Source organism: Aquibium pacificum (assembly GCF_040839445.1).
Classification (GTDB): domain Bacteria; phylum Pseudomonadota; class Alphaproteobacteria; order Rhizobiales; family Rhizobiaceae; genus Aquibium; species Aquibium pacificus.
This window is the reverse complement of sequence record NZ_JBDPGJ010000006.1, coordinates 165,858-221,042: the sequence shown is the minus strand read 5'-3', so window position 1 is coordinate 221,042 and position 55,185 is coordinate 165,858. Positions and strand designations below refer to the sequence as shown.

Below are 55,185 nucleotides of genomic sequence, written 5' to 3'. Positions count from 1 at the left end.
CCTGCGCGACACGCTCCCGGAAATGATCGAGGCCCTGAAAGCCGATCCGGTCGGCTGGTACAAAGCCAACAAGCTGAATTCCGCCCGGGTTGCGGCGGTCGCAGCCGAAGGAAAACCGGAGAAGAAGGGGGAACGCTCGGAGAAACATCACGCCATAATGCGCGAGCACATGGAAAGCATGCGGCAGATGCATTTCGACATGCAGTGGGTGCATTTTCTGAACATCCTGCTCGGGTTTTGGCTGGCGACCAGCCCCTTCGTGTTCGGCACGTTCGGCGAGGACACCTTCAGCGCCGCTGTCATGCGGGTGACGGAGGACAGGGGCCTTTGGGCGCCTTCGCTGCGCAACAACATTACTTCCTGGAGCGACGTGATCAGCGGCCTTCTGATCATCGGCTTCGGAGCACTCTCCCTGTCGCCCCGCTTCAGCTGGGCGCAATGGGCCAATACGGCTGTCGGGGTGTGGCTGCTCTTTGCGCCGCTGATCTTCTGGACTCCGAGCGCGGCCGTCTATGCCAACGACACCTTCGTCGGCGCTCTGGTCATAGCTTTCGCCATACTGGTGCCGATGATGCCGGGCATGAGTATGGAAGGCATGATGGATTCCTCCGACATGCCGCCCGGTTGGACCTATTCGCCGTCGACCTATCTGCAGCGTCTTCCGATCATCGCGCTCGGCGCGATCGGATTCGTCATTTCGCGCGTGCTTGCGGCATACCAACTCGGACATATCGACGGCGTGTGGGAACCGTTTTTCGCTGGCGATGCCATCCGGAACGGCACCGAATTCATCATCACCTCGGATGTCTCGAAAGCCTGGCCGGTCGCCGACGGCGGCTTGGGCGCCACAACTTATATGTTCGAGGTGCTGATGGGGCTAATGGGGGGACGCGCGCGTTGGCGGACCATGCCTTGGATGGTGCTGCTGTTCGGCTTCGTTGTCGTGCCGTTGGGCGTCGTGTCGATCTATTTCATCATCATCCAGCCGATTGTGATCGGCACCTATTGCACGCTTTGCCTGCTGGCGGCGCTTGCCATGCTCATCATGATCCCGTACTCGCTCGACGAGTTGGTCGCCATGGGCCAGTTCCTGGTCCAGAACATACGCCGAGGCCGGCCATTCTGGCGGTCCTTCTTCATGGGCGACGCGTTGCCGGGAAGCGGCAAGGACGAGAAGCGGCCCGGTTTCGACGTGCCGTCGCGCCAGTTGGCGTGTGACGCGGCCCGCGGCGTCACCATTCCCTGGACCCTCGTCGTCAGCGCGGTTCTCGGCGTCTGGCTTATGTTCAGCCGCCTCGTCTTTGGCACGGAACCGCCGATGGCCGACAGCGACCACCTGGTCGGAGCCTTGATCCTGACGGTGGCCGTGATCGCGATGGCGGAAGTCGCGCGGCCGCTACGCTTCATCAACATCGCCTTCGGCTTCTGGCTGATCGGTGCGCCATGGTTCCTGTTGGGCATTAGCGGGATCGCGACAGCCAACAGCGTGGTCGTCGGCCTGTTCGTGATCGGCCTCAGCCTGCCGCGCGGCGCCCGTAGCGCCGAGCATTACGGCGGCTGGGATCGCTATATATTCTGACAGGAAGCGGGTCCGAACGTCGCACAGCCTGGAACCTGCTTGCGCAAAAGGCGCTCGGGCCCCATTATAGCGCTGTCATGACTCGATCGTACAAACATCTTCTCGCCATGCTGCTCGCGATCGTCGCGATGTCGGCCTTGAGCTTGTCGGCCGTCCAGGCCGGCACGATGGCCGTTGAGATGTCCGGCATGGCCGATGGAATGAGCGCGTCCGGTGATTGCGTGACGCCGTGTCCAGGCGAGCAAGACGAAGCGGACCCGATGGCATGTCCCCCCGTGTGCGTAGCCCCTGTCGTTGCCGTGCTTCCTTCGATCATGACGTTGGACGTCGCATCGACATCTCTCCATTACGTTTTCCCCTACTCTCCCCATCTCGGGCGGGAGTCCTTGCCAGACCCATATCCTCCCAGGACCCGCGGCAGCGCCTGATGCTATCGGCCGCTTTCGCGGCCGATCCGAGCATCTGCGTCCGTTTGTGTGCCGTAACGCGCGCAGAGGCTAATCCCTGATGGCAGTCGAGACCTTCCTCGGCTTGCTGTCAGCGGTGATCGTGGAAGGTTTCTAAAGTGAATTCTGATTTTTCGATTCTCCGCCGGAGGTTTCTCCAGGCAGGCGCTGCGTTTGCCGCGGCGAGCTTTCTGCCGACTGGAATTTCACGCGCGGCCGGCGTCGACGAACGGAGGCTAACAATCGCTCCGGGCCGCGCGTCATTGCTTGGCAAAGACAAGCCAGAGTCGGACGTCTGGACCTACGATGGCGTCGTCCCCGGGCCGCTGCTGCGCGTCCGCCAGGGACAGCCTGTCCGCATCCTCGTCGAGAACAGGCTCGACGAGGACACCACTGTTCATTGGCATGGCATCCGCCTTCCAAATGACATGGACGGCGTGCCAGGGCTGACGCAGCCACCGATCCGGCCTGGCGAGACATTCACCTACGAGTTCACCCCGCCGGACGCCGGAACCTTCTGGTACCATCCCCATGCCAACAGCCTCGAGCAGCTGGGGCGTGGGCTGGCGGGAGTACTAATCGTTGACGAGATCGACCCTGTCGCGGTCGACCGTGATCTCCTGTGGGTCTTGAGGGACTGGCGGGTCACTCTTGAGGGACAAATTGCGTCTGGCTTCGGCAACATGATGGAAGCCGGCATGTCCGGCCGCGTCGGCAACATTGTCACGCTAAACGGCGCCGTTCCCGGCGACCAACCTGTTCGGGCCGGTGAGCGCGTCCGCCTCCGGCTCGTCAACGTTTCGCTCGCGCGCATCATGGGTCTTCGTTTCGAAGGACATGATCCGCTCGTCGTCGCGATCGACGGACAGCCATGCGAGCCGCACAGGCCGGAAGACGGCCGTCTCTTGCTCGGTCCGGCGATGCGCATAGACCTCATGATCGACATGACGGGCGTACCGGGCGGACGGTACCGGGTCACGGACGATTTCTACAAGGGACTGGAATACGAGCTGTTAGTGTTGGCCTATTCGGACGAAGCTCCTCTGCGGACGACGTTTCCGGAGCCGATTGCCCTGCCGCTGAATCCCCTTCCCGAGCCCGACCTTTCCGCGCCTGACCGTCATGACCTGACCCTTGAGGGCGGCATGATGAGCCGCATGAAGGAAGCCGGAGGGATGGGTCGCGGAATGATGCAAGGCATGGGCGGCATGATGGGCATGGGGCAGGCGCTCTGGTCCATCAATGGGACGTCGATGACCGGCGACGGGCACGCCGACATGCCCCCTCTGATGTCGCTGGCGCGCGGAAAAACGCACCTGATCACCATGCGCAACCTTACTGCCTGGTGGCATCCGATGCACCTTCACGGTTTCAGCTTCCGGGTACTTACGCGCAACGGGGCGGAAGCGCCTTACAGCCAATGGGCGGACACTGTGCTCATGGCTCCCGAAGATACCGTCGAGGTGGCCTTCGTCGCGGACAATCCCGGCGACTGGATGCTGCATTGCCATGTCACCGATCACCAGATGGCTGGCCTCATGACCGTGCTTCGCGTCGCCAACGCGGGACAAGAAAAATAGAACCTCAACGATAACCGCGAAAGGAATACCAATGCTACGCGCTCTCACCCTGATCACGCTCCTCCTGGCCGGAGGCGTCACCGTCCAAGCGGAAGAGGCCCTCAAGGCCACCCTCTACAAGAATCCTCAGTGCGGCTGCTGCGAAGGTTACGCCGATTACCTGCGTCAGAACGGGTTCGAGGTCGAGGTCAAGCCGACCAACGACCTGACTCAGATCAGCCGCAAGGCCGGGGTGCCCGAAAACTTCCAGGGCTGCCACACGATGTTCATCGACGGCTACGTGGTCGACGGGCACGTCCCGGTCGACACCGTCCGTAAGCTGCTGTCGGAGCGTCCCGACATCGCGGGCGTCACCTTGCCCGGCATGCCGCTCGGCTCGCCCGGAATGGGCGGTGAGAAGACCGCACCGTTCGAGATTTTCGCCGTGACGAAGGACGGAAAGACGCCCGCGCTTTACGCGACGGAGTAGGAGGAAAGCAATGCTGAGCGGCATGTTTCGATTGCGGCCTCAACAACTGGCTGAGCATAGCCCTCATGTCTGGGGCGGGCCTGCTCCTCGTGGTCGCACCGCTTGTGAAACACTCTTTTGGGGAGGCTGCGGAAATTGGCCAGAGACTCCATGACGGCGGGCGCGGCCAACTCGTTTGAAGGTGGACCGTCGCCCACCCTGGACAGGCGACGCGGACTTATGGTCGCGCTGCCTTTGACGGTCTTCGTCGCGCTGGCCACCATGCTTGGATGGGGATTGACGCGGAGCGCCGATGACATCCCTTCCGCCCTGATCGGCAAACCAATCCCGGAGTTCAGCCTGCCTCCGGTCCGGGGCCGGATGCTTGGTGTGTCCAGCGCCGACCTTCGTGGCGAGGTCTCGCTGGTGAACGTCTTTGCTTCCTGGTGCGTGGCCTGCCGCGAGGAGCATCCGCTGTTCATACGGCTGGCAGCCGATGGCGTGGTCCCGCTCCACGGCCTGAACTACAAGGACCAGCCCGACGACGCGGCCGGATGGCTGGATTCGCTGGGTGACCCGTATACGAGAACTGGCGCGGATCTGAACGGCCGCGTCGGAATCGACTGGGGGGTCTACGGCGTTCCGGAAACCTTCATCGTCGGCGCCGATGGCCGTATCGCCTACAAACACATCGGGGCAGTGACCCAGAAAGCGCTGGACGAAAAGATACTACCGATTGTCGAGCGCCTGCGCGCCGAGGCCGGGGAGCAACAGCCATGAAAGCACTCGTTGCAGCCTTTCTCGCGGTCGCCTGGCTCAACTTGCCGCTTTCGGCCGCAGAGGCTCCGCCGAACTTCGCCATCCACGATGCACCGAAGCCCGTGCCGGAGGTTCGTTTCGAGAACGGCGACGGGGAGGCGAGGACGCTGGCCGATTTCCGCGGAAGGGTGGTGCTGCTCAATGTCTGGGCGACGTGGTGCGTGCCCTGCCGCGAGGAGATGCCGACGTTGGACCGGCTTCAGGCCAAGCTGGGCGGCCCTAATTTCGAAGTCGTGGCCCTGTCGATCGACCGCGCCGGACCGAACGTGGTGAGAGAATTCTTCGCCGAGATCGGAATCGAAAACATTGCCCTCCATATCGATGCCTCCGGGAAGGCGCTGTTCGGGCTTGGCATCGTGGGTCTCCCCGCTACGCTCCTGATCAACCGCGAGGGCGAGGAAATCGGCAGGCTCATCGGCCCCGCGGAATGGGATTCGCCGGAGATGATCGAATTCATCCGCAGCACAATTACAGACGACTGAGAAAGGTAAAAAAATGACAACCACACCACCTCAGGCCGCCGCCGAAAGGTCGCTTAGCTCCGACGTGCTTCACGCGGCGAGATACTATCTGGGTGGCAGGCGCACCCTGATGCTTGCGGGTGTCGCAATCGCCACGGCCGGTCTCGCCTTCAACTGGAGCTGGCTGGTGGCAGCAGGGCTCGCACCTCTGCTTCTGTCAGTGCTGCCTTGCGTGGCAATGTGCGCGCTGGGCCTCTGCATGAGCCGGATGACCGGAGCTTCGTGCTCCAAACAAGCAGCGCCGCAGGAAGGGGTCGAGACCATGCCCGCGCCCGCGGCAATTCAAGCTCAACCCGAGGAAGGAAGGAACACAACCGATGCGTAGATCGACGAAGGCTTTCGCAGCCGCCGCGGCTTTCGCGGCGGGTCTGGCGACAATGCCGCTTCACGCCCAGGATCCAATGGAGTCCAGCTCCGGTGCTACAATGGAAGGCGGCATGATGGGCCAGGATGGAATGGCCGGCATGATGAACATGATGACCCAGATGAACGAGATGATGACGACCTGCAACCAGATGATGCAGGCGAAGATGGATGACGCCGGCCAGGACGTGCCCGGAACCTCACGGGACACAACTCCGGAAGATGACGGCTGAGGCGGCAGCGGGTCGTCGTAATGTGCGGCCCCATTCGCTCTGCAGCAGGAGGCGACATTGCTGACATCTAGAATCTTTATAGCCGCCGCGGCGCTTCTCATGCTTGTCCCGGCTGCTGCGAGTGCGCATTCGCTGGACGAGGTCGAGAAGATGCTCGGCGACGGGGAGAAGTACTTTCAGCAGATCGACAAGCCAGCCCCGGACTTCACGCTCCAGATGGCTGATGGTCGGACGGTGAAGCAGGCCGAACTCCGCGGACAGGTCGTCGTACTCAACTTTATCTACACAAGTTGCCCGGACGTGTGCCCCCTACACTCGGAGAAAATCGCGGAAGTGCAGGGCATGATCAACGAGACGCCCATGAAGGACCTCGTGACCTTCGTGACGGTGACGACCGATCCGGTCAACGACACGGCCGACGTGATGCGCGGCTACGGTCCCGCGCACGGACTCGATCCGGTAAACTGGCTATTCCTGACGAAGCTGCAGGAGCAGCCGGAAAGTTCCACCCGCGAGCTCGCGGAGGCTTTCGGGCATGGATTCGACAAGACCGAAGATGGACTTCAGATGCACGGAATCGTCACCCATGTGATCGATGGCGAAGGCCGCTGGAGGGCGAATTTCCACGGCCTGAAGTTCCAGTCGATCAATCTCATCACCTTCGTGAACGCCCTGACCAACGGGTCTGTCCCGAAGCACGGACACGGAAGGAGGAGCTGGTGGGAAAGGGTAACAGATTACTTTTGATCGCCGCCAAGGTTAAGATAAATCGCAAAAGCACTGGAGCGGCGAATGCCTGAGGCAACATGCACATCGCGGAAACTGATCGGGTGGTCGGTCGCAGCTCTGCTCTTGGTCGGGGCAGGAGGAGCCTGGTATATGCTCGATCCCGGCTTCCAGCGTGCTCGCGCGCAATCGGATGTTGTAACGGAAGCGCCCGACGACGAGTTCGGCCAGCGGGTCCGCGACTATCTGCTCGCCAATCCGGAGGTCATCGTAGAGGCGATGCAAACGCTGGAGGCGCGCCGCCAGCAGGCGGAGGAGAGCGAGGCGCAGTCCGTCCTCGAAGCGCGGGTAGATGACGTTTTCAATGATCCGGAGAGTCCCGTCGGCGGGAATCCGGACGGGGACGTCACCATGGTCGAGTTCTTCGACTATAATTGCCCCTATTGCCGTCAGGTCGCGCCGGTCATGATCGACGCCGAGGCAGACGATCCCGAACTCAGGATCGTCTACAAGGAGTTCCCAATCCTTGGACCGGGATCGATCTTCGCGGCGAAGGCCGCGCTCGCGGCCGACCGTCAGGGACGCTATGTCGAGTTCCACAAAGCGATGATGAATGCGAGCGGTCGTGTCGACGAGGCGCTCACGCTGTCGATCGCGGAGGAGGCCGGCCTCGACATCGAGCGGCTCAAGCAGGACATGAAGGATCCCGCCGTTCAGGCGGAAATCGACGGCAACGTCGAATTGGCCCAGGCAATGCGGATCAACGGAACGCCCGCTTTCGTAATCGGTGACGAAATCCTCCGCGGCGCCACGGATCTGGGGACGATGACCAGGCTGATTGACAAAGCGAGGAGCGACGGCAAGGCCACCATGCCTACAGCGAAGGGCGACGCTGACTGATGCCGGAACTGTCCAATATCGGTATGCTGACCGTCTTTGCGGCCGGGATCATTTCGTTCCTATCTCCTTGCGTGTTGCCGCTCGTTCCGGGCTATGTCTCCTATGTCGCGGGGCGGTCCGCCGCCGGCATCGGGCCCTCAGGCGCCGTCGCGGTGCGCATGCCCGCGGTCATTCTGGGCCTGTGTTTTGTGCTCGGCTTCTCGACTGTTTTCATTGTGCTCGGAGCAAGCGCGACGGCACTCGGGCAGATGCTGATCAGCTACCGTTATGAGCTGAACTTCGTCGGCGGAGCGATCGTCATCCTGTTTGGGCTGTTCGTCACGGGTCTCATTCGTTTCCCCTGGATGATGCGTGAAGCTCGCTTCCATTCCGATCTGCCCGGCGGAGGAGCGACGTCGGCCTATGTTCTCGGCCTGGCGTTTGCCTTCGGCTGGACCCCTTGCATTGGCCCGATCCTCGGAGCGATCCTCACGGTCGGCGCGGCGTCGGCCACAGTCGCGGAAGGAGTGCTTCTTCTCGCGATCTACTCACTGGGTCTTGGCGTACCGTTTCTACTTGCGGCTTTATTCACGGACGCGCTGGCGTGTCGGCTACGTGGTTTCGGCAGGGTGGGTAGGATTCTGAGAATCTTCGCCGGGGCGATCATGATCTTGATGGGCGTCGCCATGATCACCGGGCAGTTATCGGCGTTCTCGTTCTGGCTACTCGAGAATTTCCCTTTGCTGGCCAGGATTGGGTGACGGACTGCCCTGCCGTTCTCCTTATGACTGGCCCGAGAGGTTCAAACCTTGAATAGTATCGATCGAGCTCGAAACTCGCCGCCCTACTGAGAGCCCTCTTGAACCTCTAGTTGCTGTAGCTCCTATCTTCATATCAAACTGCTGGTTCAGAGCAAAAAATTAGCGGACCACGATCCCTAGCACGCGCATCACTCATGCTACGGATCGACAGCAATAGGCTCTGCGGTAGCAGTGAGCAGTTTGGGAACGGGATGCTGCGAAGCGAAGTTCTCTTATTGGCGGGCTCGGCGGAGCCGATGAGTGACGACACTGTACACAGCTATCGGCTTTGAGGTCGGAGGCGAGGAGCATTTGGAATTCGATTTTATCGGCGATATCGGCCATTCGTGGCGCACAATGTGAATTATCCGCGAAAACATCAGCCGGCGCTGATCGTGTTCGCCGACGTGACGCGCCAGTATTAGGTCCAAGGACAGGGGCTTGGGGGCATGCAGACCGAAACGTACAGAGCTAGGGCGGAATGACGGCGGCCTGGGTTTACACACTCGTACCTGCAGTTCTTGCGGTGCTAGCAGCTTCGATGGCTGTCTGGGTACGTCCTGGTCCGCAGGCGATCAGCGCGATCCAGCACTTTGCCGCCGGTGTAATCTTTGCTGCCGCGGCAGGAGAGATATTGCCCGACATCAAGCATCAAGGGTCAGTCGTTGCGACCTTCGTAGGAGGGGTCGCCGGGGTTGCAACGATGTTGCTCATCAAAGAACTTGAGCGATTCATAAAGGGCCGGGCAGGCCTTCTTGCGACGATTGGGATCGACATCCTGATCGACGGTTTGGTGCTAGGAATCGGCTTTGCAGCAGGCGCTAAAGCGGGGCTGTTGCTGACCATCGCGCTGTCGCTTGAGGTTGTGTTCCTGGGGCTAGCGTTGACAACGGGACTGACCGCCGCGGGCTGGACCCGCCGGCGAATCATCGCCGTTACGGCCGGTTTAATGGCGCTGATGCCGATCGGCGCGGTGCTTTCCGCACCTGTCACCGCACTCTCTGCACCGGTGGTCACCGGCTTTCTTGCGTTCGGCCTTGTCGCGCTGCTCTACCTAGTGACCGAGGAACTGCTGGTCGAGGCGCATGAAACGCCGGATAGGCCTTGGGTGGCGGCGCTGTTTTTCGCAGGCTTCTTGCTGCTCCTGTTGCTCGAAGAGACGATCGGATGACCCACCATGCCGCATAACCACGACCACGCGCATCTGGACCCTGATTCAGGCGACAAACGTGTCGCCATCGCGATCTGGGCGAACGGCGTCCTGACTGTCGCGCAAGTCGCAGGTGGGATTTTTGCGGGCAGCCTGGCGCTGATTGCTGATGCACTGCACAATTTCTCAGACATGGCGTCGTTGGTGATCGCTTTCGGAGCGCGAAAGATCGCCCGCCGCCCGGCGGATGCCCGGATGACCTTCGGCTACGCGCGGGTCGAGATCGTGGCGGCGTTGATAAATTACACCACGCTGATCCTGATCGGTTTCTATTTGATCTACGAAGGTGGGATGCGGACGATCGATCCACCCGAGGTGAAGGGCTGGTACGTGGTCATCCTCGGCGGCGTGGCGCTCGTGATCGACACACTGACGGCCCTGCTCACCTACTCGATGCAAAAGGGCAGCGTTAACATCCGGGCGCTCTTCCTTCACAACCTCAGCGATGCGCTCGCCTCGGTCGCGGTGATTGTGGGAGGCACGCTCATCATCTTATACGACATTCGTTGGGTTGACCCAGCGATCACGATCCTGATCGCGCTCTACATCCTCTATCTCGCCTTCACAGAAATCGGCGGCACCATTCGCATTCTCATGTTGGGCAGCCCGCCAGACATCGACACCGACCGGGTCATAAATGCGGTGGCTGAGGTGGACGGAGTAGAGGAAGTTCATCACGCGCATTTTTGGCAGATGCAGGAACACGCCGCCGCGCTCGACACCCATATCGTAATCAGCCCCGGCCGGTGGGACGACATCGAGAACATTAAGAGCGCGATCAAGGCGCGACTGAAGGACGAGTTCGGCGTCGAGCACTCGACGCTAGAATTTGAACGGCCCGACCGCAAGCACGAAGATACGCAAAAGTACGGCCATGGATAGAAAAAGTAGAATTGTCGGCGAAGGGTAGCGCAAGTGCTGAGCCACCCCCGGTGCCGGGCAGATGGCGCCGAACAGGTAGGCGCTCTTGTAGCGCTGGTCGGCGGGCTGGATCGGTCGCGTGCCGCGCCGCGAACACTGCTCACAAGACCATTCTTCTGGCGGGTCCGCGCCTCGTCCTGGAACCAGATCTCGATCTTCTGTTTGCGCGTCACGCCTGCGAGGTGGGCCGCGAGCGTGCGCGGGAAGATTTTTTGATCGCTTGGATGACCTCGCCATCCTGCTTGGGATGACGCGGCCTGGCGCTGACATGCGAGAAGCCCAGGGCGGTCAGCAGCTTGCCGATGGCGCGCTAGTAATACGCGACTCCGAAGCTGGAGGTCGACGCGTCGCCAGCGCACCACGCGGTCGACGGCGGGGTCCGGTCAAGTCTCCACGATCTGCGCCAGTTCCGCCTGCTGGGCGGCCGACAGCCGCCTGGGATTGCCGCGGCGGCGGTTGTCCTTCGGTCTGGCCGGGCCATGCGCGTTGAGGCGATGCGCCCAGTCCCGCCGCGTCTGCCGATCCTAGCCGCATCCGCCCGACTCATCCCGTCCAGCACCGCCGCGATCGACAGCAATCGCCGGCCCTTGGTTCGCGTCCTTCGTCGAAGCCGCCAGACGGTGAAGCTGCAACGGCGTATGGCTACGCTTGATCTCGATGATTCTCGGCATGGCGCAGGTCCTCCACGCCACCTTGGATCACGCCAGCATCAATCTGGAATCCCCAGAGAGTTACATCAGCAGGCCATTGGCACTACTCCAAGAGCCACCATGACAAAGGCAGGATGATTGCGAGCAGGATCGGTTGGTGTACCAGATAGATCGGAAGGCTCCTTCTGCCCATCCACGCGAATGTCCGGGCAAACCTGCTGGAATGGGCCTGGTGCACAAGACGGGTTTTGACAGGGCAGGCGAAGGTCCATTTTGTAGCGGCCATCCCAAGCAGCGTCAGGCCGACCCAAGGGAAAACCGGAACAAAGTCGTTACTGGGCGGGGGCTGCGCGGCAAAGCCGATCCAGGCCAGCCACCTCATGTCGAAGGTCGAGGATTCCAGCACGAGGGGCAGGATGAGAACCAGACTGCCAACGGCCAGACAGATCAGGGACGAGGCTCCGAGGAAGAGTGCCCCGATGAGCGACGCAACCGCGATGGCGTGGAGAATCCCGAAATAGACAAAGCTGGCTGGGAACGCGAGACGGGTGACGACTGTAATCGCCGCCGCCGCCAGGAGAATCGTCCCGAGGCGGCGGGAAAATGAGCCCCAACGGATCTCGCCACGGTGTGCGAGGACAAGACTCACCCCCACGAGCACCATGAATGTCCCGGCCAGGCTGCGGCCAAACAACAGCCATGCCGGGTGCCTTGCGACACCGTCGATGAAGCCGGCGAATTCGAGATCCCAGACGACGTGGAACAATACGACACCGCCGATGGCGATGCCGCGGATGATGTCTATCGTGGGAATGCGTTGCAATCGATCCAATCCGACCTCCCTCAAGCCAACCGGCAATCTACAAGCTCATCCCGGTTGAGGTTCAATGCACAGCGCGAAATCAGGTCGGTGCCGTCACATGAACGCGCTTTCTCCAGACCGCTGTCGCTGCGCGGCAGCCAGCCGCCATATGCCCCACCACGCGACCGGAGCGAGCAGAACAACGCTCGCCATGCCGGGGAAATAGGCAAACAGTGTGGGGGCGAACCAGGGGAACACGACGAAGTGTGCGAGTTCGGTGATGCCCGTGGCAGCGAAGAAGGTCCAGGCGAGATAGGTTCCGAACCGATATCCTCGCGCCATTACCCGTGGAATGAGCAACCAGGCTCCGACGGAGAGCAGAAGAAGAAGCACGACCTCCCAGGAAGCAACCTCGGATTTTTGAACTCCGGTTATCGCTGACAGCCTGTCGAAGAAGCCGGACAGGTATTCTTCGAGACGGTGGAGAATGAAGAGCGCCAGGGCGAGAAAATACGGGAACTCGATCGTGCTGAAAGCCACCGTCGCCGGGAAAAGCAGCCACAAGACGAACCCGCCGAGAAAACCGAAGGTGAAAATCAGTATGGTCCAGAACCCGAAGGCCGCATAACCGAGGGCGAGAACGGCCAGGGTAAGCAGCAAGGCTGTGAGCACAGTTGCGGGATGCTCACTCACAAAATTTCGCCATTCTCTGCTGCTTCCCGATCAGCGCTGTTTCCCATGCCGGCCTCCTTGGTCAGCCACCTTGGCGCGTCAGAGTCACTTCGCTCTCTACAAGGCTGAGGAGTTGTTGCGGACCGAAGGTCTCCATGCTCTTGCCGTTGACGAAAAAGGTCGGCGTCTGCTCGACTCCGAGTGTCTTGACATCCTTCGTATCCTGGTCGAGTGCCGACGCGATCTCGGCGGACGACAGATCGCCGCGGGCACGCTCCACATCCAGGCCAGCCGAAGCCGCCGCTTGCCAGGCGCGGTCGAGATTGGGATTTCCGTGCAACGCCCATTCGGGCTGGGCGGCCAGCAGGGCTTCTAACACAGGCTCGAAGAGATCCTGCTTGCGGGCCGCTTCAAGGATGCCGACCGCCTGATCCGACCCCTCGTGGAAGGCCGCATAGCGCAGGACGAGCCGGACATCCTCCGGATACTGCGCCAGGATATTCTTGACTGTCGGATAGAAGGCCCGACACGCTTCACAGGAGGGATCGAAGAACTCGACGATAGTGACTGGAGCATCCGCCTTCCCGATCACGGGCGAGTGCGGGCGCACAAAAACGTCGCTACTGTCCAAGCCGACGCCCACCTGAGCGTTGCGACCACTTCTGTCGTAATAGAATGCCGACGCTCCGAAAATTGCAGCAGCGGCGGCAGCAGCGGAAATGATGATAGTCTGTCGACGGTTCATCGGGAGACTCCAGGTCGGCACAAGGTGAGAAGCCCGGCTATAGCCGTGAAGCAGAGCAGTGAGATCAAAGGCAACGGCAGACCGCCCAGGATCGTCATTGGATCGCCCGAACAGGACGGGCCGTTGCGGGCACAGGGGGTTATGGCCTCCTCGATGAGGCCGAAATACAGCAGGGTATGGAACCCGGCGACGGCCATCCCAAAGCCTGCAAGCGGCAGGGCGTAGAATTTGATCGCAGGATCGAGCCTGAACGCCGCAATTCCGAGGATGATGGCGAGCGGGAACATGAACACCCGCTGGAACCAGCAGAGGTTGCAGGGCGCCTGGCCCAGAATCTCTCCGATGAACAGCGCGGCAAATGTGGCCGCAACTGCGATCAGCCAAGCCCCTAAAAGTAACCAGGAATTACGCTCGTCGACCGCTTGATTGGATGTCTTGTTCACCATGGGCTCCGGCATCCACCTCTAGCCGCTCGCCAGACGGCGCAGCTTCTGCAGCCTGGTTTCGCGCGGCTCGTGCATGTCGAGAATGCCACCGAAGCTTCCGTCGCCTTTGATGAGATATACGCCGGTGGTGTGATCCATCGTGTACTGCCCATCCTCCAGGGGGACCTTCTTCGCATAGACGGAGAAAGCCTTTAGCGCAGTCTCCGTCTCCTCGGACGATCCACGCAACGCGGTGATGCGGCTGTCGAAAGACGTCATGTAGCTCGCAAGCAACTCCTGCGTGTCGCTTTTCGGATCCACGGTGATGAACAGCGCCTCGAACTTGTCTGCATCCGCACCCAGTTCCGACATCAGGTCGGTCAGCTCGAACAATGTTGTCGGGCAGATTTCGGGACAGTGGGTGAACCCGAAGAACACGAGATAGGGCCGTCCGGCCAGCGACCGATTGTCGATTCGCTCTCCCTCGTGCGACGTCAGCGAGAATGGCCCGCCGACCCGCGCTGTTCCGGTCGAGGCTTCGGCGGGAGCCTGCGGTTCCGAGAACTGTGTCGATACCAGCAGGAAGCCGGCAAGTACAACGACTGCGCCCCACACACAGATGCGGAAGAGCCTGACCCGGTTCATGGCGTGTGGCCGCCATGATCGTCTGCTTGGTCCGGCTCCTCCGAGGCGTTCCTTTGCACCACGAACTCTACCCTTACAGAGCCGGCACGGGAGAACTCCAGCGTCGCCTCGATGCGTTCCCCCTCAACAAGGGGACGGGTGGGCTTGATGAACATCAGATGGGTGCCTCCCGGTGCGAGTTCGACGGACGAACCGGGCGCGATTTCTACGCCATCAGGGAGCGGACGCATGCGTGCTATGCCGTCTTCCATGGTCATCTGATGTATCTCGATCCGTTCGGCCAACGGTGTCGATCCGGCGATCAAGGTGTCCCGTTCCGATCCCGCATTGGTGAGCGTGAGATAGCCGCCGATGACGGGAGCCGCGGCCGGCGCGACGCGCGACCACGGATGGCCGATCCTGATATCGCCCGCCGAGAAGTCGTGCGCCAACGCGACGCAGGATGACATTGCGGCGATCGAAGCAACGCTCAGCGTGATGACGACTTTGCAGCTACGAAACACATTCTTCCTCCTTCTTCGTTTCCTTTGTTGGCGGCTTTGTGCGTCCAGAACTCCTGCCGCGCACAGTCCGCACATTGCCGCACATGTTTCCCGATCAGGCTTCGCGAATGCCCCGCCAAGCAAGGAGCCGCATGGCATTCGCCGTCACCAGAACCGTCGCGCCGGTATCAGCCAGGATCGCCGGCCAAAGCCCGGTCACGCCTAACACTGTCGTGACGAGGAACACGGCCTTGAGCCCGAGCGAGATGGTGATGTTCTGCGTAATATTGCGCATCGTGGCGCGCGAGAGCGCGACCATGTTGGCCACGTCCTTCACGCGGCCATGCAGCACAGCCGCGTCCGCTGTTTCCAGCGCCACATCGGTCCCGCTGCCCATCGCGATCCCGATGTCGGCCGCGGCGAGTGCTGGAGCGTCGTTGATGCCGTCACCGACCTTGGCGACGAATTTGCCTGAGGCCCGCATCTCGCCGACGATGCGCTGCTTGTCCTGCGGCATCAGTTCAGCACGCGCCTCCATCCCGAGCGAGGCGGCGATGGCCTTGGCCGTGCGGGCATTGTCGCCCGTCAGCATCACCGTGTCGGCGCCAAGTTTGGCGAGGGCGGCGATGCCTTCCTTCGCATCTTCGCGCGGCTCGTCGCGCATGGCGATCAGCCCGATCACCTCGTCGCTTGCAAGCAGGACCGACACGGTTTTGCCCTCGTCGTTGAGGGCGGCGATCCGTGCCGAAAGCGTGTCGTCGAGCGTCACCTTCTCCGCCGCAGCCCGCGGCGATGCGAGGAAGAGTTCGAGACCGTCCACCTTGCCGACGACGCCCTTGCCGCCCACAGCCCCTGCATCGGTAGCGCTCCCGACCGGCACGTTGTCGGCCGCTGCCCTCGCCAGGATCGCGACGGCAAGCGGGTGGCTTGAACCGCCTTCCAGCGCCGCGGCAAGCCGCAGGACCTCTTTCTCGTCACGCGCCACGCCGACGATGTCGGTCACCTTGGGTTTGCCCTCGGTTAGCGTTCCCGTCTTGTCGAAGGCGACGCGATTGACCTTGCCCAGGTTTTCCAGGACCGCGCCGCCCTTCATCAGCAGACCGCGGCGCGCGCCGGCCGAAAGTGCCGCAGCAATCGCCGCTGGCGTCGAGATGACAAGCGCGCAGGGACATCCAATCAGCAGCACCGCAAGCCCGCGATAGATCCATGTGTTCCAATCCGCGCCGCCAAGCAGCGGCGGGAGGACCGCGATCAGCGCGGCGACGACCATGACGCCGGGCGTATAGTATTTGGAGAAGCGGTCGATGAACCGCTCGGTCGGCGCTTTCGATTCCTGGGCTTCCTCAACCAATGCGATAATGCGGGAAATGGTGTTATCCGCCGCCGCTGCGGTGACACGAACCCGAAGCACGCCTTCCTGGTTCACTGTTCCCGCAAATACCTTGTCTCCGACCTCCTTGCGCTTGGGGACGGACTCGCCCGTCACCGGCGCTTCGTCGACAGCGCTCTCGCCGGATTCGACGATGCCGTCCGCCGGCACGCGGTCGCCTGGGCGGACAAGCACGACCGAATCGACTGTTAGGCTGTCTGCCGGAACGGTCTCCGTCGTCCCGTCGCGTTCCAGAAGCGCGGTCCTAGGCATCAGCGTCGCCAGCGCGCGGATCGAGGCACGCGCGCGTCCGGTCGCGATGCCTTCGAGCAGTTCGCCGATCAGGAACAGAACAACGACAACCGCGGCCTCCTCGGCCGCATCGATGATGACGGCGCCCACGGCCGCGACGGTCATCAAGGTCTCGATAGAGAACGGGCTGCCGTTCATGGCTCCGGACAATGCGCGCCGTGCGATGGGAATGAGGCCCACCGCCATGGCCACGATGAAACCCCAGGGCTGCGTCTGCGGATAAAGCTGGCCAATCCCAAAGGCGACCGCCAGCGCGACGAAGCAGACAATGGTCAGCCTTGCCTTTGAGGTGTTCCACCAGGGGCCATCCTGCGGACCGTGATCGTGACCATGCATGCCTTCCAGTGCGTCCGGTTTCTTCTCCGGCGCTGTTTCGTCCGCACCAAGTTGAGCATTCTTTCCGTGGTCGTGGTCGTGGTCATGTTTGGGGTCATGCGCACCGTGGTCATGGCTGCAGCCCGAGCCATGGTCGCTGTGTTCGGCCTCGACGATCGACGCGCCCTTTGCCGTAGTCGGCGCGATCGGCGCCGCCTTGTAGCCGAGGCTGCCGACCTTGCGCGCGAGCGCTTCCAGGTCGACCGTATCACCATGCTTCACCGTCATCGTGCCTGCCACGACGGAAACGCTGACATCGGCGACATCGGGAATGCGTCGGACCGCCTTGTCGATCTTGGCGGCGCAACTCGCGCAATCCATGCCCTCCACCCTGAAGCGGGTCTGGCGTTCTGCAGCGGTCATCCGTCCTACTCCTGTATCCTGGAAGCAGACGCATACGACCTCTAGCAGCTAGAGGGTCAAGACCTTTTGTTCATGAATCTCCCCCACCGTGCGCCAGATTGGCTCATTGGCAAAACAAGGCTTCTCTAGAAGAGTCCTGTTCCCGAGGAGCCGTTGTCAGAGATGGAAAATTGCTCTCATTCTCGTTGGGCCGTCAGATTTACAGACTCTGCTTTATTGTTGTCGTCACCGTCCAGCTCGGCTTTTCCGCAGCAATGCTGATTTCGATGGGGCTGTCCCGCTACCTTTGGGTCGCCGATCTTGCCAATTTCATACGACCCCACCTTCTGGTGGCTGGCATCGTGCTTTTTGTTGTCGGCCTGATACTGCCGCGGCGATCGACGAAAATCGCTGGAGCCGCTGCGCTTTTGGCGGCGGCCATTCCCTTTCTTCTCCTGCCAACACCGGCACCGTCAACCGCCGGAACGCCCATCAGCGTCGTCGCTGCCAACGTCTATGTCGACAATCCTGACCCGGCGGATTTTCTGGCGATCCCCGCTGTCGGGAGTGCGGACATCCTCGTGCTGCAGGAAGTGACGCCGCGCTGGCAGGACGCGTTGCTGGCCAGCGGCAGATGGACCTTCGAGAGCAGCCGCGACCTCGAAGGCAACACCGACATGAAGCTGTTCAGCCGCTTCCCCATCCTGGACGCGCGGACGGTTTCTCCCGAAAGCAAGGATACCGGCGGCAGATATGCGGTTCGGTTCGAACTGCTCGTGGAAGAGCGCACCGTCATTGTCTATGCGGTCCATCCCCAGACGCCGAGAAGCACGCTTATGTGGAGGGAGCGAGGGGCGTATCTTCGCGACCTGGAGCGGGCGCTGAGAGTCGAACCGGCAGATGCGTCGGTCATCGTCGCCGGGGACTGGAACACGCCACCCTGGTCGCCCTTTTTCAGGGATTTGTTGTCCTCGACCGGATACCGGACGACAGACGCGCGATGGTGGCCGTCACCGACACGATTCAGCATCCGCTTGTGGTCTCTGACTCAGATCGGCACGCCGATCGACCGTATCGTCGTGTCGCCGAATCTGGGACTTAGCGAACTGCTCATGGGTCCGACGTTCGGTTCGAACCATCTGCCGGTCATTGCGCGCCTGTCGATCCCGCAGTGAAATTCCGATAGTTTGTCGCCGGCCGAGGTGAAACAAGACTGGCTTCTTTCGGTCCGCATGGAGAGGGAGACGATGAGGCCCAAGAATGCAGCTTATGCTCTTCTCATTGCGCTCGGAATGTCCGCAGCAGATGATGCGGCTGCGAGTTCTCCGACTGGCATTTTCCTGTGGTATCCCGATCAGGCGGGGCCGCCCTCCTCCGAGGACTGCGAAGCTTTGGTCAGCCGCGTGAGACCGTCACGCGAACAGGCCGAAGCATGGCTTTGGGGCCGCATCCCTCAAGGGACCGAGCTGGAGTTCTATCTCTTTCTCTCGGAAGACAGGATGGAACCGACCTTCTCCGCTGAGGGGGACTATGACACCGGCGAGTTGCGGCTGGGCAGCACGGTCGGCGACGAGACCGCCTTCAAGTTGATCCCCGACGATCATCCGTCGGTCACAATAAAAGGGTCGATTATTGCGCCAACGGATAGCACGGTCGTAACCGTGGTCCTGCGCAACGTGCCGACGATCGATGCGCCGGTCGAAAGAGTAACCTACTACTGCCGGTTCACCGACCAAGAAACCGAGGTGTAAGGCGAGACTGCAGCGCAGCGACTGTGATTCCGGCCCATCAGCGTCGTCTTTCCCTGTTATCGTCGGGCAAAGACCCAGCTTGTTAGTCGTTCACCTATTCGCCGAGGGGCATCAGATCTTCACGAGCATTGCCGTCAGGTACATGAACCCTACGCCAACGGCGAGCCCCGCCAACACGGGCATAGATCCGAGAGCGGCGCTGGCGCCTCCGCGATTGCGTACCAGCAGCGCACCAACCTCGAAGATGACCTGGAGGATCGCACCGGCGCCGATCGCCAGCGCCAGCGCCGACCATTGTGGTGCATAAGCAAGGCTGCCGATCCAGATGCCCATGACAGCCGGCCCGCCCGCCAGCAGCGCAAGAGCCGCAAATGTCCACAGTGGCGGCCTCACCTTCAGGATCGGGGCCGCGATACCGATTCCCTCGGTAATGTTATGGAGCGTGAAGCCGATCACAAGGAATGTTCCGAGCCCTGCGGCCCCTGCCGCGAAGGCGGCGCCGATAGCCAACCCTTCGCCAAGGTTGTGGAGGCCGATGCCGAGCGCGATGTAAGTCGCGAGCGCCAATCCCGTCGGGCTGCCTTGCCGCCGCGAGACCGCCATCAGGATGAGGAAGCTCGCCGCCGCCGTCAGCACGACCATGGTCTGGCCCTGGAAGATCGCAGCCGCCTGCGATGCGAACTCGAGCGAATCCTCCAGCGTGTCGACGATCAGGAAGCCGAGCAGGCCGACGGTCATGGCGAGCAGGAAATCCATGGTCGCTGGTCCCGCGCCGCGCAGCGCCGGGTAGAACATCAACCCCACGGCGACTGGCAGGATGCCGACGAACGCGCCGAGAATTGCCTGCGATACGAGGTTGCCTGAGGTAACGGATGGAGTCGCCACGGCTACTGGTATCGGGTGATCGAACGTCGCACCGGTGTTGGTGACGAACGTAACGAGATGGGCCTCACCGCTCACCCATGGAAACGGCAGGCTGACCCATGCCGTCTCGCCTCTGGCGATCGGCCCGGACGGCTCCTGCACGAATTCCCAATAGGCCGCGTCGACCTGTACCTGCGCGATCGTCATCGGCTCGGAGCCGCCGGCGCGGACCAGCAGACGCAATCCGTTGTGGTCGAGGATCGTACGCTCGACGGTCAGGGATTCCACCGGCGGCGCGCCATTGTCAAATCGGGCCAGAGGATTCGTGGCAATCAGCCACCAGATTGCGGCAGCCAGCACCGCGAGCGGCAGGATCACCCAGATCGCCGGCAGCCAGCGTGGACTTTTGCGCGGCGTAACCGCTACTGCGTTCCGGTCAGCCTTGAGGTGCTCGTTCATGACACGGCCTCAACGACATCGAACATCCCCATCCACCCGAGTTCGGCAAACTCGGACTGATGGGCGTGGAACATATAGAGACCCGGCTCGTGGTCGGCGAAAGTGAACTCAAGGATGCCGCGCTCTGCCTGGCACTGGGTGATCAGGTCGACCGTCTTTAGCGTCGGCGTCAGCGTCGTCCCCTGGTTGTAATAATCGAAGAAATTGGCGTGCAGGTGGAAAGAGTTGATCGGATCGAACTCGGTAACGTTGGCTAAGTAGATGCGCACCGGGCGGTGCCTTTCCACGCGGATCGGCTTCTTGGCGAAGCAGTGGGCAACAGTGTTGACAGCGTAGAACTCGTTTTCTCCATCGAAGGTGGTGTCGAAGGCGTTCATTACCATCGCCATCTCCTGCCAACGGACGTTCTCCGCCGAGCCAATCAGCCGAGAGCTGGCCACGTCGGCCATGTCCGGGTGCAGTTCCGGATCGGGGTCAATGATGAACAAGCCGTACATGCCCTTGTGGATGTGGCGGGCCAAGGGAAAGGCGTGGCAATGATAGAGATGACAACCAAAGGGCTTCGCGTCGAACTCGTAGACGAACTCCTCACCGGGATTGATCTGGCCGGCGCCAGGCACGCCATCCATACGCGCCGAATGTATGCCGTGGAAATGCATCGTGTGTGGGTGAGAGCCGTAGTTGCGAAAGACGATGCGCAGTCGTTCTCCTTCAACCGCCCTAAGCGCCGGGCCGGGTACGCGGCCATTGTAGGTCCATGCAGGGAACATTACGCCCGGCGCGATCTCGATCTCCTTATCCTCGACAAAAACCTCGAATGTGCGCAGCCGCCGACCATCGGGCAGAGTCGAGATTTCGCCGATGTACCAGTCGGTCAGCATGGCGGTGGGATCGAAACCGTTTCGGGCATCATCGACGTCGCCGACGGTAATCATCGCCCCATGGGCGACCCGATGCGCCGGGACGAGCGGTTCGGTGGTGGCCGATGTTGCCCCGCCGCCATGTCCCGTCGGATGAGAAGCTTGGCCAAGGGCGGCGCGGGCACTCAAGGCCGCGCCTCCCGCAGCGATCAGACCAGCGCCGAGAAATCCTCGACGCCTGAGATCGAACGGCAGCCAGCTTCTCATCGGCATCCCCTTTAGCTATTGCAATCAAGAGAAGCATATCACCTGAAAGATAGCAATGGCTATGTTCGTCGCTTACGTTTATTCGACCAAGCCGGAGCGCTTGGAATGACCTATAGCCTCGGCTAAGATGTTTCCTGATCCGCGTAATGTGTGGGACGAAAGAAGATTGATGGACGATCGAACAATAGCTGACGAGAGCCATGCGGGATTGGTGGATGCCGGCACGCACGTGGAGAGCTTCCGCCAGGCCCGCAGCAATCGACGAACCGAACTCCTCGAGGACTATGTGGAGTTGATCGCCGATCTGATCGATCACGATGGTGAGGCCCGCCAGGTCGACATTGCCCAGAGGCTCGGCGTCGCGCAGCCCACGGTCGCCAAGATGCTGAAACGTCTTGCGACAGAAGGATTGATTCAGCAGCGGCGCTATCGCGGAGTATTCCTGACGGAGGAGGGAAAGGAACTTGCACGCGTGAGCCGCGAGCGACATCAGGTTGTGGAATCCTTCCTTTGCGCACTCGGTATCAGCCCCGAGACCGCGCGGATCGACGCCGAAGGCATCGAACACCATGTCAGCGCCGAGACCCTCGACGCGTTCCGCGCGTACCTGAAGTGGTAGAGATCATCACGGTCGACATCCACGCCAACCGCATTAGCGGAAGTACAATCACGAGGTAGCGTCTACCTCGATGCCAACTTCGTTACCGATGATCGGCATGTCACCCGGCTGCAGCCGCGCTCATGTAGCGACGTGTCCCTGTTGGTCCTGCAATGGATGATATCGCCATTCTTGGCGGGCTATTCGCCGTCGCGTTAATCGCGGCACCGATTCCTCCCGCTCAGTCGGAAGCCGCGCTCGTGGAGCTGCTGGTAGCCGACCCGCACTTACGCGTGCTGCTCATCGCTGTGGCAAACCTCGGAAAGTACTTGCTGCGGTAGTCAATTGGGCGCTCGGCCGCGGCGTCGAACGCTTCCATGACAGGCACTGGCTCCGGTGAACCCGACAGCTTTCGACCGTGCCACGGGTGGTACCGCAGTTGGGCCGGCGCGCTGACAGTGACGGCCGGCATTCTTCGCGTCCCCCTGTCGAGCTTCCCGGTGCTTGCCACGATCGACAAGACGGCTCGATACATCGTGCTGGCGCTGGCGATCTTGGGTCTGATCGCGTCGTAGCGGCTCAGTGTTCCGTCTTGCACAACTCGTGATTCGCCAGCGACTGGATCACGTAACAATCCTTGACCTGGTCGCCATGGCAGCGTGTCGCGATGCGACTTAGCTCCTGCTCGAGCAGCCGAAGCTTCGCGATTTTGTCGCGGACGGCCTGCAATTGGCGAACGGCGATGTTATCTGCATCGGCACATGGAAGTTCGGGATGGGCGCTCAGGTCTAGCAACTCTCGAATGGCCTCGATCGTAAAACCCAGATCGCGCGCATGCTTGATGAAAGACAAGCGATCACGATCCCGTGTTTCATACCGCCGTTGATTGCCCTCTGACCGCTCGGCGGCTGCCATCAGGCCCATCTGTTCATAATATCGGATGGTTGGAACCTTCACACCCGTCCGACGCGACAACTCTCCAATTGTAAGCATGGCTACCTCCAGTCCCTATAGATATTGGCAGAACACAGCTCATTTGCAATCGTGCCGATTTGCCGCATGCTGGCATGCTCGCCAATCATCGATTGGCCTAAATTCTGGCGAAGGCTGATTTTCTCGATGAAATTGGGGGAGAGATACGATGAATTGGGCATTCTGCAGCGTAATTTCGGGTCTGGTCGTACCCCTCTCTCTCTCAGGTGCCGTGCAGGCCTCAGACGGACCTATCGATCATATCAATCCTCCCGCGGAGCTGATCGTAGAGCACGCCGAACTCTCAAAGGCTGGTTCGGATGGTGACAAGGTGGAAGGTTATGTGACCATTTGGAATGGGACGGCCGTTCAAGCGAGCCTAGCTTCGATTGAGAGTGCGGCGTTCGGCACCATAGTGATCCTTCAAACGGATTTTCGTACAGGCGAAACCAGCGTCGCCCCTGGAGTCGTGCAGATCCCCGGACACGCTGAGCTGTCGATGCGGCGCGGCGGCATTCGCCTTGCTCTGAAGAACCCGATCACCCCGTTTGACATGTTGGATGACGCTCGCCTCACACTGTTGTTCGACGGCGGGGAAGAGCTGGAAGTAACCGCCACAATCATTCGCGATGGGGAGATCCCCACCGTCCATCGCCATGGCGAAGGCGATCAAAGCGTCAACTAGATCGGTCACATTCACAACCCGCTTTGCGGTTGCCCGACCGTATCGCGGCATTCTTTTTGGTTTTGAACTGAATAAGCTGAACCGCGGCCGCAACTGCATGGTGAATGATTGATTGCCGTATTCCGGCAATTTCTATGATATTTTGATTATAATCTAACCTGCTGATTTTTCTGCATTTTGACTTGTTCTCCCTATGCTCTGCGCATTGTGATTTAGGGGAGAATGCAGAAATGATCCGCTTTCTGATGGTCGCGGTTGCGCTGGGGGTCTCTTGCGTCGCAGCATCGGCAAACGCCCTTCATTTTAATCCGACACAACCGGCCCTCGTCCGAAATATGCAAACATTCGGCGCCACCACCATGCCGGTTGGTTACTATGAGTACTGTCGCCGCTACGCAAAACTCTGCGATCGCGATCCGGACGGAGCAAGCGTCCAACTTACAAAGCCTCGCTGGCGAGAGATCGTATCCATCAACGCAGAGGTAAACGCGGCGGTCGCACCTTTGACGGACATGCAAATCTACGGTGTCGAGGAACGCTGGGAATATCCAACGACAGTGGGCGACTGCGAGGACTACGCCCTTTTGAAACGAAAGCGCCTGAACGAAATAGGCTATCCCCTCGGAGCTCTTCTAATGACGGTCGCCCGCGACTCCAAGGGCGGCGGACACGCGGTGCTGACCGTTGTTACCGACATGGGCGACTTCATTCTGGACAATATCGAGCAGAAGGTCCTGCTGTGGCGGGACACCGAGATTTACTATCTCAAGCGTCAGTCCCAGCGCGACCTGAATCGTTGGGTGAGCCTCGTCAATGAAGATGACCTCTTGGCATCGTCGGGCAAAAGCCAGGCTCCCTCTACAGCCGCCGCGAGTGTCAACAGATAGACCGCAGTCCCACCATAAAGCATCTCCATGGTGTTATGCCCAAGCCCGATGCAAACGAGCCAGAATACGGTGGCGAGCACAACATAGGCCGTCGACCCGATGGCCACAAAAGTTCCCAGGCGCGAAAACATCGAGAACGGACCATTCTGAGTTCAGTGCCCGTCCAGCTTTCCACTGTCGGTGATGACAGGCCACTCAAGCCTTGGTGATCACTCCGAAGTTGGGCGTTGGGCAGGTGCGGGCGGTCCATCCTCACCTTGGATATGGGCAAAGCTGACCACGAACACCGCGACGACGAAAGCGGCCAGCGACAGGGCGATCACAACATTCCATCGCGCCCTTTTGCGCATGAGGGTTCGCGTGTCTTCAGCGCTGATCCGATCCAATGCATAGGGCATGGTTTGCCTTGAAACCCTCGAGGATGATGCAAAGTCCGCCATGTAGCTCATCCTTGCGGCGATAAGGAGACCTCATTGCTGCGGTTTTTTGCCGCTCGCGAAGAGTTTGGCGGCAACCTCATCTTAACTATGATAAGTCGAAACTGAGAAAACTTGGCTAGCGGGCTGGAAGCTGCGCAAGAGAATGCACTGGAACGAGAAGAATGCTGCAGGCGATCAGGATGGTTGGGATCGGTGTGCTCGCACTTGTGCTGAGCGCATGTGTCTCGACCGTGCTCGACGTTGACGTCAAGGCGACACAGCCCATTCCGGCGGCGCTCGTCGCCGAGATGTCTCGGAAATCGATGTCGCCGTCCGCGCCGATCCTGATCAGGATTTTCAAGCAGGAAAGCGAGCTGGAGATCTGGAAGCGCGACCGCACAGGTCGGTTCGCCCTCCTGAAAACTTACCCGATGTGCCGCTGGTCGGGAAAGCTGGGGCCAAAGACCCGGAATGGAGACCGTCAGGCGCCGGAAGGCTTCTATCATGTCAATGCCGGCATGCTGAACCCGAATTCCCAGTACTATCTGTCGTTCAACCTGGGCTACCCGAACAGGCTTGAGGCGGCACTTGGTTATTCGGGCGAAGCGCTCATGGTCCATGGCGCCTGCTCGTCGTCAGGGTGCTATGCCCTGACCGACGAGGGGGTTTCCGAAATCTATGCGGTTGCAAGGGAGGCGCTGAGAGGCGGCCAGAGCGCATTCCAGGTCCAGGCGTTTCCGTTTCGGATGACGCCGCAGAACCTGGCCAAGAACCGCAACGACCCAAACTTCGCCTTCTGGGCGGACCTGAAGCGCGGCTACGATAGTTTCGAAGTTAGTCGACGGCAGCCAAAGGTGTCCTACTGTGGCCGCCGCTACGTTTTCGACGCCGAGTTTGAGGACGGCGAGCCTCGCGATCCACTCGCGGCATGCCCTCCGGCCGCGAATTCGCCAGAGATGGCGTTTGCAGAAAGGACGCAGACCGATCTCGCCACTGCGGAGCGCCTGCTCATCAGCGGCAGGACGGTCTCCGCCCATGCGTACAGTGACGGTGGCATGCATCCCACATTCCGGAAGCTGCTGGAACGGAATGGAGAGAAAGCGCTGGCCAAGCGCACGTCGCTGACATCGGTACCGATAAGCCGCCCGGAGGCGGCGCTGGCCGATCCACATTCGCCGGAAGAATGAGGCGAATGCTCAGAACCGTCCTCGCCCTCCTCATGGTCTTTGTGATCGCTCTGCATATGGCCGCGCCGGCGTCTGCCGCCGGGGAAGGGACTGACCAGACGATCTCGGTTCTGGATGACATGACCGACAGCGGTGGGGGCCTCGATCGACCGGACGGACGCGACGACTCCTCTCAGCCGCCGGCTCACGCCACGACGAAGTGTCACGATCAGTGTCATGGGTTCACCGTCTGGCTTTCGCAGAACTTCCTGCGAAAGAGCCCGCTGCCGATCGAGAACCGCGCGAACGATTTCCCGCCGACATCCATCGCCATCGTCGTCCCACCGCCCAGACCGGTAGAATAGGCGAACGCGGCGGCAAAGGACCCCTGTACCTCGAGGATGATACTCGAGCGAACTCAGCATCCATCCCACAGTCGTAGCTCGCCTTGCACATTCGCTTCCATGCGAAGCGATGAACCCCGACCCTATTGCGAGCGAAGCTTTGACACAGACATCACGAAAAAAAAGTCCGTCCCGGCGGCAGTTCCTGACCCTTGCCGCGGCATCGGCAGGCGCTTTGGCCCTGCCGGCCTGCACCACCGTCAACTCACCATCGGTCGGGCCGGCTGAATCCGAACCGGCCACCGATACCTCATATCTTTCCATGTATCGGGCGAAGCCCGAGGAGGATTTTCCCATACCGGCGGTCGATCTGACCAAGGTCGACAAGCGCTTCTACCGACAGCTTGTCGACGACCCAACGGGCGAACGTCCGGGCACAGTCGTCGTCGATACGAGATCGTACTTCCTCTATCTCGTTCGCCCCAACGGCAAGGCGATGCGATATGGCGTCGGTCTCGGCCGCCAGGGGTTCACCTGGTCGGGCGAGGGCGTCATCCAGTGGAAGCAGCGGTGGCCCAAATGGACGCCTCCCGCCGAAATGATCGCGCGTCAGCCTGAACTCGCGCGCTACAGCGCCGAAAATGGCGGCCAGCCGCCGGGGCTCGACAACCCGCTCGGCGCCAGGGCGCTCTACATTTTCCAGAACGGCGAGGACACGCTCTATCGCCTGCATGGGACACCGGAATTCTGGACCATCGGCAAGGCGGTCTCCAGCGGCTGCGTCCGCCTCATGAACCAGGATATCATCGACCTCTACGGTCGTGTCGCGACGCCGACGCCGATCATCGTGCGCAGCGGGAGGGGGATGGTCGGATGACGCATGCCCGCAAATGAGCTTGCCTCTCCAGGGGCTAGAGCTTGCAGAATTCGAGCCTAAACAAGGAATCCGGAAATGAAACGTCGTAACGTCATAGTCGGCCTGTCAGCCTTTGCAGGAGCCGTCACCTTTCCCGCGCTGCTCGCGGCACAACCAACCCCCGACCAACTGCTTGCGCCGGGCGCCCTCCCGGAGAAGAGCTTCGGGGCCGAAGGCGCTCCCGTGACAGTGATCGAGTATGCGTCGCTGACCTGCCCTCACTGCCGGACCTTTCACGTCAACGTCTGGCCGGAGTTCAAGAAGAAATACGTCGATACCGGCCAGGTTCGTTTCATCATGCGGGAATTCCCGTTCGATCCGAGGGCATCGGCTGGTTTCATGCTGGCCAGATGCGCGGGCGATGACAAGTGGTACGCCACCATCGACCTGCTCTATCGATCCCAGGACAATTGGGCGCGCGTTTCGGACGGAACGGCCGCGCTGAAGTCCCTGATGGGCATGACCGGAATGGACACGGCTCGCTTCGAGAGTTGCCTGCAGGATCAGGCGCTGCTCGAACAGGTCGCGGCAGTTGCGGAAGCCGGAAAGTCCTTCGGCGTGGATTCGACGCCGACGTTTTTCGTCAACGGCGAAATGCGGAAGGGCGCGCTCAATCTCGAACAGTTCAGCGAGATCATCGAACCGTTGGTCGCTGAAGGCAATCAGTAAGGGAGGCTGCCATGGGCGCCAACAACTTCAAAACCAAACTCACCGTCCGGCTGCTGGCTCTTGCGACCATAGCGTCCACGACTTTGACGCTCATACCTTTGGCCTACAGTCAGGACAGCGAGACCCTTGCCCGTGTCAACGGCAACGAGATCACGGCAGCAGATCTTGCCATCGCCGAACAGATGTACGCGCAGCAACTGGGCCAGATGCCCGAGGATGCAAAACGCTCGGTTCTCGTCGACGCGCTGATCGAATTGCGGATCATCTCGGATGCGGCCCGTGCCGCGAACGCGATGGAACAGGATGCATACAAACGTCAGATGGCGTTCTTCGAGGCCCAGACGTTGCGTTCCGTCTTTCTTGAGCAGCGGGTCGCCTCTGCGGTGAGCGACGCAGCGGTAAGGGCAGCTTATGACGAGCAGGCCGGAAAGATCCCGGTTGTCCGGGAGCGCAGACTTCGGCACATTCTTCTTCAAAATGAAAGCGAGGCGAAGGACGTCATCGAGGCGCTCAAAGCCGGTCGGCCGTTCGCGGAACTGGCCCAAGAGCGCTCGGCCGACGACGTCTCGAAAGCCAAGGGAGGCGATCTCGGCTTCGTAGCGGAGGGACAGACCCTGCCGGAGGTCGACGCTGCAGCCGGCGCGCTAAAGCAGGGTGAATTCACGCAGGAACCTGTCGCTAGCCTCTTTGGCTTCCATGTCGTCATGCTTGAAGAAGAGCGCAACAGACCGGCTCCCCCGTTCGAGACCATATCACCCCAAATTCGGCAAGCTTTGGAAGCTGCCGAGGAGCAGCGGATCATCTCGGAAATCCGCTCCGGCGCCGAAGTCGAAAAGCTCATCCCTGATGTGTCGCCGCCGCAAATGGATGATGGACATGACCACTGATCGCAGCAACCCTCAAGCAACGGCAGGTTTCGATATCATCGATCGCAGATCGTTCGGAATTGGAGCGATCACCGTTCTGGCCGCACCCTTCTTCTCCAACACAGCGAACGCGCACCAGAAGTTCGAGCTTGAGCCGCGTTTTCTCCCCCAGATTGTTGGCGTGGCCTATGACCAGCCATCTGGCACGATTGTCGTCGCACCGCATGACCGCTTCCTCTACCTGATTGAAGGTCAGGGTCTGGCGAGACGTTATGGTATAGGCGTCGGGCGAGCCGGTTTGGCCTTTTCCGGGTCCGCGGTCGTCGGGCGCAAGGCCAAATGGCCGAGCTGGCGCCCAACCGACAATATGATCCGGCGCGATCCCAAAAAATATGCCAAATACGCGAAAGGGGTGCCCGGAGGACCTGGCAATCCTCTGGGGTCGCGAGCACTCTATCTCTACCGTGAGGACCGCGACACTCTTTATCGGATCCACGGCACCACTGAGCCCTGGACGATCGGAAAGGCCGTCTCCAACGGCTGCATCCGCATGGTGAATGAGCATGTCGAGGATCTCTATGAGCGCGTGCCGGTTGGAGCGCTGGTCGTGGTAGCGGGCTGATGCAACAGCCTGTTCTGGTCATTGGCGCTGGACAGGCAGGGCTCGCTGCCGGTTTTTACCTTCGGAAGGCCGGCGCGTCTTTTGTCATCGTCGATGCCGGACGCCGCATTGGGGATAGCTGGCGAGCTCGATACGACTCGCTGACCTTGTTCACCCCGCGCCAGTTCAGCACGCTTCCCGGGCTCGAATTCATCGGTAACCGTGAACTTTATCCCGACCGCGATGAGTTTGCCGAATATCTCGAGACCTATGCGGCACGCTTCAGCTTGCCTGTTCGCCTTGGGCATCTCGTCGCTCGCCTGGTTCAATTGGATGACGGCGCATTTGAAGCCACCTTTCAGAATGGTGAGACGATTAAGGCCGACGATGTGATCGTGGCGACCGGCGGCTTTCAGGTTCCAATCATTCCCGAACTCGTGAGACGATTTGGAGGCGAGGTTCTTCAGCTCACCACCGCCACCTACCGCAATCCCCACCATTTGCCGGACGGTCCCGTCCTCATCATCGGAGACGGCGCCAGCGGTCGCGATATCGCGATCGAATGCCGGAAGCTGCAATCCGTCATTCTAGCGGCCGGCGGACCGCGCAAATTATTCCCTGAACGACTTTTGGGGAAGTCGATCTGGTGGTGGCTGAATCTCGCTGGAGTGCTGAGAGCGCCGGCTGATTCGTGGATAGGGCGGCGGCTGAAAAGTGCCGATGCATTTCCGGATAGGGGCAACGGCAACACAAGCCTGGCAAAGCGGGGCGTGCGCTTGGCATCCCGGCTGGTGGATGCGTCCGGTGACGAAGCGCGTTTTGCAGATGGAAGTTCGGCTAATGTCCGCACCGTTATATGGGCAGTCGGCTATCGGGACGACAGCTCATGGCTTCAGGTGCCCGGAGGAACTGATCAGAATGGAACGTTCCTCCATAGGGAAGGCGTCTCACCCGTGAAGGGGCTCTACTTTGTCGGACGGCCCTGGCAGCGCAACCGCGCTTCGGCGCTGATCATGGGCGCGGGACCAGATGCCGAGCAGATCGTTGCCCAACTACTCGGGCGCAGACAAGAAGCGGCAGCAAGGTAGCCGAACGGAGCACCTGAATGGCTGTTGGGAACGAAAAATCGAAAGCTCTGACAAAGTCTTTGGGCCTTGTTCGGTTGTCCCTTTATGGCGTGGGCACGATCATTGGGGCAGGCATCTATTCCGTGATCGCGCCCGCTGCCGAGGCTGCAGGCGATGGCATTTGGCTGAGCTTCCTGCTCGCGGCCGTCATCTCAGGCTTTTCGGGTCTCTCCTACGCAGAAATCGCCTCCGCGCTTCCGGGCGCCGGGGCCGAGCACAACTTTCTGCGCAAAACGTTTCCCGACGTCCCAGCCTTAGCTTTCGTCGTAGGACTCTTTATCGCGGTTCACGGTGCGGCGACCCTCGCGACGGTTGCCCTCACATTCGGGAACTATGCGCAGACTTTCCTGTCCGTCGCCCCGACGGTCATTGCCATCGGGTTGATGGCCGTCGCTACCGCAATCAACGTGTCAGGGATCGGCAAGGCGTCTTTCGTAAGCGCCGCTCTGACCGTCTTTCAGGTTTGTTGTCTTATCGGCTTCGCAGCATTCGCGATTTCAACCGGCCCCCGTCCGATGACCGATGCCGTAACCTGGCCAACGAATTTTGCTGGCGTTGTTCAGGGTACTGCGATCCTCTTCTTCATCTATTCCGGTTACGAGCACATGGCGTCCCTTTCAGAGGAGGCCCGGCGGCCGGAACGCGATTTATGGCGCGCCTTCATGATCGCTCTCGGGCTCACTACCTTCGTCTACTTGGCAGTCATCCTTGGCGTCCTAAGTCTCATGGAAGCCGAGCAACTGGCCGGTTCCCAGTTTCCCCTTGCCGATGCTGCGGCCAGACTTGGCGGAACGTTTGGTATTATCATCATCGGCGCGGCATTGCTGGCGACGGCCAATGCGGTGCTAAGCGCATCACTGTCGGGAAGCCGACTGCTCTTCGGCATGTCCCGTGCGGGCGATCTGCCGAAAATCCTCTCGTCAATAACGACCGAAGGTCGAAGCCCTTGGGTTGGCGCGCTGGCATTTCTCGCGGTAGCGGTGGTCTTCGCCGCAGTTGGCGAAATAGGGTTCGTCGCGAGCCTGTCGTCGCTGGGTGTGACGCTGGTCTTTGCTGCGATCAACACCGCAGTTGTCGTGCTCAGATTCACGCAGCCCGATCTCGAAAGGCCGTTCCGGCTGCCATCCGTTGGCAAGGTGCCCGTAACGGCAGTGCTCGGCATCGTGAGCTCCCTTGTTCTCGCAGCTCAGTACGAATGGATGGTCTATCTAGCTTTTGCCGCAGCATTCATGCTTGGAGCGTTGCCTTACCTGATCATGCGCCGCAATCCCAGCCGCCGGTGACTTGACGCCCATCTGCACGGGCTGCCTGCAGCCCAATCCGGACTGATCGGGACCTAGTCTAAGAGTCGAACTCACTTGCGGCTTTTTTCAATCGCATTCTGCAAAGGCTCCTTCGTAAGCGGTGTGCCGGCAGCACCTTTCTTGTAGGGGCGTGAAGGACGATGTTCGAAGCCTTTGAAGGCTTGGACATATGACGATTTCAGAGCTTACGCTTAAGTCCAGAGACGCGGACCCGATCCGCCGGCTGGAGATCTTCACCGGTGCGGGTCGTCGCCGCGAGTGGCCGCCGGAGGAGAAGGCGCGGATTGTTGCCGAGAGCTACGCAGCGGACGAGACGGTCTGTGCCGTGGCGCGCCGGCACGGCCTGACGCCGCAGCAGCTGTTCACCTGGCGGCGCGAGGCACGCAAGCGATTGGAGGCCGAGGTGCCGCCCGGCTTCGTGCCGGCGATCGTGGTCACGCAGGCACCTATGGCGGCGGAGCCGAAGCCGCGGGTGCTGCGGCGGGCGCGAAGAAGATGTCCTGCCGCTATCGAGATGGAAGCGTCGGGTGTCATGGTAAGAATCGTCGATGGCACATCCCCGGCCACGATCGCGGCGGTGATCCACGCATTGAAGGCCGCGTCGTGATCGGCCCGACGGGTGCTGTGCGCGTCATGGTCGCGACGAAGCCGGTCGACTTCCGCAAGGGCGCCGAAGGCTTGGCCGCGCTGGTGCGCGAGACGATGGGCGCCGATCCGTTCTCCGGCGCGATCTACGTCTTCAGGGCCAGGCGCGCCGACCGGATCAAGCTCGTCTACTTCGACGGTACCGGGGTGTGCCTGCTGGCGAAGCGTCTGGAGGACGGAAAGTTCTGCTGGCCGGCGATCACCGATAGCGTGGTGAGGCTGACGGCAGCGCAGTTGCAGGCCCTGCTGGAAGGGTTGGACTGGCGGCGCGTGCATGAAGCCCGGGAGACGCGCGTGCCGATCGCGGCAAGTTGATTCCCTGAGCGGCCAAAAACACTGGCAAGGCATTGGAATGCATGATTGAATCGGATTCGTGAGCAATCCGGCCGCCTCTCTGACCAACGATCCGATCGCGCTTCAGGCGATGCTCGCGGCCGAGCGCGCCGAGAATGAGCGGCTGCGCCAGATCATCAAGGAACTGCAGCGCCACCGCTTCGGCCGTCGAGCAGAAAGCCTGCCCGTCGAGCAACTGCTGCTGGGTCTGGAAGAGGCCGAGCAGGTCGAGGCAGAAGGCTTCGCCAGGGAAGACACCACCGATCCGGTCAAGCGCGAGGCTCGCACCAGGAAGCGCCGGGCCAACCGGGGCGCCTTGCCGGCCCATCTGCCGCGCATTGAGCAGGTCGTCGACATCGAGGACAAGGTCTGCCCCTGCTGCAGCGGTCCGCTGCACGTCATGGGTGAGGATCGTTCCGAGCGCCTCGACGTCGTGCCGGCCCAGTTCCGCGTCATCGTCACGCGCCGCCCGAAATACGCCTGCCGAAGTTGCGAGGAGGTCGTTGTGCAAGCCGCGGCTCCATCGCGGCTCGTCGAAGGCGGCATCCCGACCGAAGCCACCGTCGCGCATGTTCTGGTCAGCAAATATGCCGATCACCTTCCCCTCTACCGCCAGTCCCAGATCTATGCCCGCCAGGGCGTGAACCTCGACCGCTCGACGCTCGCCGACTGGGTCGGCAAGGCGGCCTTCCTGCTCCGGCCAATCCACGAGCGGCTGTTCGAACGGCTGAAGGCTTCCGGCAAGCTCTTCGCGGACGAGACGACCGCGCCGGTACTCGATCCCGGGCGTGGCCGCACCAAGACCGGCCAGCTGTTCGCCTATGCGCGCGACGATCGCCCGTGGGGCGGGATCGATCCGCCCGGCGTCGCCTATCTCTATGCACCCGACCGCAAAGCCGAGCAGCCGCTGCGGCACCTTCAGGGCTTCGTCGGGATCCTGCAGGTCGACGGCTACGCCGGATACAAGGCACTGGCCGAGCGCAATGCCGTGAGCCTGGCCTTCTGCTGGGCGCATGTCCGGCGCAAGTTCTACGAACTGGGGCAATCCGGTCCGGCGCCAATCGCCACGGAGGCGCTCCAGCGCATCGCCGAACTCTACAAGATCGAGAGCGAGATACGAGGACGTTCGCCCGAAGAGCGGCGAACCGCGCGCCAAGAAAGAAGCCGACCCGTTATCGATGCCCTTCAGCCATGGCTGCGCGAGAAGCTCGCCCTGATCAGCCAGAAGAGCAAGCTCGCCGAAGCCATCCGATACACACTGTCGCGCTGGGCCGGGCTCAGCCGCTTCCTTGACGACGGCCGCGTCGAGATCGACTCCAATGTGGTCGAACGCTCAATCAGGCCAATCGCCCTCAATAGGAAGAATGCGCTCTTCGCCGGTTCCGACGGCGGTGGCGAGCACTGGGCGACGATCGCCTCGCTCACAGAAACCTGCAAGCTCAACGGCGTTGATCCGTTCGCCTACCTCGCCCACGTCATCACCCGCATCGTCGCCGGCCATCCGCAAAGCCAGCTCGACGAGCTGCTGCCCTGGGCCTATGCCCCCGAGCCACTCAAGGCCGTGGCCTGAGAACGGCGGTTACGCTCCTTCCCAACCGCCCCCATGATCACCTGATCTCCGACAATAAAGGATGGCGTGCCAGTCAGGCCAAGCCGCTGTGCCAGCGAGAGATTCGAAGAGATGATGGCCGCGATCTCCTCAGACCTCATCTCTTCCTCGATCCGCTTCCGATCCAGTCCCATTTCCTCTGCCAGTGCTAAGGCACGACCGACATTGATCTGTCCCTGCACGCCGATAAGGCGTGCGTGAAATTCCTGAGCCGCCGACTCTCCTTTCAATCGCTTCACGGAAAGGGCAACTTTCGCAGCTTCAACCGACCCAGGTCCTAGTATCGGAAAGTCCTTCAGGACGACACGCAGGCCCGAATCTTCAGCGACGAGGGCTTTGACATCGGGAGCTGCGCGCTTGCAGTACCCACAATTGAAGTCGAAGAACTCGACGAGGGTGACGTCCCCATCCGGATTGCCTAGGACCACATCGTCGTCGGACCGAAGCAACGCGTCTGCCTCAGCAGCAACAACCGCAGTCCTGGCTTCGGCCTCTGCCGTTTCAGACCGATTTTGGAGTTCAGTCAGCGCATCCCCGATAATTTCGGGATTCTGCAAGATATATTCACGGACGATCTTCTCGACCTCCTTGCGATCGACCGACTGCGCGAGAGCGGTCGACGACAACAGCAACAGGCCGATACTGAAGCAGCCGAAGCGCACGATCCGGGAGTTGGACACTGTTTCGACCTCTTGCCTACATGGATTGAACAACAAACTAGCTCCAGCCACCGCCAAACGTGCGATAGAAAATATGCGACCCGATCTGGGTCATCCGCTCCATTGAACGCGCCCACACCGGGCTAACATAGGTGGCATTGTAGTGCGTTGACGACGCTACCTCCGACAGGAAAATTTTTCCGCCACTGACTGCCATCGCCACGTCCTCGGCAAGTTGAAATGCCCGGCGGTCCGCCACGGTGTCGGGTGTCCCATCACACGCAAACGAAAACTGGCATTTGTTAAACCAATCTTGATTCTGGTAGACGACCCCGCAAACGCTGCCCGGATATGCCGGATTTCTCACCCTATTCAAAATTACCTGTGCGACGGCAGCCTGTCCTTTGACCTCCTCGCCTCGCGCCTCGAAATAGATGGCAGTAGCCAGACACTCCTGTTCGGTCGCCGAAAAAACGGTCGCCGGCAGCGGCTCACTCATCCAGCGATGATCGCCCTCGACCGACGGCGGCACAAAACGGCCCGAATTCTCATCAGAGCCTAGCAACGCAGCAAAGGGTGCCTTAGAGGCGTGCAGTGCGTCCTTGGGCGCGTATGCTGTTGCGAGAACATCAGCGCCGTCATTGCTGACCAGATCTGCTAGCGTCTCTGGTACGCCTACCAATCGATCATCTTCCGGACGATGAAACGTTGAACTGGCCACGAGGATTTCTGCATCTGGCTCCGGCGCAAACCCACGAAGCGCGTACGGAGCATCAGGATTCGACAAGAACCGCCGACGCTCGAAAAGGTCCACATTCTCTGCAATCACTGAAGGATTCCGTGCGGCAACGCTTAGAAGCCGTGGCCCTTTGCCTTTAGTGACGATTCGAGCCGGTCCGCCGCTATCTTCGGAATTGCCCCGAAGAGTGAAGCGCGCGTCTTTCGGTGCGGAGGCACGAAGTCGAAGTTCTTGCAAATGCGAACAAGGATCGGCGCTTTTCAGGTAGACGTTCGAGCGTTCGGTCGATGGTGCAACCGCGAATATTGAAGAGACATCTTGGATGGTGGTCGGTGTGGCGAACCCGAAGGTAAAAAATGTGGTGACCAAGAGCGCGAGCACTCGTACACGGCTGGTAGCAAACGTCCAGTTCGGCTTGTCCTTAAATCTCGGCCGCAAAACTCAGCCTCCTGAAAATCCACTTGGGAATCGGAAAAGTGAATTGTTAACCTTGATGAAAGGTTAAGAATACGTCGCCGCCGCGCGTCTCAATGTCACGGCGATCGAGCGCATCAGCCATTGAACCTCAAGCTGGTAGAGGGTGTATGGGCCGCTCAATAGTCACCCAATCGGCGAACTGCGTGCCAGGCGAGGCTCAAAATTGGCGATCGACGTCTCCCTAGTTGGTCTACTAACCGCGGTCGTCGCTGGCGCCGTGTCCTTTATATCGCCATGCGTCCTGCCGCTCGTTCCAGGGTATCTGTCTTTTGTCTCCAGCGGGGTCGATCCGGCTTCTACGCGACTGGCGGATCGCTTTCGCGTACTCTGGTCGGCCATGTTCTTCATTGCCGGATTTACCACTATCTTCGTGCTCCTTGGACTCGGTGCGCAGGCACTTGGAGGTATCCTGCTGCGCTACAGTTTCGAGGCGAATCTGATAGGAGGAGCACTACTGATCGGCTTTGGCCTTGTGATGACCGGCCTCGTAACGTTTCCTCTTCTCATGCGGGATATCCGCGCCTCGGGCCCACAGATCGTATCGGGTCCGGCAGGTGCTTACACACTCGGACTGGCTTTCGCGTTCGGCTGGACGCCGTGCATCGGCCCGGTGCTAGGGTCGATCCTCACAGTGACAGCGGTATCCGCGGGGAGCGGGGCGGTTCTCCTGGCAGCCTACGGCTTGGGCCTCGGAATTCCCTTTCTTGTAGTGGCGCTAGCATTCAGCAGCATCGCTGGAATTCTCAAGCGCGCTAGATATGCCGGTCACATCCTCAACATCGTCGCAGGTAGTGTAATGATTGTCATGGGCTTGTTGATGATGACTGGACGCCTGACGTTAATCGCCTTCTGGCTATTGGAAAGGTTCCCAGGGCTGGGCTACATCGGTTAACAACTGAAGCCGGTAATGCTCTTGGCTGCTAGCACCTGCACAATTGGATCACGCCTGCCGATCGTCCGTGTCGCCAACAGCGGCACCTACTTGCCACCGGCGGGCTCGGGTTGGCGTGCTTGTTCATTGAAGAGGCACCAGGACAACCCCACAACGGACAGGCTTCCTAATGAAGCGAGCCGACCAATGGTGCATCGCCTTCTCGTATCGACACCCAACGTCCAGTGTGATTAGTGGCCTGCCTCTTAAGATAAGTATACTCAGCTTCATCCCAGTTCAAAACCGAGTCGGTTAGATTGTCGAGGATGACATCACCAATATTTGTCCGAACCGTTAGAACGGCGTGTCCCTCTCCATTGGGCTGACGTAAGACGGTCAGCAAAAGGTTCGACGCAGAGACTCCATCCCCCATCAGCGCACGACGCTTTGCTAGCGCATAGTCTTCGCAATCGCCAGCATCGACCGGATAGGTCCAATATTCATCTTGGCCGTACAGTTCGAGATCGCTCTTTGGCTTTACAGCCTTGTTGACCGACACAGTGAGCGCATGCAATCGCTGCAGTAGTTCATCCGACATAGTGAGGGGAGTTTCGTTGCGCGAACGTATTGAACATTCACCCGGTTCCCGCTTGCAGAACTCGAAATGGCCGATTGGTTGGGACGTCAAGGTACCTGTCACCATCGCCGATGGGTGAGCCTGAGCCGCAAATCCCGATATGACAACCGTTGCAATGACCGCAGGAAGGTGCAGCAGCGACCGTTTCAGCATGCAAGTCCCCCGAACGTGCCTTGTTAACCCTCGTTACCAAAATCCTAACAACTCCTTCGATCGCGGTCTATTGCAGCGCTGCAACACTTTCGTGAGCACTTTCGAGCCCATTAGCAGGAATTTTCCAGGTGATCCGCGAATGGGACCTTGAAGCTCACCTTGCTAGAGGGCGCACGTTCCAAACCCAATCTGAGGAACGTCGCCCCATGAGCCGAAATACCCGCAGCGTACGTGCAATCGTCGGCTTGTTTTGCATCCTGGCTGCATTTGCCATCGACCAACTGTCCAAGACGGTGCTTGTCGAAATCGTTATGCAGCCACCCCGCGTAATATATGTAACATCCTTCCTCAACATCACACTCGGATACAACGATGGGATCAGTTTCGGGCTGTTTGCAGAAATGTTCAGGCAACGTCCCAATGTGCTCATCGCCTTATCATCAGGAATCGCAATACTGCTGCTGCTATGGATGCTCCGGTCTGAACGCCGCATCGAAAGTGCAGCGCTCGGACTAATCACAGGCGGCGCAACAGGAAATATCTTTGATCGCATCGAACGCGGCAGTGTTACGGATTTCATAGATTTCCACGTCGCTTCTTGGCACTGGCCCGCATTCAACATGGCTGACGCGGCAATCGTGACGGGCGCGATGCTACTTCTCGTCGCTTCGTTTCAGAAATCTCGAACGTCCAGCTAGCAAGGAGTATGGATCAGGTCGCGGCAGCTGAAGTATCCATTTCCTTTTCAATCGAATGGGTACCAGCCATTCCGCGCTTGCCGTGGAAGTCTTGTGAGCTTGGCAGCCACCCTGCCTACCGCAAGCTTGGATGATTGCTATGTGGCGCAAGCGCGACCGATAGCCTCGTTCCCGCGATCGGCTCGGGAGCGCGCCCGTGCTGTTTCACGAGCTGCGATAGATTGGCAGGAGAGCACTTCCAGCGAAAGTATGAAGAGGTTTTGCGCCCGGAGTTGCGTAGGAACAAAGAGGATGAGCATTGGAGGCGATCCTACTTTCGCCCGCGATGCTCTAAATTCCAGAAAGTCCTTCATCTTCCGTATGAGCGAACACGATTTTACCGAAAAGGCAGTGGCGGCATCTCACCATCGGCCGTTCGCCAGATCCATGCATCGACATCCGGTCGGGATGCAATTAGCTCGTTGAGCGCCTCATCATAGGCGCTGTCAGCTGATGGCGGAACGATGTAAAGCCCGACCGGCTGCGGATGGCTCTGAAGCACTGCGGCCACGGTCGGCGTGTTAATCGGCAGATTGTAGCGCAAGCCCTTCACACTTCGCTCTCGCACCTTAGCCAGCGCATCAACCAGTTTCTTCTCGTAGGCGGAGTCGTAAGGGACCCAGTTCTCAGACACCACCATCAGCGCCATTTCCTCGACGACCGCCAGTCCGGCAAGCGTGAGGCCGAAGGTAGCGATTGCGATCAAGTGGGAGTCTTGGTTCGCGCTCCAGAGTGCCATTTCATTCTCGAAACGAACCTGAAGCCGACGTTTCAGAGTTTCGTCCAGCAAGAACGGGAAGTCCGGCATGTGCTTGATGATCAGCCGGTGACCATTGCGTGCTGGCGCAATATCCTTGACCTCGCCGACGAGGATCATCAGCTTCCTCGGTCCGGTCCTCGGAGGCAATGCGGACGTAAGCGCAGTCACGCGCCGTTGCTCGATGGCAGCTTTGTCCGCAGAGCGAAACGGTTCCGGTACGAACAGGACGTCGCTCAGAATTCCCCCTTTCACCGTCATCTGGCGAGCCGCCTCGATCAGGTGCCAGCGAACATTCCACCAATGGCGTTTGCCGGCCCATCGCGCAGTCCAGGCCGTCAGCTCGGCCTCGTGCCAAAGATAATGAAGCAGACTGCGCAGAGACAGCTTCTTCGCCTCGCCGCCCACACCGTCCGAACTTCCCACGCCGGGAACAGGTGCCGAGCGCGTGCCCACCTTTGTCAGGCTGAACCCAACCTTGAGCGCTGACAGTCCGCTTTCGGGGTCGATCTGGATGGCGCTACCGATCAACACGCCGAGACCGGAGAGCTCATCAGGTGGTTCGTAGGAGGGACAGGCTGGATCATGTCCACCCCCTGACGACGGCATGCGCTTGACGATGTATTGATCGCCGACCTTGGCGATATACATCGCAAGGCCTGGTTCCTGGCACAGACAGACAGGCCGAATTCGTCTCCGATAGGCATCTGCCAGCACATCCTGCAGAGCCGGCGCGGTTTCCTCGATCACCTGGTCAACAAGCTTGAAACGTCGCATCGCCTCCGTTGCTCCGGACGCCGCCGCATCCCCTGCCTTTCATTGATTCACGGATTTCCAGTCTAGGCAAGCCGCGACCGCCGGACGAATGGGCCTGGGAGCCAGCGCGTCCGTCCCAGCCCGAGCCGGCCGCTCCGAATTCGGGGTCCTTCGGGAAGGGATGTGGGCTCCGCTGAAGCCCGGCCTGCGGCCGGCCCTTCGCTTTCGGGTGCGCTGCCGCCGCGCAGGCATGTCTCCCGCCGCGGCTGGCGCGGGCAGAGGGAGAGGGGAGGCCGGGATGCGATGGCGGGTCGAGGCCAGGAGAGAGGCTCCCGGCGCCCGTCGCGGAGAACGACCATGACTCATATGGAAATCCAGGCGCCGGCGCGCATCGGGTCCAACGGCTACAAGGTCGACGTAAGCCGCGGCCAGCGTATCGGCCGCGTGTCGTCGGAATGGTTCAATCGCCCGGCCGACGAACGCTACCTGTCACTCACCGATCTCAACAATGCGGTGAAGCGGCGGTCAGCACGAAGCAAGACCCGGATCGTAGAAAGCGAGGCGATTCGCGTCGAAGCCTCGCGCGACAATCCGGAGCGGCTGACGCTCATGCTGCCGGATGCCCACGCACCCGTTGTGCCGACTCACTGGAGTTTTGGTCAGCTCGCCAGCCTGGTCGGCGCACCCGCGACCTACCTGCGCCAGCTGCCGGCCGCGCTCGCCGGCATCAACCTGCAATACGGCCTCTCCACACACCGTGCCTTATCCTGACTCTGTGATCCTGTCTCAGAATCATGCATTGGAGGCGCCTCACCACGGCTCCGGTGAAGCTCTTCAGACGTCCGGGTCAAGCGTTCCCGCAGCGTAGCGAGGACAACGCTTGACGCGGCGGCGGCACGACAAGCTGTTCATGGGGTGCAGGCTAAGTCCTGCACCCCTGCCACGCGGCGAGCGGGAGAGCGCGAGGGGAACCCCTCGCATTCTAAACAATGAAGTTGCGCCGAAGGCGCTCCGCTTGGGTATCGTGCGTGCATTTGTATTTTACCGATCTTGACACTATTTCGCGTCCGCTTTTCCTTGATGACCTTGCAGTGAGCCTCGCGCCCGGTGCGCTCGACGCGGTCGAGCGCACCGGGCTGATTCACGGCATGCCGTTCATCCTGATGGATGACGGCAGCTACGATCTCGCTCTCAACCGGTTCTTTCGTGCCTGTCCTGCTATGGGAGCGCGATCGCCGAACACGTGGCGCTCCTACGCCCGCGACATTCTCGTCTGGGCGCGCTTTCTTGTCGAACGGCGCGGCGGCAAGACGGTCTGGCAGGCCGGCCGCGACGATGTCCTGGCCTTTCACCGGGCGCGTCGGCTGTCGGCAGCTCCCTACCGCATCTCGGCTGCGAGCTGGAACCGGAGCGTTGCCGCGCTCGACAAGCTCTATCGCTGGGCTGTCGAGGAAGGAATCATTGCGATCTCGCCCTTCAGCTACGGCGCCACCCTTCGCAGGGCCGGCGGTAGCCGCGCAGTGCTCGCTGTGACGACGAACCGTGCCCGCGAGCGCGCCGCGCGGCGCCACGATACCCGTTACATCGATCTTGGCCGCTACCTGCTGTTCCGCGAGGTGGGATTGCGCGGCCGGCTTCCCGACGGCTCGGAGGACGCGACGTGGCGCGGCCGCAACGGCGAGCGCAATGCGTTGTTTGCCGAGCTTCTCGTCACGACCGGCCTGCGGCTGACAGAGGCCGGCAGTCTGCTGCTGAGTGAGCTGCCGCGCCTGACCGATCCCGAATCGCGCTCGGTGCCGTTCGATCTCCCCGGTCCGATCGCCAAGGGCGGACGACCACGGCGCATCCGCGTTCCCCGCCGGGTACTGAGATTGATCGGCGACTATGTCGATCTCGAGCGCACGGTCTCTGCCGCGCGCTCAGAGCCTTCGGTGTCCGATCCGCTCTGGCTGATGCTGGAGGACGGGAAGGCAACAGACGCGGCGGGCAAGCGTGTCCGGCTCGACCGTCTGACGCTGGGCGAACGCCGCCGCGTGCTGGTCGGCACGCCCGGCCAGGCGCAGCATGCCTTGCTCTGGCTGACTGAAGGCGGCAAGCCCGTGCCCTCGGCGACTTGGGAAGCTGCCTTTCGGCGGGCCTGCACCCGCTGCCGCCGTTTCGGCATCGAGGTCGAGGTGACGCCACACACGCTGCGGCACACCTTCGCCGTCAACATGCTCTCCATGCTGATCCGCGAGCAGATCGGATCCGTGTTCGATCCGCAGGACCAGCACGGCGCAGCCTATCGGCGGATTCTCGGCGATCCTCTGCAGAAGCTCCAGCACCTGCTGGGGCATGCGAGTATCACCAGCACCTACATCTATCTCGACAGCCTCGCCGAGGCGCAGGAGCTGGTCGAGGCCGCCGCGGATCGCTGGGCCGAAGACACGGCTGGCGGCGCGGCATGACCGCCGCGGCGGCTCCATCGGTGCGGCGGCCGGGTCGCCGCGCCCTCTTTCCCGAGGCGCTGCCCGATCCCGAGGGCGAGGCCGCCGCTGCGATCGCATCGCTGCGCTTTACCGTCACGCTGGCGGATCGCAGCAAGACGATCGACCTGACGATGCTCGCCGGCCGCAAGGCATTGGCGCGGACCTTTGCCGGCGCGCTCTGGCGCGCCTGCCAGGTCGGTGGTCCGGCCGGCTCGATCTCGACGGCCTACGCCTATGCCAATGCGCTCAAGACATTTTGGCGCTATCTCGATTCCGCCGGATCGCACGTCGCCCGTCTCTCCGACGTCAGTGCCGTCTGCATCGACGGCTTCGATTCCTGGATGGAGGGGAGCGGCCTGCATCCCAATCACCGCCTGCACCGCATGAGCAAGGTGCTCAACCTGCTGCGGCTTGCCGAGGCCGCGGAGCCCAGCCACCTGCCGCCCGATGCCTCACGCCGGCTGATGTACACGAGCGATCGGCCCGGCGTGCGCGCCAGGCCGCGCGATGCCTATGGCGATGATGTCGCCGCGGCATTGCGGAAGGCGGCGCGCACCGATCTCGCCGCCATCATCCGCCGCTTGGGCGAGGCCGATCGTATTCCGGCGGTCGAGGATTCCGATCGGAGCAAGGCGCTGGCAGCAACCCACAAACAGGTAATGGAAGTGATCGACGCGGAAGGCGTCATCGGGCACAGGCACCCTCTCTTCAAGCGACTCTACACGCTCCGCCGCGAGAGTGGCCTGCCGAACGATCGCCTGATCCACGATCTGCATGGCCGCCGGCATCTCATCGCCGCCGATCTCGTGCCGCTCATCGTGCTTATCTCGCTCGACACCGGCATGGAGATCGAAGCGATCAAGGGCTTGCGAGCGGACTGCCTGAAGAACCCGGCGGGCGGCTATGTCGAGATCGAGTATTGCAAGCGTCGGGCGCGCGGCGCCGAGTGGAAGCGGCTGCGTGTGCGCGACGGCGGTTCCTCGACGCCGGGCGGCTTGATCCGCAAGGCGCTGCAGTGGACCGGTCCGGCGAGAAGCCGGCTCGGCGCCGACACGCTCTGGGCGCACTGTGCCTGGGGCCGCCTGACCCCTCGGGTGCTCAGCATGAAGGAGCTCGCGGCTTCATGGACGCGCCGGCACGGCATCCTTGATGAGCGGGGCCAACGCCTTCGCCTCAATCTGACGCGCCTGCGCAAGACGCATAAGGCGGCATGGTACCGGCGCACGGGCGGCCAGCTCGACCGCTTCGCCGTCGGCCACACTGTCGCGGTCGCGGCCGACCACTACGCCGACATTCCCGCGCTTCGTCATCTGCACGAGGCGACAATTGCCGACGCCATGACCGATGCGCTCGACGCCGCGTTCCCCCCCTGTGTCCTGTCGTCGGAGGAGGAAGCGGCCGTCCAGACCGATCCCGACAAGGCGACCGGCCTTCCCGTTGTCGGCGCCGCCGCGGTCAAGGCGCTGTTCGGCGGCGAGCAGGACGTCTGGCTCGCCAGTTGCGGCGGCTTCTACAACAGCCCGTTCGGCTCGGAGGGAGAGGCCTGTCCGTCCCCCTTCTGGGGGTGTCTCGAATGCAGCAATGCCGTGGTCACCGCCCGCAAGGTGCCCGCGCTCCTGGCCTTCCTCAACTTCATCCGGGCGCAGCGGCAGGTGCTGAGCGAAGCCGACTGGATCGCCAAGTTCGGCCGGGTTCACGGACGCATCGCCGAACAGATTCTGCCCCGGTTCGCCGACGCCGAGATCGAGGAAGCCCGTCGGATTGGGTCATCGGACCCCGCGCTCCTCTACCTGCCGCCCGAAGCGAGAGCGCCATGATGCCGGCACCGATCAAGCTGCCGCAGCACGCGTCGCTGCCTTCGGCCATTTATGGCAACGACGAGCCCGTGCTTGCCGGCGTGGCGGTCAGGGACGATGCCGACCGCACGCGACTTCCGCGCTTCGGTGACGATCTTTGGGACCTGGGCGCCGCCATTTTCCGGGTGAACGCCCGCTACAGCAATTACCGGCTGAACCTCGCCCGCATCGCCGATCCCGTCACGCGGCGGCTGGCGAAGGAGTACGTGATCGCCCGCCTGCGCATCCATGTGCCGGGATATCGGGCGCCCTGCGGCGCGACCTCGGCGATCCGCCTGCTGCGCTACATCCAGCATTTCGCCGCGTTCCTCCGCGCAAGGACTGGCGCCGTCGATCTCAGCCGGATCGATCAGGCGCTGCTCGACGCCTATCTGGCGTATGCCCGTGACGGCGGACGGCGAACGCCTCACGAGACGGTGAAGTATGTCGAGGTGCCGATCGACCTGCATCACCTGGCGCCATGGCTAACCGGCGGCGGCATCGGTTTCCTGCCGTGGCGTGGACGTGCGGCGCACCGCGTTGCCGGCCGGCCGCCAGCGCCCGCCGAGAACGCCACGCCGCGCATTCCCGAGCCGGTCATCGGCGCCATGCTGCGCTGGGCGCTCAAGTATGTCGAGGTCTATGCGCCCGATATCCTCGCGGCGCGGGCCGAGCTTGACGCTCTCGAAGCCCGCTGCGCCCGATTGATGGCGCGGGACGCGCGGGCCGGACGGGCCGTGGCCAAGAACTATCGCGCCCGCGTGGCCAAGTGGCTCGACGTGCGCCGGGCCATGGGCCGAGGCGTGCCGATCTGGGAGCACGCGCCCAATGTGGCCCGCCGCATCGACCCGCTCACCGGCGAAGAGACCCCGCCCTACAATCTCCATCTGATGCGCCTTCACGCCGGCGCTCCGCAGAGCGGCCGCATCAGCCAGTCCGAGCCGACTGCACGACTGATCGAGAAGGCAGCCGCCGAGCTCGGAACCGAGATCGGCGGGCTCGATACGCCGATCTCGATCGATCCGGACACCGGACTGCCATGGCGCGAGCGCTTCGACGGCCTCAGCCTCGCCCGCGAAGAACGGATGTTGCAGGGCGCCTGCTATCTCGTCTGCGCCTACCTCACCGGCATGCGCGACAGCGAGGTGCAGGCGATGCAGCCGGGTTGCGTGTCGCCGGTGCGCAGCGCCGACGGCCTGGTCGAGCGGTACCGGCTGCGCAGCACGGTGTACAAGCGCCATGGCGCGCGCGGCGTCACGGCCGACTGGATCACGATCGAGCCCGTCGCTCGCGCCGTCGCGGTGATGGAGGTTCTCTCGGCACGCAATCGCCGAGAGAAGGAACTGTCATCCTTGTGGGTGGCGCTGAAGGACTGGCCCTGGAGCAACGATCATCTCGGGATGGGTGCAACGCCGACACTCAACCTTTTCCGCGAGGGCCTCGACACGCGCTCGGAGGCCGCGCCGGCGATTCCGCGCATCGGCGACGAGCCTTGGAAGTTTACGACCCGGCAGCTCCGACGCACGATCGCCTGGTACATCGCCAACCGGCCGTTCGGCACGGTCGCCGGCAAGATCCAGTACAAGCACGCCTCGGTCGCCATGTTCGAAGGCTATGCCGGATCGGCGCAGGCCGACTTCCGCTTGGCGATCGAGCGCGAACGTGCACTCGGCCAGCTCGACGACATTGTCGCCCATTACGAGGCCTATCTTCGCCGTGAAGGCCCGGCGGGACCGGGTGCTGCGCGACTGCGACGCGAGTTCGGCCGCGTGCAGGAGGAACTTGGCGATCTTCCCGGCCGGATCTTGGACCGCAAGCGGCTGCGCACCATGGTTGCCCATCTCGGGCGGACCCTGCATGTCGGTTTCCTCAACGACTGCCTGTTCGATGCAGCGACCGCGCTCTGCCTCACCGGCGCGCCAGATGCCGAGCGGACGGCGCCGGCCCTATCGCGCTGCAGCCCCGACCGGTGCCCGAACGCCTGCCTGACCGCCCGGCACCGCGAACCGTGGCAGGCCTCGATCGTCGAGGGCGAAGCGCTTCTGGCCGACCGGCGTCTATCGCCGCTGCAGCGCACGGCGATCCTGCGGGACAACGAGCGCAAGTGCCGGCTGATCGCGCCTCTCATGGACGGTGACGCATGACCGCGCTCGGGCCGAAGAGCCAAGCGGCGCTAAGGGCTGCCATGAAGCGGTTGCTCGACGGCCGCCCTGAACGCACCGACGGGGCGCTGACCGTCGCCAACCTGGCGCGCGAGGCCGGCGTCAGCCGAGCGACGGCGAACCGGGCCGGCGATCTTCTCGCCGAGCTCCGCGCGGCCGAAGCCCGCCTGCGGCGATCGTCGCCCAGGGCCCTCAAGGAACGCATCCATGCTCTGGAAGCGGAACTACGCGCCGTGCGTGGTGCCGAGATGGCGGAGCTGCGGGCGCTCACCCGGACGCTCGCGCAGCACATCCAGATGCTGACGTTGCAGCTCGCCGAGCGAGATGCCGTCATCGAAGGTCTGCGAGCGGAGCTGTCTCGATCCGTGGACGCCAGGGTCGTCCCGTTGCGGCGTCCGCCTCTGGACGGCACCGGCTGACAGCCGCGCTTCATCCTGACCGGTCCAGGCGCCGCTCGCCGGTCATGGCTGCCTCCCGTGCTCGCCCGTCGAGGCAGGGCTCGGGTTGTGGCAGACGCTGCCGGCCCATCAACCCTGTTCCGCACCAGCACCGAGAACAGGGTGTGACGGCCCGGCTTCCCGCGTCTGCCCCTGCCGCCTCGCCCTCGACGGAGAGGGCGAACACAGGAGGCAGCCATGACCACCGATCGCACACCCCAGCCCCGGAACGACATCTACGAGCGTGTCACCAGCCAGATCATCGCCGCCATCGAGGCCGGCGCCGACCAGTACCGGATGCCCTGGCACCACGACGGATCGGCCATCACTACGCCCGTCAACGTCGCCTCGCGCAAGGCCTATCGTGGCGTCAACGTCATCGCACTCTGGGCCGCCGCGCACGCCGCCGGCTTTCCCGCCGGCATCTGGGGCACCTATCGCCAGTGGCAGGCGCTCGGCGCCCAGGTCCGCAAGGGCGAGCGCGGGCACCTCGTCGTGTTCTGGAAGACCGTCGATCGCCACGGCAAGGCAGACGTACAGGACGGCGACGAGGATCGCGACGAGCCCGCCCGGCGCATGTTCGCCCGCGGCTACACGGTCTTCAACTGCGCGCAGGTCGACGGCTACACGCCGCCCGAGATACCGGTGCTACCCGAGGCCGAGCGCATCGAGCGGGCCGAACGGTTCTGCGCAGCGCTCGGCATCGACATCCGCCACGGCGGATCGCAGGCCTGTTACCGCCCATCCACCGACCACGTGCAGATGCCCGACTTCGCCTGCTTCCGCGATGCCGCAGCCTATTACGCCGTGCTGCTCCACGAATGCGGGCACGCCTCCGGCGCCAGGCATCGCCTCGACCGTGATCTCTCCGGACGGTTCGGCTCGGCCGCCTATGCTATGGAGGAATGCACGGTCGAGCTCCTGAGCGCCATGATCTGCGCCGACCTCCATCTCAGCGTCGAGCCGCGGCCCGACCACGCCAGCTATATCGCCTCCTGGCTCGAGGTGCTTCGCTCCGACAAGCGCGCGATCTTCACCGCCGCAGCCAAGGCGCAGCAGATCGCCGACTGGCTGCACGCCCAGCAGGGCAACGCTTGCCGGAACGACGTCAGGGGCGCCGCATAGGCGCTCCTCGACCCGATCAGTTGACAGTTCGCTCCCGGAACAGCGCCTCAATCAGCGGACATTCCGGCCGCGTGCCGTCGGCGCATTGCGCGACGACGTCCTTGAGCACCCGCTCCATGCGCTTCAGGTCAGCGATCTTCGCCCGCACATCGTCGAGATGCGCGGCGGCGACCGCGCTTGCCTCGGCGCAGGGCTGGTCGCGTTCGTCGACCAGGCGCAACAGCTCGCGGATTTCGTCGAGTGAGAAGCCGAGCTCGCGTGCCCGCAGCACAAAGCGAAGGCGCCGCTCGTGCGTCGTGTCGTAGCTGCGGTAGCCGGCCGCCGTGCGCGGTGGCTCGGGCAGGAGCCCGACCTTCTCGTAGTAGCGCACAGTCTCCAGATTGCTGCCCGTCCGCCGGGCGAGCTCAGCCCGCTGCAGGCCCTTCACGCCAGCGTGATCGCGCATCGCAAAAATCCCTCTTGACCCTGTAGTTGCTACAGACCGCATGGTACTGCGCAATGAGGATTTCGGCAAGGAAAGCGAGATCGGACATGGATATATCGCGACCCAGCACGGCGGGCATGACGTCCGCCACGACCGACGTGCTCGCGTCGGACCGAGCCGAAGTCGGACGGCAGCGCCTGGTCGCCGTCGGCGGCATTCTCGGCGCGCTTGCCGCCTCCTCGTGCTGCATCGTCCCGCTCATCCTGTTTAGCCTAGGCATTGGTGGCGCCTGGATCGGCAATCTGACGGCGCTCGCGCCCTACAAGCCGCTCTTCGTCGCCGGGACGACGGGCGTTCTCGGCTACGGCTTCTATCTCGTCTACTGGAAGCCGAGGCGGGCCTGCGCCGAGGATGCTGCCTGCGCGCGCCCGATCCCCAGCCGCATTGTCCAGATCGCGCTCTGGTTTGCGACGGTGCTCGTCGCGGCCGCCTTCGCATTCGACTACGTCGCCCCGCTGCTGCTTTCCGCCTGACACCAAGAGGAGACCCGTCCCATGAAGAAGAGTTTGAGTGCTCTTGCTTTGATCATGTCGGTGATGACCGCGCCTGCCGTGTTCGCTACCGAACGCACAGTCACCTTCGCCATCGACAACATGACCTGCGCCTCCTGCCCCTACATCGTGAAGACCTCGATGGCGGCGGTCCCCGGGGTCTCGACGGTGGCCGTCTCGTTCGAAGCCAAGACCGCGACCGTGACCTTCGACGACGCGCAGACGACCCCGGATGCCATCGCGGCCGCCAGCATGAATGCCGGCTATCCGGCCCGCCCGACGCAGGAGCAAGGCAGTTGACATGCATGACCGCGCCCTGATCCGCACCGGCGCCGCAGGCGCCATTGTCGTTGCGATCTGCTGCGCGGCGCCACTCCTTGCCGTGCCCCCGCCGCTGGCCGGCCTCGGCGCGTGGTTGACGGGTTCGGGTCTGGTCGTGCTTTCCCTGATCGCCGCGGGCCTCGGGCTTGTCGCCTGCGGCATCCATCATCGCCGTGCAAAGGTCGTCTGTTCCAACACGAAGATTCTGAATGAAGGCCTGAAGCCATGAACGATTGCTGCACATCCTCCGCGTCCCGCGACAAGGCGACGGTTTCTACATCCGCAACGGTGCCGAGCTTGGCCGTGCGGCCGGGTGTGACGTTTCCGGACTGGTCGGTGGTTTCGTCACCCGTGGTGAAGGAGGCCCTGCTGGCCATGGTCGGCTCCGACCATGTGCTCAACCGCTGGAGCGGCTACGAGGCGGCCACGGATCGCGTGCGCGTTGCGTTGCTACAGCTCTACGCCGAACACGGGCGAGCCCCGACCCCAAGCGCGCTTGCCAAGCGTGCGGGGCTGAGCGAGGAAGCCGTCCGTGCGCTGCTCGAAGAGCTCCGCCGTCGCGACCTCGTCGTACTCGATGGCGACATGATTGTCGGCGCGTATCCCTTCACCGACCGCGACACCGGCCACCGGGTCACACTGGACGGACGCACTCTTACTGCGATGTGCGCGGTCGACGCGCTCGGCATCGGCGCTATGACCGACCAAGACATCTCGATCGTCTCGCGCTGCCGCCACTGCGGCGCGCCGGTCCGGATCACCACGCAGGAACGGGGCCGGGCTCTGGCCGACGTTGAGCCGACGACGGCCGTCGTATGGCTCAGCGTCCATTACGAAGGCGGATGCGCTGCGAACTCGCTGTGCACTGCAACATCCTTCTTCTGTTCCGACGATCACCTCGCCGCGTGGCGCCGGCAGCGTCCTGCAGACGAGCCGGGATTCCGGCTGTCGATCGAGGAAGCTCTCGAAGCAGGTCGGGCGATCTTCGGGCCCAGCCTTGCCGGAATCGGCACAATCGCCGGCCACGGCAACAACGCGGCCGAGACACAAGGTGAGCCTCAATCGTCGGGCGATACGGCATCGCCGGACAGGCCCGTGACGCATCGGCGCCTTGGCACGAATGGCCGCAACAATGGTTCCTACGACCTTGCCATCATCGGCGCCGGCTCGGCCGGCTTCTCGGCCGCGATCACGGCAGCCGATCAGGGCGCCCAGGTGGCCCTCATCGGCAGCGGCACCATCGGCGGCACCTGCGTCAATATCGGTTGCGTGCCGTCGAAGACGCTGATCCGCGCCGCCGAGACGCTCCACAATGCCCGAGCCGCGGCACGTTTCGCCGGCATCACGGCCGAGGCCGAACTGACCGACTGGGGCGGAACCGTCCGTCAGAAGGACGCGCTGGTTTCGGAGCTACGTCAGGCCAAGTACGCCGACCTGCTCCCGGCTTACAACGGCATCGCCTATCGCGAAGGGCCGGCGCGCATCGTGGACGGCGGCGTCCAGGTGGACGGCACGTTTGTCTCAGCCGGCAAGATCATCATCGCGACCGGCGCGCGACCGGCCGTCCCTGTCATCCCAGGCATCGAGACCGTGCCATACCTGACGAGCACGACGGCGCTTGATCTCGAGGCGCTGCCCCGATCTCTGCTCGTGATCGGCGGCGGCTATATCGGGGCCGAACTCGCCCAGATGTTCGCCCGCGCCGGCGTCGAGGTGACGCTGGTGTGCCGCTCGCGTCTCCTTCCGGAGGCCGAACCCGAGATCGGCACGGCGCTGACGGGGTATTTCATGGACGAGAGCATCGCGGTGATTTCCGGCATCACGTACCGGACGATCCGCAAGACCGCGGACGGTGTTGCACTCACTGTCCATCGCGACGGCAAGGACGTCACGATCGACGCCGATCAGGTGCTCGTGGCGACGGGCCGCGCGCCCAATATCGAAGGTCTCGGGCTCGCCGAGCATGGGATCGCTCTCTCGCCGAAGGGCGGCATCTTCGTCGATGACCGCATGCGCACGACAAGATCGGGCGTGTACGCTGCCGGCGACGTCACCGGTCACGATCAGTTCGTCTACATGGCCGCCTACGGTGCCAAGCTCGCGGCGAAGAACGCCCTCAACGGCGACAGCCTGCGCTACGACAACAGTGCCATGCCGGCCATCGTCTTCACCGATCCGCAGGTGGCGAGCGTCGGGCTGACAGAGGCGGCTGCGCGGACCGCCGGCCACGCCGTCCGTGTCTCCACGATCGGTCTCGACCAGGTGCCGCGCGCGATTGCCGCCCGAGACACACGCGGGCTCATCAAGCTCGTCGCCGACGCTGGCAGCGGCCGGCTGCTCGGGGCGCATATCCTCGCACCGGAGGGAGCCGACAGCATCCAGACGGCGGCCCTGGCAATCCGGCACGGCCTCACCGTCGACGACCTCGCGGATACGCTCTTTCCGTATCTCACCACCGTTGAGGGCCTGAAGCTCGCGGCTCTTGCCTTCGACAAGGACGTGGCGAAGCTCTCATGCTGCGCCGGCTGAGCCGTGAAGGCTCGGATGTCGAACGTGACAATGTTGGAGGAGATCTAGTGGCGAAGAGATATGACCTTGCGATCATCGGCACGGGAACGGCTGCGATCGTAACAGCACACAGGGTTCGTGCGGCTGGCTGGAGCGTCGCCGTCGCGGACTTCCGGCCCTTCGGGGGCACCTGCGCCTTGCGCGGTTGCGATCCGAAGAAGATGATGGTCGGCGGCGCCGAGGCGGCTGATCACGCCTGGCGCATGAGCGGACGTGGAATCGAAGGGGACGCGACGCTCGATTGGACGGGACTGATGGCCTTCAAGCGCAGCTTCACCGATCCGGTACCGCAGAAGCGTGAGAAAGCCTTTGCCGACAAAGGGATTCACGCCTTCCACGGTCACGTTCGCTTTATCGGCCCGAATGCGCTCGAGTTCGGAGGAGAGAGGATCGAGGCGGACCGTATCGTGATCGCCGCCGGCGCCGAGGCCGTGCCGCTCGGCATTCCGGGCGAGCAGCACCTGATCACCAATGAAGGCTTCCTGGAACTGGAGAGCCTGCCTGAACGCATCGTCCTTGTCGGCGGCGGTTATATCGCGGCCGAGTTTTCGCACATCGCGGCGCGCGCCGGAGCACAGGTCACAATTCTTCAGCACGGGAAGCGAATGCTCAAGCAATTCGACCCCGATCTCGTCGGCTGGCTGATGGACAAGTTCAGCGAGCGCGGCATCAATGTCCGCACACAGGCAGGGGTGACCGCCATTGAGAAGGTATCAGACGGCTATCGCGTCCGGGCGGACTGTCCTGACGGCGAACTCGATATGGACGCAGATCTGGTCGTCCATGCCGCGGGTCGGGCGCCGGCGCTCGCGACGCTCGATCTCGATGCCGGGAGCGTAAAGCACCATAACGGGCGGCTGGCGTTGAACGGATTTTTGCAAAGCGTCTCCAACCCCGCGGTCTACGCAGCAGGTGATGCCGCCGGCCTAGGACCGCCGCTCACTCCGGTATCAAGCCATGACGCGAAGGTAGTCTCGGCGAACCTGCTCAACGGCAACACGGTCAGGCCTGAATACACAGGCGTTCCGAGTGTCGCCTTCACCATCCCGCCGATCGCAGCCGTCGGCATGAGCGAAGCCAAGGCGCGTGAGAAAGGCCTGAACGTTCGCGTAAAGACCGAGCGCGTGGACGGCTGGTTCACCGCACGCCAGCAGGCCGAGACGGTGTATGGCTTCAAAACGTTGGTCGACGCGGACACTGACCGCATCCTCGGCGCCCATCTTGTCGGTCCGCACGCTGACGAAGTGATCAACATCTTTGCACTGGCGATCAGGCAAGGGCTGACGGCAGAGCAGTTGAAGACCACCATGTTCGCATATCCCAGCGGCGCGTCAGATATCGGCGAGATGCTTTGAGCGTAAGTGAGGTGGTCGACCGGTACGGCCGCGGAGCAGTCTGCACGAAAGAAATCCCTTCACCAGTCGCATTCGGTTCGCTGAGCAGTCGTAAAAACCACGAACCGCAATGCGAAGAGCAGCCCTCCAGATACTCCCGAGTGTCTCACCCGTTCTAAAACCGCGCAACGCCGCCAGATCGGCTGGTTTCGGCTGATGAAAGTCCGCTGAGACAGCTTGACTGTTCAGATAAGTCGCCGAGCAGGTGAAGACACTCGAAATCGAGAATGGCCGTCTTGAGCTACGAGCCGTTACGGGCCCGGACTACGGGAGGATTTTCGACCACGAGCTGGTCGAGGCGGTGCAGAAGATCGCCGGCAACGGCACCGGCGACACACGCTGGAAAGTGCCCGGCGTGCTCGACTGGTCGACCAGCATCTATAACCCCAATGTCGACATCTCGACGGATACGACGACACTTTATGCCTCCGACCGCGACATCTTTGTATTCCTGGTCGACGATCTCAACCCCATCGAAGCCGGCCGTCTGCCGAACGGCGAACCCGATCTGTATTTCCGCGGATTCTATGCCTGGAACAGCGAGGTGGGCTCCAAAACCCTAGGAATTGCAAGCTTTTACCTGCGTGCCGTGTGTTGCAACCGAAATCTCTGGGGCGTCGAGGATTTCCAGGAAATCACCATTCGCCACTCCAAATATGCCGCATCGCGGTTTGCGCTCGAAGCCGAGCCGGCACTGATCCAGTTCGCCGAATCCTCGCCCATGCCATTCATCAACGGCATCAAGGCAGCGCGCGAGCACATTGTCGCGCGCGACGACGACGACCGGACGACTTTCCTGCGCAAGCGCGGTTTCTCGAAAGGCGAAACCACGAAGATCATCGATGCGGTGCTCACCGACGAAGGCCATCCGCCGGCGTCGGTCTTCGATTTCGTGCAAGGCATCACCCGCGTCGCGCGCGACAAGCAGCACCAGGACGCCCGGCTCGAGATGGAAGGCAAGGCCAAGAAGCTCCTCGATCTTGCCCACTGATCCGCTGTGCCCCGAGATGTCAGCGCTCGCGGCATCCCCTTTCCCGCGACTGCCACTCAAGGGCGCCGTCCTCCCAGCTATGAGGACGGCGCCTTTCGTCATGACGGGTCTCAAGGTCGAAAGGTGGGCTTTCGATCGCCCGTCATGGAGCGCGATCCAATGCACGATACCAATACTCCAATGCCGCTGCTGACACCTGACCAGCGCAGACAGCTCCTTGCCAATGGTCGCCAGAGCGGCCGCGACCATGTGCCGGTGGTTAAGTTCTTCAATCCGGCCGGCATCGGCACCTGGCTCGCCACCGAGCTCGACGCGGACGACATTATGTTCGGACTGGCGCAGCTGAACGATGCGCCGGAACTCGGATCCTTCAGCCTGGAAGAGCTTGCCACGCTCGAGCTGCCGTTCGGTATGCGTATCGAGCGCGACGTCTTCTT

Annotated in this window: 61 protein-coding genes and 3 pseudogenes (2 of these 64 running past the window's edge); 45 read left to right on the top strand and 19 right to left on the bottom strand. The window is 62.1% G+C overall.

Annotation, left to right across the window (positions count from 1 at the left end):
* From ABGN05_RS24580 to ABGN05_RS24525, 12 genes are all read left to right on the top strand, one after another.
* Positions 1–1,579, top strand: the 3' portion of a protein-coding gene (locus ABGN05_RS24580) for an SPW repeat domain-containing protein (RefSeq protein ID WP_367956662.1). It extends 962 nt beyond the left edge of the window; the window shows 1,579 of its 2,541 coding nt (coding positions 963–2,541); its start codon lies off the left edge, out of view; its stop codon occupies positions 1,577–1,579.
* A 565-nt stretch (positions 1,580–2,144) separates the two neighbouring features.
* Entirely contained in the window at positions 2,145–3,605 is a 1,461-nt protein-coding gene (locus ABGN05_RS24575; RefSeq protein ID WP_367956661.1) for a multicopper oxidase family protein, read from the top strand.
* Between the two features lie 31 nt (positions 3,606–3,636).
* The gene (locus tag ABGN05_RS24570; RefSeq protein ID WP_072608381.1) at positions 3,637–4,074 is read left to right on the top strand and encodes a DUF411 domain-containing protein; all 438 of its coding nucleotides are present in this window, start codon (positions 3,637–3,639) and stop codon (positions 4,072–4,074) included.
* A gap of 219 nt (positions 4,075–4,293) precedes the next feature.
* On the top strand, positions 4,294–4,833 hold the full coding sequence (locus ABGN05_RS24565; protein ID WP_367956660.1) for a DsbE family thiol:disulfide interchange protein: 540 nt from the start codon (positions 4,294–4,296) through the stop codon (positions 4,831–4,833).
* The gene (locus tag ABGN05_RS24560; protein WP_367956659.1) at positions 4,830–5,354 is read left to right on the top strand and encodes a TlpA family protein disulfide reductase; all 525 of its coding nucleotides are present in this window, start codon (positions 4,830–4,832) and stop codon (positions 5,352–5,354) included. The genes ABGN05_RS24565 and ABGN05_RS24560 overlap by 4 nt, the downstream gene beginning before the upstream one ends.
* A 13-nt stretch (positions 5,355–5,367) precedes the next feature.
* On the top strand, positions 5,368–5,718 hold the full coding sequence (locus tag ABGN05_RS24555; RefSeq protein WP_367956658.1) for a hypothetical protein: 351 nt from the start codon (positions 5,368–5,370) through the stop codon (positions 5,716–5,718).
* Entirely contained in the window at positions 5,711–5,989 is a 279-nt protein-coding gene (locus ABGN05_RS24550) for a hypothetical protein (RefSeq protein ID WP_367956657.1), read from the top strand. The genes ABGN05_RS24555 and ABGN05_RS24550 overlap by 8 nt, the downstream gene beginning before the upstream one ends.
* 57 nt (positions 5,990–6,046) lie before the next feature.
* Positions 6,047–6,736, top strand: coding sequence for an SCO family protein (locus tag ABGN05_RS24545; protein WP_367956656.1), 690 nt, complete (start codon positions 6,047–6,049; stop codon positions 6,734–6,736).
* Between the two features lie 132 nt (positions 6,737–6,868).
* The gene (locus ABGN05_RS24540; RefSeq protein WP_367956655.1) at positions 6,869–7,615 is read left to right on the top strand and encodes a DsbA family protein; all 747 of its coding nucleotides are present in this window, start codon (positions 6,869–6,871) and stop codon (positions 7,613–7,615) included.
* Entirely contained in the window at positions 7,615–8,355 is a 741-nt protein-coding gene (locus ABGN05_RS24535; RefSeq protein ID WP_367956654.1) for a cytochrome c biogenesis CcdA family protein, read from the top strand. Before ABGN05_RS24540 ends, ABGN05_RS24535 begins: the two co-directional genes overlap by 1 nt.
* A gap of 580 nt (positions 8,356–8,935) precedes the next feature.
* On the top strand, positions 8,936–9,565 hold the full coding sequence (locus tag ABGN05_RS24530) for a ZIP family metal transporter (RefSeq protein WP_444876177.1): 630 nt from the start codon (positions 8,936–8,938) through the stop codon (positions 9,563–9,565).
* A gap of 6 nt (positions 9,566–9,571) precedes the next feature.
* A complete protein-coding gene (locus tag ABGN05_RS24525; protein ID WP_367956652.1) occupies positions 9,572–10,486 on the top strand; it encodes a cation diffusion facilitator family transporter in 915 nt (304 codons plus the stop codon).
* Between the two features lie 208 nt (positions 10,487–10,694).
* On the opposite strand, the gene ABGN05_RS24520 is transcribed toward ABGN05_RS24525, so the two are convergent.
* The 10 genes and pseudogenes from ABGN05_RS24520 to ABGN05_RS24475 all read right to left on the bottom strand — a co-directional run bounded on the left by ABGN05_RS24520 (position 10,695) and on the right by ABGN05_RS24475 (position 17,365).
* Positions 10,695–10,820 carry a winged helix-turn-helix domain-containing protein gene (locus ABGN05_RS24520; RefSeq protein ID WP_367956748.1) on the bottom strand — a complete coding sequence of 42 codons (126 nt, stop codon included), beginning with the start codon at positions 10,818–10,820 and terminating at the stop codon, positions 10,695–10,697.
* Between the two features lie 88 nt (positions 10,821–10,908).
* Positions 10,909–11,037, bottom strand: a pseudogene (locus ABGN05_RS24515) (IS630 family transposase); the annotation flags it as partial.
* A gap of 12 nt (positions 11,038–11,049) precedes the next feature.
* Positions 11,050–11,196, bottom strand: a complete 147-nt coding sequence (locus ABGN05_RS24510) for a hypothetical protein (protein ID WP_367956651.1) — start codon at positions 11,194–11,196, stop codon at positions 11,050–11,052.
* 82 nt (positions 11,197–11,278) lie between these two features.
* The gene (locus tag ABGN05_RS24505; protein ID WP_367956650.1) at positions 11,279–12,007 is read right to left on the bottom strand and encodes a heparan-alpha-glucosaminide N-acetyltransferase; all 729 of its coding nucleotides are present in this window, start codon (positions 12,005–12,007) and stop codon (positions 11,279–11,281) included.
* Between the two features lie 84 nt (positions 12,008–12,091).
* Positions 12,092–12,670, bottom strand: coding sequence for a hypothetical protein (locus tag ABGN05_RS24500; RefSeq protein ID WP_367956649.1), 579 nt, complete (start codon positions 12,668–12,670; stop codon positions 12,092–12,094).
* A 61-nt stretch (positions 12,671–12,731) separates the two neighbouring features.
* Positions 12,732–13,394 carry a DsbA family protein gene (locus ABGN05_RS24495; protein WP_367956648.1) on the bottom strand — a complete coding sequence of 221 codons (663 nt, stop codon included), beginning with the start codon at positions 13,392–13,394 and terminating at the stop codon, positions 12,732–12,734.
* Complete coding sequence (locus tag ABGN05_RS24490) at positions 13,391–13,840, bottom strand: disulfide bond formation protein B (protein ID WP_367956647.1); 450 nt, start codon at positions 13,838–13,840, stop codon at positions 13,391–13,393. Before ABGN05_RS24490 ends, ABGN05_RS24495 begins: the two co-directional genes overlap by 4 nt.
* Before the next feature lie 18 nt (positions 13,841–13,858).
* Positions 13,859–14,464, bottom strand: coding sequence for an SCO family protein (locus tag ABGN05_RS24485; protein WP_367956646.1), 606 nt, complete (start codon positions 14,462–14,464; stop codon positions 13,859–13,861).
* Entirely contained in the window at positions 14,461–14,967 is a 507-nt protein-coding gene (locus tag ABGN05_RS24480; RefSeq protein WP_367956645.1) for a copper chaperone PCu(A)C, read from the bottom strand. Before ABGN05_RS24480 ends, ABGN05_RS24485 begins: the two co-directional genes overlap by 4 nt.
* A 94-nt stretch (positions 14,968–15,061) precedes the next feature.
* The gene (locus ABGN05_RS24475) at positions 15,062–17,365 is read right to left on the bottom strand and encodes a heavy metal translocating P-type ATPase (protein WP_367956644.1); all 2,304 of its coding nucleotides are present in this window, start codon (positions 17,363–17,365) and stop codon (positions 15,062–15,064) included.
* Positions 17,366–17,535: 170 nt separating this feature from the next.
* On the opposite strand from ABGN05_RS24475, the gene ABGN05_RS24470 reads away from it, so the two are divergent.
* Both ABGN05_RS24470 and ABGN05_RS24465 read left to right on the top strand, forming a co-directional pair.
* A complete protein-coding gene (locus ABGN05_RS24470) occupies positions 17,536–18,519 on the top strand; it encodes an endonuclease/exonuclease/phosphatase family protein (protein WP_367956643.1) in 984 nt (327 codons plus the stop codon).
* 72 nt (positions 18,520–18,591) lie between these two features.
* The gene (locus tag ABGN05_RS24465; RefSeq protein ID WP_367956642.1) at positions 18,592–19,095 is read left to right on the top strand and encodes a hypothetical protein; all 504 of its coding nucleotides are present in this window, start codon (positions 18,592–18,594) and stop codon (positions 19,093–19,095) included.
* Between the two features lie 111 nt (positions 19,096–19,206).
* Here the strand turns inward: ABGN05_RS24465 and ABGN05_RS24460 are convergent, their stop codons facing one another.
* A complete protein-coding gene (locus ABGN05_RS24460; RefSeq protein ID WP_367956641.1) occupies positions 19,207–20,418 on the bottom strand; it encodes a ZIP family metal transporter in 1,212 nt (403 codons plus the stop codon).
* On the bottom strand, positions 20,415–21,545 hold the full coding sequence (locus ABGN05_RS24455) for a multicopper oxidase domain-containing protein (protein ID WP_367956640.1): 1,131 nt from the start codon (positions 21,543–21,545) through the stop codon (positions 20,415–20,417). Before ABGN05_RS24455 ends, ABGN05_RS24460 begins: the two co-directional genes overlap by 4 nt.
* Before the next feature lie 169 nt (positions 21,546–21,714).
* Between ABGN05_RS24455 and mntR the strand changes: the two genes are divergently transcribed.
* From mntR to ABGN05_RS24440, 3 genes are all read left to right on the top strand, one after another.
* Positions 21,715–22,164, top strand: coding sequence for a manganese-binding transcriptional regulator MntR (gene mntR / locus ABGN05_RS24450; RefSeq protein WP_367956747.1), 450 nt, complete (start codon positions 21,715–21,717; stop codon positions 22,162–22,164).
* A gap of 152 nt (positions 22,165–22,316) precedes the next feature.
* The gene (locus tag ABGN05_RS24445; RefSeq protein WP_367956639.1) at positions 22,317–22,484 is read left to right on the top strand and encodes a hypothetical protein; all 168 of its coding nucleotides are present in this window, start codon (positions 22,317–22,319) and stop codon (positions 22,482–22,484) included.
* Between the two features lie 36 nt (positions 22,485–22,520).
* Positions 22,521–22,718, top strand: a complete 198-nt coding sequence (locus ABGN05_RS24440; protein ID WP_367956638.1) for a DedA family protein — start codon at positions 22,521–22,523, stop codon at positions 22,716–22,718.
* Between the two features lie 4 nt (positions 22,719–22,722).
* Here ABGN05_RS24440 and ABGN05_RS24435 read toward each other — a convergent pair whose 3' ends face one another.
* A complete protein-coding gene (locus ABGN05_RS24435; RefSeq protein WP_367956637.1) occupies positions 22,723–23,136 on the bottom strand; it encodes a MerR family transcriptional regulator in 414 nt (137 codons plus the stop codon).
* Between the two features lie 148 nt (positions 23,137–23,284).
* Here ABGN05_RS24435 and ABGN05_RS24430 point away from each other — a divergent pair, with 148 nt between their 5' ends.
* Both ABGN05_RS24430 and ABGN05_RS24425 read left to right on the top strand, forming a co-directional pair.
* The gene (locus ABGN05_RS24430) at positions 23,285–23,800 is read left to right on the top strand and encodes a copper chaperone PCu(A)C (RefSeq protein ID WP_367956636.1); all 516 of its coding nucleotides are present in this window, start codon (positions 23,285–23,287) and stop codon (positions 23,798–23,800) included.
* A 230-nt stretch (positions 23,801–24,030) separates the two neighbouring features.
* On the top strand, positions 24,031–24,687 hold the full coding sequence (locus ABGN05_RS24425; protein ID WP_367956635.1) for a transglutaminase-like cysteine peptidase: 657 nt from the start codon (positions 24,031–24,033) through the stop codon (positions 24,685–24,687).
* Between the two features lie 209 nt (positions 24,688–24,896).
* Here ABGN05_RS24425 and ABGN05_RS24420 read toward each other — a convergent pair whose 3' ends face one another.
* A complete protein-coding gene (locus ABGN05_RS24420; RefSeq protein ID WP_367956634.1) occupies positions 24,897–25,127 on the bottom strand; it encodes a hypothetical protein in 231 nt (76 codons plus the stop codon).
* A gap of 179 nt (positions 25,128–25,306) precedes the next feature.
* Between ABGN05_RS24420 and ABGN05_RS24415 the strand changes: the two genes are divergently transcribed.
* The 11 genes from ABGN05_RS24415 (at position 25,307) to tnpC (ending at position 34,647) form a co-directional block, all read left to right on the top strand.
* Positions 25,307–26,293 carry a hypothetical protein gene (locus tag ABGN05_RS24415; RefSeq protein ID WP_367956746.1) on the top strand — a complete coding sequence of 329 codons (987 nt, stop codon included), beginning with the start codon at positions 25,307–25,309 and terminating at the stop codon, positions 26,291–26,293.
* A 5-nt stretch (positions 26,294–26,298) separates the two neighbouring features.
* Complete coding sequence (locus tag ABGN05_RS24410) at positions 26,299–26,637, top strand: hypothetical protein (RefSeq protein WP_367956633.1); 339 nt, start codon at positions 26,299–26,301, stop codon at positions 26,635–26,637.
* A 109-nt stretch (positions 26,638–26,746) separates the two neighbouring features.
* On the top strand, positions 26,747–27,493 hold the full coding sequence (locus ABGN05_RS24405) for a L,D-transpeptidase (protein ID WP_367956632.1): 747 nt from the start codon (positions 26,747–26,749) through the stop codon (positions 27,491–27,493).
* A gap of 75 nt (positions 27,494–27,568) precedes the next feature.
* Positions 27,569–28,201, top strand: coding sequence for a DsbA family protein (locus tag ABGN05_RS24400; protein WP_367956631.1), 633 nt, complete (start codon positions 27,569–27,571; stop codon positions 28,199–28,201).
* Positions 28,202–28,212: 11 nt separating this feature from the next.
* Entirely contained in the window at positions 28,213–29,088 is an 876-nt protein-coding gene (locus ABGN05_RS24395) for a peptidylprolyl isomerase (protein WP_367956630.1), read from the top strand.
* Entirely contained in the window at positions 29,078–29,689 is a 612-nt protein-coding gene (locus ABGN05_RS24390; protein ID WP_367956629.1) for a L,D-transpeptidase, read from the top strand. The genes ABGN05_RS24395 and ABGN05_RS24390 overlap by 11 nt, the downstream gene beginning before the upstream one ends.
* Complete coding sequence (locus ABGN05_RS24385; RefSeq protein WP_367956628.1) at positions 29,689–30,756, top strand: flavin-containing monooxygenase; 1,068 nt, start codon at positions 29,689–29,691, stop codon at positions 30,754–30,756. Before ABGN05_RS24390 ends, ABGN05_RS24385 begins: the two co-directional genes overlap by 1 nt.
* A 17-nt stretch (positions 30,757–30,773) precedes the next feature.
* Positions 30,774–32,078 (top strand): APC family permease, encoded by a 1,305-nt coding sequence (locus ABGN05_RS24380; RefSeq protein WP_367956627.1) that lies wholly within the window; start codon positions 30,774–30,776, stop codon positions 32,076–32,078.
* Between the two features lie 190 nt (positions 32,079–32,268).
* Positions 32,269–32,706, top strand: a complete 438-nt coding sequence (gene tnpA, locus ABGN05_RS24375) for an IS66-like element accessory protein TnpA (RefSeq protein ID WP_367956626.1) — start codon at positions 32,269–32,271, stop codon at positions 32,704–32,706.
* Between the two features lie 26 nt (positions 32,707–32,732).
* Entirely contained in the window at positions 32,733–33,059 is a 327-nt protein-coding gene (gene tnpB / locus ABGN05_RS24370; protein ID WP_373695981.1) for an IS66 family insertion sequence element accessory protein TnpB, read from the top strand.
* A gap of 109 nt (positions 33,060–33,168) precedes the next feature.
* A complete protein-coding gene (gene tnpC / locus ABGN05_RS24365) occupies positions 33,169–34,647 on the top strand; it encodes an IS66 family transposase (RefSeq protein ID WP_373695980.1) in 1,479 nt (492 codons plus the stop codon).
* Here the strand turns inward: tnpC and ABGN05_RS24360 are convergent.
* Positions 34,614–35,366, bottom strand: a complete 753-nt coding sequence (locus tag ABGN05_RS24360; protein ID WP_367956623.1) for a DsbA family protein — start codon at positions 35,364–35,366, stop codon at positions 34,614–34,616. The two genes, tnpC and ABGN05_RS24360, sit on opposite strands and share 34 nt — an antisense overlap.
* Positions 35,367–35,403: 37 nt before the next feature.
* Positions 35,404–36,453, bottom strand: coding sequence for a cell wall hydrolase (locus ABGN05_RS24355; protein ID WP_367956622.1), 1,050 nt, complete (start codon positions 36,451–36,453; stop codon positions 35,404–35,406).
* Between the two features lie 271 nt (positions 36,454–36,724).
* Between ABGN05_RS24355 and ABGN05_RS24350 the strand changes: the two genes are divergently transcribed.
* The gene (locus tag ABGN05_RS24350) at positions 36,725–37,453 is read left to right on the top strand and encodes a cytochrome c biogenesis CcdA family protein (RefSeq protein WP_367956621.1); all 729 of its coding nucleotides are present in this window, start codon (positions 36,725–36,727) and stop codon (positions 37,451–37,453) included.
* Positions 37,454–37,619: 166 nt separating this feature from the next.
* Here ABGN05_RS24350 and ABGN05_RS24345 read toward each other — a convergent pair whose 3' ends face one another.
* Positions 37,620–38,222 carry a transglutaminase-like cysteine peptidase gene (locus ABGN05_RS24345; protein ID WP_367956620.1) on the bottom strand — a complete coding sequence of 201 codons (603 nt, stop codon included), beginning with the start codon at positions 38,220–38,222 and terminating at the stop codon, positions 37,620–37,622.
* 206 nt (positions 38,223–38,428) lie between these two features.
* Here ABGN05_RS24345 and lspA point away from each other — a divergent pair, with 206 nt between their 5' ends.
* The gene (lspA, locus tag ABGN05_RS24340; RefSeq protein ID WP_367956619.1) at positions 38,429–38,920 is read left to right on the top strand and encodes a signal peptidase II; all 492 of its coding nucleotides are present in this window, start codon (positions 38,429–38,431) and stop codon (positions 38,918–38,920) included.
* 376 nt (positions 38,921–39,296) lie between these two features.
* On the opposite strand, the gene ABGN05_RS24335 is transcribed toward lspA, so the two are convergent.
* The gene (locus tag ABGN05_RS24335; protein ID WP_367956618.1) at positions 39,297–40,493 is read right to left on the bottom strand and encodes a DUF1173 domain-containing protein; all 1,197 of its coding nucleotides are present in this window, start codon (positions 40,491–40,493) and stop codon (positions 39,297–39,299) included.
* 336 nt (positions 40,494–40,829) lie between these two features.
* On the opposite strand from ABGN05_RS24335, the pseudogene ABGN05_RS24330 reads away from it, so the two are divergent.
* The 6 genes and pseudogenes from ABGN05_RS24330 to ABGN05_RS24305 all read left to right on the top strand — a co-directional run.
* Positions 40,830–41,234 (top strand): annotated as a pseudogene (locus ABGN05_RS24330) (hypothetical protein); the annotation flags it as partial.
* Between the two features lie 329 nt (positions 41,235–41,563).
* Positions 41,564–42,919: a tyrosine-type recombinase/integrase gene (locus ABGN05_RS24325; protein WP_245283067.1), complete on the top strand. Its 1,356-nt coding sequence runs from the start codon at positions 41,564–41,566 to the stop codon at positions 42,917–42,919.
* Positions 42,916–44,757, top strand: coding sequence for a site-specific integrase (locus tag ABGN05_RS24320; RefSeq protein ID WP_012112822.1), 1,842 nt, complete (start codon positions 42,916–42,918; stop codon positions 44,755–44,757). Before ABGN05_RS24325 ends, ABGN05_RS24320 begins: the two co-directional genes overlap by 4 nt.
* A complete protein-coding gene (locus ABGN05_RS24315) occupies positions 44,754–46,919 on the top strand; it encodes a hypothetical protein (RefSeq protein WP_012112821.1) in 2,166 nt (721 codons plus the stop codon). The genes ABGN05_RS24320 and ABGN05_RS24315 overlap by 4 nt, the downstream gene beginning before the upstream one ends.
* Positions 46,916–47,356 carry a hypothetical protein gene (locus tag ABGN05_RS24310; protein ID WP_012112820.1) on the top strand — a complete coding sequence of 147 codons (441 nt, stop codon included), beginning with the start codon at positions 46,916–46,918 and terminating at the stop codon, positions 47,354–47,356. The genes ABGN05_RS24315 and ABGN05_RS24310 overlap by 4 nt, the downstream gene beginning before the upstream one ends.
* Positions 47,357–47,572: 216 nt before the next feature.
* On the top strand, positions 47,573–48,499 hold the full coding sequence (locus ABGN05_RS24305) for an ArdC family protein (RefSeq protein WP_012112819.1): 927 nt from the start codon (positions 47,573–47,575) through the stop codon (positions 48,497–48,499).
* Positions 48,500–48,515: 16 nt separating this feature from the next.
* Here the strand turns inward: ABGN05_RS24305 and ABGN05_RS24300 are convergent, their stop codons facing one another.
* Positions 48,516–48,944 (bottom strand): MerR family transcriptional regulator, encoded by a 429-nt coding sequence (locus ABGN05_RS24300; protein WP_012112818.1) that lies wholly within the window; start codon positions 48,942–48,944, stop codon positions 48,516–48,518.
* An 86-nt stretch (positions 48,945–49,030) separates the two neighbouring features.
* Between ABGN05_RS24300 and ABGN05_RS24295 the strand changes: the two genes are divergently transcribed.
* The 7 genes and pseudogenes from ABGN05_RS24295 to ABGN05_RS24265 form a co-directional block, all read left to right on the top strand.
* Positions 49,031–49,456: a mercuric transporter MerT family protein gene (locus ABGN05_RS24295; protein ID WP_039194744.1), complete on the top strand. Its 426-nt coding sequence runs from the start codon at positions 49,031–49,033 to the stop codon at positions 49,454–49,456.
* A 21-nt stretch (positions 49,457–49,477) separates the two neighbouring features.
* Positions 49,478–49,774, top strand: coding sequence for a heavy-metal-associated domain-containing protein (locus tag ABGN05_RS24290; protein ID WP_012112816.1), 297 nt, complete (start codon positions 49,478–49,480; stop codon positions 49,772–49,774).
* 1 nt (position 49,775) lies between these two features.
* Positions 49,776–50,024 carry a hypothetical protein gene (locus ABGN05_RS24285; protein ID WP_036742955.1) on the top strand — a complete coding sequence of 83 codons (249 nt, stop codon included), beginning with the start codon at positions 49,776–49,778 and terminating at the stop codon, positions 50,022–50,024.
* Complete coding sequence (gene merBA, locus ABGN05_RS24280) at positions 50,021–52,324, top strand: bifunctional organomercurial lyase/mercury(II) reductase MerBA (RefSeq protein ID WP_012112815.1); 2,304 nt, start codon at positions 50,021–50,023, stop codon at positions 52,322–52,324. The genes ABGN05_RS24285 and merBA overlap by 4 nt, the downstream gene beginning before the upstream one ends.
* A complete protein-coding gene (locus ABGN05_RS24275) occupies positions 52,309–53,718 on the top strand; it encodes a dihydrolipoyl dehydrogenase family protein (protein WP_246670937.1) in 1,410 nt (469 codons plus the stop codon). Before merBA ends, ABGN05_RS24275 begins: the two co-directional genes overlap by 16 nt.
* A 235-nt stretch (positions 53,719–53,953) precedes the next feature.
* Positions 53,954–54,748 (top strand): annotated as a pseudogene (locus ABGN05_RS24270) (DUF932 domain-containing protein); the annotation flags it as partial.
* Positions 54,749–54,928: 180 nt separating this feature from the next.
* Positions 54,929–55,185 carry the 5' portion of a DUF2958 domain-containing protein gene (locus tag ABGN05_RS24265; RefSeq protein ID WP_367956745.1) on the top strand. The gene runs 118 nt beyond the window's last position, so 257 of the gene's 375 nt are visible here — the first part of the coding sequence; the start codon lies at positions 54,929–54,931; its stop codon lies off the right edge, out of view.

Bases quoted from the DNA above. Each gene is read 5' to 3' on its own strand.
- ABGN05_RS24570 (WP_072608381.1), top strand. From the start codon at position 3,637: ATGCTACGCGCTCTCACCCTGATCACGCTCCTCCTGGCCGGAGGCGTC.
- ABGN05_RS24565 (WP_367956660.1), top strand. From the start codon at position 4,294: ATGGTCGCGCTGCCTTTGACGGTCTTCGTCGCGCTGGCCACCATGCTT.
- ABGN05_RS24560 (WP_367956659.1), top strand. From the start codon at position 4,830: ATGAAAGCACTCGTTGCAGCCTTTCTCGCGGTCGCCTGGCTCAACTTG.
- ABGN05_RS24555 (WP_367956658.1), top strand. From the start codon at position 5,368: ATGACAACCACACCACCTCAGGCCGCCGCCGAAAGGTCGCTTAGCTCC.
- ABGN05_RS24550 (WP_367956657.1), top strand. From the start codon at position 5,711: ATGCGTAGATCGACGAAGGCTTTCGCAGCCGCCGCGGCTTTCGCGGCG.
- ABGN05_RS24540 (WP_367956655.1), top strand. From the start codon at position 6,869: ATGCTCGATCCCGGCTTCCAGCGTGCTCGCGCGCAATCGGATGTTGTA.
- ABGN05_RS24535 (WP_367956654.1), top strand. From the start codon at position 7,615: ATGCCGGAACTGTCCAATATCGGTATGCTGACCGTCTTTGCGGCCGGG.
- ABGN05_RS24530 (WP_444876177.1), top strand. From the start codon at position 8,936: ATGGCTGTCTGGGTACGTCCTGGTCCGCAGGCGATCAGCGCGATCCAG.
- ABGN05_RS24525 (WP_367956652.1), top strand. From the start codon at position 9,572: ATGCCGCATAACCACGACCACGCGCATCTGGACCCTGATTCAGGCGAC.
- ABGN05_RS24510 (WP_367956651.1), bottom strand. From the start codon at position 11,196: ATGCCGAGAATCATCGAGATCAAGCGTAGCCATACGCCGTTGCAGCTT.
- ABGN05_RS24495 (WP_367956648.1), bottom strand. From the start codon at position 13,394: ATGAACCGTCGACAGACTATCATCATTTCCGCTGCTGCCGCCGCTGCT.
- ABGN05_RS24490 (WP_367956647.1), bottom strand. From the start codon at position 13,840: ATGGTGAACAAGACATCCAATCAAGCGGTCGACGAGCGTAATTCCTGG.
- ABGN05_RS24485 (WP_367956646.1), bottom strand. From the start codon at position 14,464: ATGAACCGGGTCAGGCTCTTCCGCATCTGTGTGTGGGGCGCAGTCGTT.
- ABGN05_RS24475 (WP_367956644.1), bottom strand. From the start codon at position 17,365: ATGACCGCTGCAGAACGCCAGACCCGCTTCAGGGTGGAGGGCATGGAT.
- ABGN05_RS24465 (WP_367956642.1), top strand. From the start codon at position 18,592: ATGAGGCCCAAGAATGCAGCTTATGCTCTTCTCATTGCGCTCGGAATG.
- ABGN05_RS24460 (WP_367956641.1), bottom strand. From the start codon at position 20,418: ATGAACGAGCACCTCAAGGCTGACCGGAACGCAGTAGCGGTTACGCCG.
- ABGN05_RS24455 (WP_367956640.1), bottom strand. From the start codon at position 21,545: ATGAGAAGCTGGCTGCCGTTCGATCTCAGGCGTCGAGGATTTCTCGGC.
- mntR (WP_367956747.1), top strand. From the start codon at position 21,715: ATGGACGATCGAACAATAGCTGACGAGAGCCATGCGGGATTGGTGGAT.
- ABGN05_RS24445 (WP_367956639.1), top strand. From the start codon at position 22,317: ATGGATGATATCGCCATTCTTGGCGGGCTATTCGCCGTCGCGTTAATC.
- ABGN05_RS24440 (WP_367956638.1), top strand. From the start codon at position 22,521: ATGACAGGCACTGGCTCCGGTGAACCCGACAGCTTTCGACCGTGCCAC.
- ABGN05_RS24435 (WP_367956637.1), bottom strand. From the start codon at position 23,136: ATGCTTACAATTGGAGAGTTGTCGCGTCGGACGGGTGTGAAGGTTCCA.
- ABGN05_RS24430 (WP_367956636.1), top strand. From the start codon at position 23,285: ATGAATTGGGCATTCTGCAGCGTAATTTCGGGTCTGGTCGTACCCCTC.
- ABGN05_RS24425 (WP_367956635.1), top strand. From the start codon at position 24,031: ATGATCCGCTTTCTGATGGTCGCGGTTGCGCTGGGGGTCTCTTGCGTC.
- ABGN05_RS24420 (WP_367956634.1), bottom strand. From the start codon at position 25,127: ATGGCGGACTTTGCATCATCCTCGAGGGTTTCAAGGCAAACCATGCCC.
- ABGN05_RS24415 (WP_367956746.1), top strand. From the start codon at position 25,307: ATGGTTGGGATCGGTGTGCTCGCACTTGTGCTGAGCGCATGTGTCTCG.
- ABGN05_RS24410 (WP_367956633.1), top strand. From the start codon at position 26,299: ATGCTCAGAACCGTCCTCGCCCTCCTCATGGTCTTTGTGATCGCTCTG.
- ABGN05_RS24405 (WP_367956632.1), top strand. From the start codon at position 26,747: ATGAACCCCGACCCTATTGCGAGCGAAGCTTTGACACAGACATCACGA.
- ABGN05_RS24400 (WP_367956631.1), top strand. From the start codon at position 27,569: ATGAAACGTCGTAACGTCATAGTCGGCCTGTCAGCCTTTGCAGGAGCC.
- ABGN05_RS24395 (WP_367956630.1), top strand. From the start codon at position 28,213: ATGGGCGCCAACAACTTCAAAACCAAACTCACCGTCCGGCTGCTGGCT.
- ABGN05_RS24390 (WP_367956629.1), top strand. From the start codon at position 29,078: ATGACCACTGATCGCAGCAACCCTCAAGCAACGGCAGGTTTCGATATC.
- ABGN05_RS24385 (WP_367956628.1), top strand. From the start codon at position 29,689: ATGCAACAGCCTGTTCTGGTCATTGGCGCTGGACAGGCAGGGCTCGCT.
- ABGN05_RS24380 (WP_367956627.1), top strand. From the start codon at position 30,774: ATGGCTGTTGGGAACGAAAAATCGAAAGCTCTGACAAAGTCTTTGGGC.
- tnpA (WP_367956626.1), top strand. From the start codon at position 32,269: ATGACGATTTCAGAGCTTACGCTTAAGTCCAGAGACGCGGACCCGATC.
- tnpB (WP_373695981.1), top strand. From the start codon at position 32,733: ATGGTCGCGACGAAGCCGGTCGACTTCCGCAAGGGCGCCGAAGGCTTG.
- tnpC (WP_373695980.1), top strand. From the start codon at position 33,169: ATGCTCGCGGCCGAGCGCGCCGAGAATGAGCGGCTGCGCCAGATCATC.
- ABGN05_RS24345 (WP_367956620.1), bottom strand. From the start codon at position 38,222: ATGCTGAAACGGTCGCTGCTGCACCTTCCTGCGGTCATTGCAACGGTT.
- lspA (WP_367956619.1), top strand. From the start codon at position 38,429: ATGAGCCGAAATACCCGCAGCGTACGTGCAATCGTCGGCTTGTTTTGC.
- ABGN05_RS24335 (WP_367956618.1), bottom strand. From the start codon at position 40,493: ATGCGACGTTTCAAGCTTGTTGACCAGGTGATCGAGGAAACCGCGCCG.
- ABGN05_RS24320 (WP_012112822.1), top strand. From the start codon at position 42,916: ATGACCGCCGCGGCGGCTCCATCGGTGCGGCGGCCGGGTCGCCGCGCC.
- ABGN05_RS24315 (WP_012112821.1), top strand. From the start codon at position 44,754: ATGATGCCGGCACCGATCAAGCTGCCGCAGCACGCGTCGCTGCCTTCG.
- ABGN05_RS24310 (WP_012112820.1), top strand. From the start codon at position 46,916: ATGACCGCGCTCGGGCCGAAGAGCCAAGCGGCGCTAAGGGCTGCCATG.
- ABGN05_RS24305 (WP_012112819.1), top strand. From the start codon at position 47,573: ATGACCACCGATCGCACACCCCAGCCCCGGAACGACATCTACGAGCGT.
- ABGN05_RS24300 (WP_012112818.1), bottom strand. From the start codon at position 48,944: ATGCGCGATCACGCTGGCGTGAAGGGCCTGCAGCGGGCTGAGCTCGCC.
- ABGN05_RS24295 (WP_039194744.1), top strand. From the start codon at position 49,031: ATGGATATATCGCGACCCAGCACGGCGGGCATGACGTCCGCCACGACC.
- ABGN05_RS24290 (WP_012112816.1), top strand. From the start codon at position 49,478: ATGAAGAAGAGTTTGAGTGCTCTTGCTTTGATCATGTCGGTGATGACC.
- ABGN05_RS24285 (WP_036742955.1), top strand. From the start codon at position 49,776: ATGCATGACCGCGCCCTGATCCGCACCGGCGCCGCAGGCGCCATTGTC.
- merBA (WP_012112815.1), top strand. From the start codon at position 50,021: ATGAACGATTGCTGCACATCCTCCGCGTCCCGCGACAAGGCGACGGTT.
- ABGN05_RS24275 (WP_246670937.1), top strand. From the start codon at position 52,309: ATGCTGCGCCGGCTGAGCCGTGAAGGCTCGGATGTCGAACGTGACAAT.